This window comes from Nitrospirota bacterium, assembly GCA_040752355.1.
Lineage (GTDB): Bacteria > Nitrospirota > Thermodesulfovibrionia > Thermodesulfovibrionales > Dissulfurispiraceae > JBFMCP01.
This window is the reverse complement of record JBFMHE010000001.1, coordinates 56,416-114,086: the sequence shown is the minus strand read 5'-3', so window position 1 is coordinate 114,086 and position 57,671 is coordinate 56,416. Positions and strand designations below refer to the sequence as shown.

The window sequence follows — 57,671 nt, the reverse complement described above, 5'->3', positions numbered from 1 at the left end:
GTTTGAAAGTCCCTGCAGGCGGTGTGTTTTGTCCATAGTTAGTCCATCCCCAGCAGGCGACGGTGTGGTCGGCCCTCACGCCGCACGTATGGAACACCCCAGCAGACACCTGTAGGAAAGTGCCCGCAGGCGGTGTGCTTTTACCAGAGTAATTACTTCCCCAGCAGGCGACGGTACCGTCGGTCTTCAGGCCGCACGTATTGTCATCCCCTGCATCCACCTGGGTGAAACTGAGCAGTCGTGCACGAAGCATGGCATCTATCTCTGCTTTTGAATAGTATTGCGACATGTCTGGAGCCGGCCCTTGTGGACCCTGAGGGCCTTGCGGTCCCGTATCTCCTTTGTCTCCTTTGTCTCCTTTATCACCTTTGAGCCCCTGATGCCCCATCGGCCCTGTTTCGCCCTGTACGCCTTGTGGTCCCTGCGGTCCTGCAGGCCCCGGTACTCCGGGCACATCGCTCTGTGCGCTCCACAGTGCATAAGGGACTACGCCCAGCTTCTCTCTCGTCCCTACCGCTGCTCCGTTGACTTCCACCTGCACCCATAACTGCTCCGAGAAGTCCACCTGGTAGTTGTCGAACGCTGTCGAGTCTCCCAGATACGTGCTGACCAGACGTGTCGTGCTCACGACCGAAATAGGCTTGCTCTCGTACCACTTTACCGTCCCTCCGCTCTCCGCATCCCAGAGGCTGAAGGTGAAGACGACCGGGGTCGCCGTTGCGCTCGTGGTGGGAGCGCTGCTGAGCTTCTTCTGATAGTACAGCTGCTTCCCCACTTCCGCTGCCCCTGCACTCTCTACTGCTCCCGATATGAAGACTGCACAAACTAAAACTAGACTGAGTAGTACCGCTGTCTTCTGCCTCATCGCTCTTTTCTCCTTTTATGTAATTTTTCAGTATCTACAGTAATAATTCTGAACCGCTTTAACCCTGCCGCTTTGCCCTGACCATTTTTCTTGCTCCTATAATGCCGATCAACCCTACCCCCAGAAGCACCACGGTGCCCGGCTCGGGAACGGCAGTTGGAACATCGGGACCCGTCACCGAGACGTCATCAAGGTTGATGAACGACTGTGAATCGAAGAGGCCGAAGGTGAGCAGTGATCCGGTTGATGCTGCCTGCACGGTGAAGGAATACAACATATACTCCTGCTCAAAGAAATTCTCCATGTTCAGAACAGGAGCGTCGTCCCACAGGGCCGTGAACCAGTTGAACGGCTCTTCAAAAGGATTGCCCTGCGTGTCCCTGCTCATCCAGAAGCTCAGTGTATACTGCTGCCCTGCAACGGTCGGAAGGCTCTGCTTTATGTAAGTTGCATCGGACGTCGGGCCGGCGTAAAAGCCATAACTCCCGGTGTGCGGCATGAAGCTATCCACACCTGAATAACTCATATCGCCGTAGTGGGACCATCCGCTCACGTCCCCTGTCTCGAACCCGCCGTTTGTCATCAGCTCAAGGGCATGGGCTGCTGTTCCCTGCATCAGGATAGCTACAGCAAGGATGAATAAAATCTTCTTCCACATCGTAATAATTCCTCCTGGTTTTTTTCTTTGCTCCGCTCTCTATCCGGCTCTGCATCTCTCCCTCGCTGCACTTCTTCACCTCTTTGCCCGTATCCAAAAAATGAGCCTGAAACGGCCTTTATACGGTATCACACGGCTGCTTACGGATTGGTTACATATCTCTGAGAGCGTGTCTTAAAAGTCCATCTACTGCGGTCGGCTACAGATTTCCCGTGCTGCGTTGTCGGGGAGAAAGAGTCCTCAACGTAGCTCTGCTACGCCTCCGGGCTCTTCTCCCCTGCCGCCTTGCCCGGCACATCTTCGCTCGACCTCGTCACGAAGGACTTTTAAGACACGCTCTGAGTCGCGGAGAGAGGTATGGTGCGAGGAATTATGGAATTGCGTTAAAAGGAGAGTACTTATGAGATGGTCAGCTCTTCAGGATGTCGTCTCGAAGCGCATCGGTCTGGGGCAGCGGCATTACTCCCAGCACCGCCTCGAGCACGGCTTTGCATCGCTCATATACCGACAGGGCATCCGACCTCCATCCCAGTCGGTGATAGCACAGCATAAGACCCTGATAAAGGTCTTCGGCAACATCGACGATATCGATCCCTTTCCGATAATATTCCGCTGCCTTCTCCCATTCCCCTTCCTTACTATACGAATGAGCTGCCGCTCTGATGCCGGCGAGAAAGGAGCCCCTGAGTCGTTCGCGAAGGGAGAGCGTCCAATTCTTGTTCAGGTCGCCGGGCAGGAAATGCCCCTTGTACAGGGAGATCGCTTTATCGATGAGGTCCCTTGCCGTATCTGTCGGCGCTCCGGCGTCTGATGGTTGTCGAGTGCTCTTTTCGAGGAGGTGCTCGAATGCCCACGCATCCACCCAGCAGTATTTCCGGTCAAGACTGACTGCATGCCCCTGAAGCTGAATCACCCTTTCATTTCCGATCAGCTTTCGCAGGCGATGGAGCGTTGTGGTGAATGCCACATGGGCGGTATCGCCGTCGGCATCCGGCCATAAGAGGTCGGTCAGCTTCTCCTCCGATATCTCCTTGCCTCCGAACGCTATGATCGCCTTGAGCATGGCAAGGGGTTTTTTCTGCACCTTTCCTGAAAAGAAGAGCGGCTTATCATCTTTCACGATCTCGAACTGCCCGAGAGTGTATATTTTCAAAGGCCACGGCCAGTATTCGAGTCGGTGCACTGCTTCCTCCTCGGGAGGTTCAAGTTTGCATGTTCTGATGAGATTCCGCACATGCCCGGTCTCTATGCCGGCCTCAAGCGCATGCACGCACAAGCGTGACAAAACCTTCGTCGGGAACCACCACGTCATATAGAAATATCTGTTTTCCCTTCCCAGGCGCAGCGCAGCTTCCAGAAACCCCAGACCCTCCGCGTCCCTGCTCCCGTCAAAGGCAAACTGGGTCTTAACCAGGAGGCATGCATAGCGGAGCTGAACACTTTTTGCCCGGTTCGCTAATTCATATGCCTTGGCAGTTAAGGCATTCGCCTCCTGATCCCGACCCTGCTCATGAAACAGTTGGGCTGCAGCCAGACGGGCCTGTATGATGGGGAAAATGTATCCGGTCTCCTCGGCTAGCCGCAGGGCCTCGACTGCATCTGCTGCGGCCCGTGACATATCTCCTTTCAGGTAGTAATACCAGCTGGAGAGGTAGAGGTAGTGGGAATAGCCGTTCCCCTGCCGGTCACGAAGGACACTCTCTTTCTTCCTGAGAAAATGGGATGCTGTTGCAAGATCATTTTGAATAAGGGAAACATAGACCCCCATGGCAAAAAGCATGTGGTCCCATACATGTATCCCTGTCGTCTCGGCAAGCTCAAGGACCCGTGAAATTTGGCTGAGCGCCGAATCAACGGATGCTCCGGAGGTGATGGAGAACGCTGTTTCAAGCCAAAGCCAGGTGATTGTCGTTAGAGGAGACACGTCCGGTAAACTGGCAGAACCGCGGATTTCTTCAAGTGCACTTGTCGCCTTGCTGAAATCGCCTACCCATGCGTAATAATTGACTGCAGAGGAAAGGGTCCGGATACGGAGATTGATGTCCGGTGCCTGCCGCGCAAGCGATAACGCCCGCTCCAGCCATTGCGGAAGGTCGGACCTCCAGGGCTGCCGTATCATCAGCGCGATAGTCATGCTCAATGACACCCTCAGCTCGACTTCAGGAGATGAAAAGGACGGCCCGCTCTGCATATAGCTGGAGAATTGTTCGATCCAGTAATCGAGAGGCATGGAATCGTTCCAATCAAAAAGTAAGGTATCCACGGCGCCTGACCATGACAGAAAGATTCCTGTCGAATCCTTCTGCTCTTTGAAAAGGTGAAATGCTTGCTCAAAAAGCCTGCCGCTTTCCCCAGGGGTGAAAGGCATCCGGCAGATGCCGAGCCAATAGAGGAGCCAGGGTGAAGCGTTCAGCCGCTCTCCGGGAATCCTTTCAATCCACTCCTGAAGGGTCCCGCTCCTCCCCTGCACCGCAAGGAGCACGGCGCTGCCGAGGATTAATTGTTCAAGCCCGGCCCAATCTTCCGCATCTCCGAGCAGCACGGCAGCGTCCTCCACATCTCCTGATTCCCCCAATAATCCGGCTGCAGTGCTTCGCAAGGCGGACAACTCATCGCGGCTGAAGACATCGCCCGCTTTGGCCAAAAGAAATTCCCGGAATAACGGGTGATATTGATAAACGGGATGGTGATGAGAATGCCGATCGGTAAAATAGTTATTCTTGTTCAAATCGGATAAAAGGCGACCTGCGTTATGCATCCCGGTTAGCCGTTCTGCCGTACGGGGAATCATCTTTGGCAACACCGAGGTTTTGAGGAGAAACTCCTGCACCTCTTTCGCCGCTTTACTAAATATCTCTCCGGCAAAATAGTCGAAAATTACGGAATACGACTGTGTGCCTGTCTCACGGTAATCTATACCCTCTATCTTCGCGCTTTCGAGCATCAGTACCATACCGGCTGCCCATCCCTCCGTCTTTTCGTGCAGCGCTTTAATGGATTCTCGATCCAGCACGCTATGCCTGAGAGCAAACTGCAACGACTCATCAAATGTAAAGCGAATATCACCGTACGAAAGGAAACTGACCTTATGAGCAGCACGGAGACGGGCAAATGCAGGCGGCGGTTCACTTCTGCTCAGGATCATCACGTTTATTCCATCAGGGAGAGCGCTTAGGCCGCAGCTGACGATATCGTGAAACGTGGACTTGTCCTGCACCTCCTGATAGTTGTCGAGGACGACTACAAAGGGGGTTTTAAGACGGCCGTACAGCTCTTCAAAATAGCGTCTCGTGAAGACCGGGAGCCCTCCAAGGTATTCCGGGGTCAGCAGCGGCAGCGGCTTGTTCTTTTTCGGCGCCACTGCTCTTGCCGCCACTCCCATATAATAAAAGAACGTAGCGAAGTCCGTATCCCCTTCATCCACTTGATACCAGAGGCAGGGTAGCCTGCGCGTATCGAGATAGCTCGCGACAAGGGTGGTTTTGCCGGAGCCGGCAGGCCCCTCAATCCAGGTAATCGGTTCATTACGGCGTCCATCAAGCAGACGGAACAGTCGCTCTCTTGAGAGGGCTCCGGAAGCTTTAGGACGTGTTATTTTTGCTACAGAAGACTGCTGCACAGACATATCCCCAAGTATGTAGTCCGTCTAGTTTACAAACCATTTGCACTATTTTCAATGGCCCAAGCCGGGTGACCTCTTTTCTCCCTCTTCACAATTCTTCATACTCTCTTCGCGCTCCTTTCATACCGCTCTGGTATTCTGGAATCAAGAAAACGCAGCAGGCATGGTGAGCGGAGGTGAGCATGAAAGGAGGTGGCAGTGAAACGGTACCGCTCGATAATGCTGCAGCACCTGTCCCCCGGAACAGCCGGGGGCAGAGAATAACCGAGAGGTGGACATCAAGAAGGAGGAATATCATGAAGACGATCGTATCATTCATCCTGGTGGCGGTCCTGGCATGCGGGTTTCTCTTTATGGGAAGCGCGGAAGCAGAGGCGATGAACAATGAATCGGCGGCGATGCTCGCCGGCGCCATCGCTATCTTCGGGAAACCCATGCTCCAGGCGGTGGTAAGGGAGATCTCGCCGGCGCAGCCGGCCTATGCCGCGTCCTACCCGTCGTATACGGAGACGAGGGAGATCATCTATGTAACGGATGATCGTCCGCACCACAAGCACTACCGCCATCGGAATAAGGCCTATGAGCGCGGATGGCGTGACGAGTGGCGGGAGCGCGCGTATGAGCGGGGGCGGGCGGACGCCCGGAAGAGATATCGCCACCACGATTGCGATGATTAGGAAAAGAGCAATAAAACCGAAAGGAGAATGAGATGAAACTGGCAGCAGCAGTGGCTCTGGGTATGGCATTGATGCTCGTGACCGGGAGCGCCTTCGCGGTCCCTGCAGGGAAGACCCTCGAATGGAACAGCACGGCGGGCAAAGTAGTCTTCGACGGGAAGTCGCATGCCGAGAAAGGGATCAAATGCGCAGAATGCCACACCGGCGTCTTCCCGATGAAAAAGGGAGGGACGACGATGACCATGGAATCCCTCAACAAAGGCACGTTCTGCGGCGCCTGCCATAATGGGACAAAGGCGTTCGGAACGAACGATCCGGCCTCCTGCGCCAAATGCCATAAGAAGTAAGAGCACTAGAGGAAGGGGGCGGGGCGCCCCCTTCCCGCATACCAAACCCGGTATGCATTGACCTGGACGCAAGCACCTTCTATAATGTACGAAACGCAGCCGAAGCGACCGATTCCGCCGTCGAAAGGAGAGAGACGCCTTCATGAAAGGGATAGCGTGGAGACAATGCGGCCTTGTCATCATGCTGCTGCATGGGGCGGGAATCGTCCTTCCGGGCGCTGCCGACGCAGCCGGCCCTTCCTTCCCCGTACTGCTTCCCCCGGCCGTCCATGCCGCCGACAGCAGGGCCGAGCGCTCCCCCTATGGCGGCTCCAGGACCAGCACCTACGGAGAGAAGCGCGCCGTCACCTCGGCCCGGGAGGCTGAACAGATCATCAGGGAATACTTTTCGAAGAGAAAGGTTAAGATCGGCGAGGTCAGGGAGCGCGAGGTCTACTACGAAGCAGAGATCAGGGACGGCAGCAACGAGCTTATCGATAAAGTCATCGTCGACAAGAGGACCGGAAGAATACGATCGATCTATTAAGGCAAACTCGAAATGTGAAACTCGAAATCCGAAACGCTGAACTCGAAACGCTAACCTCGAAACCCAATCCGTGCTTAGGATTTCGTGCTTAGGATTTCGGATTTGCTTTTAGAGGATGGTAATGCCGAATTTCTTCAGTCCTTCGGCGAGGGCGCTCACGGGCAGGCCGATTACATTGAAGTAGTCCCCTTCGATCTTCCTGACGAGCACCGATCCCAGGCCTTGAATCGCATAAGCCCCTGCTTTGTCCAGGGGCTCCTTTGTATCGACGTAGGCATCGATCTCTGCTGCGGCAAGCCTCCTGAACCAGACCTTCGTCTCGACAGAGCGGGAGAGCCGGCGCTCCGCTCCGGTATCCAGAATGGTGAACCCGGTGATGACCGAATGCCTCTTGCCGCTGAGCAGAGCGAGCATCTTCCGGGCCTCCCCGGGAGTATGGGGTTTGCCGAGCAGCTTCCCCCTGAAGACAATGAAGGTGTCGGCTGCGATAACAAGCGAATCATCGTACTTTCCAGCTATCGCCCTCGCCTTCTCCGCCGAGAGGTAGCGCGCAAGGGCATGAGGAGCCTTCCCGATGCTCATATCCTCCTCATAGTCGCTCGGGTCCACGGTAAAAGAGAGGCCGATGAGCCTCAGGAGCTCCCGTCTCCTCGGCGATGCCGATGCAAGGACTATCTTTCTCTTCTGCATTGTTCTCCCGTAGCGGTAAATAACCGGGTAATTATAACAAAAAGAGGTGCCGTTCCCCTCACGGACTACGCAGAACGGCCCGCAGCGTATCCCGACGACCACGCCCATTGGAGGTTGTATCCTCCGAGCTGCCCCGTAACATCGACCACTTCCCCGGCAAAGTAGAGCCCCGGTACCTTCCGCGCCTCCATCGTCTTCGAAGAGAGCTCATCGGTATCGACACCGCCGCGCGTCACTTCAGCCGTAGCGTAGCCTTCGGTCCCTGCCGGATACAGCTCCCAGGCATGGAGCCGCTGCGCGATGGCATCGAGCTCCTTGGCGGAGTACGCAGCCATCGGTCTCTCCCAGCCGTGGAGGCTGCACCAGGTATGGGCAAAGCGCCGGGGAAGAGAGCTCGAAAGCAGCGTAGCGAGAATCGCCCTGCTCTGCCGGCGCGCCGTGAGCACCGCGCGGGTGTCCACATCGGGGAGCAGATCGATCGAGAGCAGGTCTCCTCTGTTCCAGTACGACGATATCTGGAGTATGGCGGGGCCGCTCAGCCCCTTATGGGTGAAGAGTATATTCTCGCGGAATGTCCGTTCCTTGCAGCTCACCGCTGCAGGAAACGAAATGCCGGCCAGCTCGCCGAATATCCTCTGGTCCTTCCGGCTGAAGACGAGGGGCACGAGCGCGGGGTGCAGCTCCGTCACGGCAAGTCCGAAACGCCGCGCAATCGCATGCCCCAGCCCCGAAGCGCCGATATTCGGATAGGAGAGGCCGCCCGTGGCGACAATCACTGAGGAGGATCGAAAAATCCCCTTGCTCGTGGTGACGGCAAAGGCATCCCGTCGTTCGACCCCGTGCAGCGTGCAGCCGAGATGGATAACTGCTCCTGCATCGCGGCACTCCTGTTCGAGCATTCGTATGATATCGGCGGAGCTCCGCACGCAGAAGAGCTGCCCCTCCTTCCTCTCCTCGTAGGGGATGCGGTGCTGCTCGATCACCGCGATGAAATCGGAAGGACTGAACTGGGCGAGGGCGGACTTGCAGAAGTGCGGGTTCGCCGAAATGTAGTGCCCGGCCCCGGCATTGATATTGGTGAAGTTGCAGCGCCCTCCTCCGGCAATGCGGATCTTCCTGCCCGCCTTTCCCGCATGGTCCAGGACGAGCACCGATCTCCCCCGTTTCCCGGCAGTCATGGCGGCCATGAGCCCTGCAGCTCCGGCGCCTATGATTATGACATCGGCTCTCATCATCCCACCTCATCGTATTGTACCTCATGGCATCAGCCGGAATGAGCAGGGCTCTCCGCCCCTTGACCCGACGGCTGCCGGCGGTGCGTGATGAAAAGGCCCTGCGGTATGCTCCCGCAGGGCCTTTCGTTATTTACCGCTGCAGTGAAGCTCTGTTCAGGCTGCTTTGTCGAGGAGCAGCCCCCTGGTCTGGTTCTGCACGAGCGACGCATAGTAGCCACCCCGGCGCATGAGCTCCTCATGGGAGCCCATCTCCGCAATATGGCCGTCCTTGAGCACGAGGATACGGTCCGCGCCGACTACCGTCGAGAGGCGATGGGCGATGATGAAGGTCGTCCTGTTCTTCACCAGGCGGTTGAGCGCCTCCTGTACCAGCGCCTCCGACTCTGCATCCAGCGCCGACGTCGCCTCGTCGAGGATCAGGAGCGGCGGGTCCTTGAGAAGTGCCCGTGCAATATTGATGCGCTGCCGCTCGCCGGCAGAGAGACGGCTGCCCCGCTCTCCCACGACCGTCTCGTACCCTTCCGGCATCTGCGTAATAAACGAGTGTGCATTGGCCGCGCGCGCCGCCTCCTCGATCTCGCGCATTGAAGCGCCGGGCCTGCCGTAGGCGATGTTGTTGCGTACGGTATCGTTGAAAAGGAGCGCGTCCTGGAAGACGATGCCGATCCGGCGGCGGAGCGAGCGCTGCTTGAGATTGCGCACATCGACGCCATCGATGCGCACCGATCCGCCGGCGGTATCGTACAGCCGCTGCAGCAGCGCCATTAAGGTGGTCTTCCCTGCGCCGCTCGGACCGACGAGGGCGACCACTTCGCCGGGCCGCGCCCGGAAGGAGATGTCCTTGAGGATCATATCATCGGCGCGGTAGCCGAAGCTCACGCTCTCGAACGCCACCTCGCCTTTCAGCGCCTTTACCGGCTGGGCATCGGGCGCATCCACCATATGATCATGCTCGTCGAGAATCGAAAAGATCGTATCGAGCGAGACCGTTGCCTTGCGCAGGGTCTGATACACGGTGGTCAATCCCTGCACCGGGCCGAAGAGCCCCGTAATATACCCGAGGAAAGCGATCAGCGTCCCTACGGTTATCTGCCCCTTGATGACGAAGAGGCACCCGAGCGAGATCGCCGAGATCCGCGCGATCATTGCCACCAGGTTCTTGGCAGCGCCGACCTTCGAGTCCGTTCCGACACCCCGGATGACGAGGCTGTTGGTGGTGTGCACCTCGGTGAGGAACCGGCGCTTCTCCTCGTCCTCCATGGCAAAGCTCTTCACCGTCAGGATGCCCGAGAGCACCTCGTTGAACCGGGAGAATATCTTTGCCCACCGGTCGAGGAGCACCTTCTCCCGGTGCGTCTGCTCGCTCGCCGCCCACATGCCGATGAGCGCCGGGAGCGGAGCGAAGAAGAAGACCACCAGCGAGAGCCGCCAGTCGAGGCGGAACATGACGACGAGCGACAGGAGCAGGTAGACCACGCCGGGCAGCACGGTGAAGGCGAGCTCGGCAAGGGCATTGACGAAGCCGTTGATGCCGCGGTCGAGCTTGGTCATGATGCCGCCGACGCTCTCCTTCCGATGGTAGGTGAGCGGAAGCGCGTGCAGCCTGCTCACCGTCGCCTCGAGGAGCTGGTAATTGAGCCCCAGCCGCACCCGCCAGGAGAGCCAGTTCGAGAGGCCGCCGATGATTTCCCGCGATACTCCGATGAGCAGGAGACCGGCGACGCCCATGGCCAGCTTCCCGGAAGCCTCTCCTTCCAGCCTGTCGAAGAGATACTTGAGGGCCAGCGGCTCGAGCGCCTCCAGGGCCGACAGGGAAAGCGTCAGGGTAAGCACAATGGGAATCGAACCTTTATAGGGCCTTACGAAAGAGAGCGCTCGTTTTGTCTTGGCGACCCAGCTGCTGCCCTGCCACATCACGCTTTTCTCTCCGGCTGCTCCGGCATTGCAGGGAGCAGCAACAGTCCATACGGCGAGGGAAAGGGAGACAGGTGATAGAGAGATGAGGAGAAAGGATCGGGAAGGGAAGATTTCGGTTTACTGCACGGCTTCATCAGCACCTCCGGTGATGCCAGGGCATTGCTGCCCGTCGTTCAGCATGACGATTGTTACGCTGACATCAAAACCTGTCTCCTCAAGGGAAGCAGGCTCTTTCCGGAGTCTCGTTCCGCTGCCGGTAAGCAGGCCTGTTCTTCGGCAACCCGGCTGTCCCCTTCTTTTCAAGAACAGGACCCGTAGCTTTGTGCCCTCTGGTTACCCAGAGTTTACCTTTTCGGAAACATTCTGTCGTTTTGCTGTCACGACCAGTTCCTGGAACACATCGGTACTGCGGGGCTGCGACGGAGCGGCGGTGCAGGTATACAGCGCAAGAAACAGCAGAAGGAACAAACCCTTAGCACTTCCCAACAGCGGAATTATTATACGTCTTCACCGTCTTTTTTTTCAATTCCGGGGGAGAACAAAGGAGAGAGCGCTCTTGTTATTTTTCGCCGGCTTAGCGGATAATGACGGGGAACGCTGCCCTGATTGACAGCTACTGATATACATTTGTATACTAAATTTATTTTACATAAAGAAGGTGTTGTATGACGAAGATCGAGTCGATAAAAAAGCACGGGGAGTCCGCACAGGGGAGAAAAGAGCTCATGCGGTATCTCAAGGGGAAGTCCCTCAGCCTCAGCGAATCGGTCGTCGCGCGCTGCTATGACTGCATGTCCTACTATGCGGACGGCGTTGCCGACTGCAAATCTCCCGACTGCCCCCTCTACCTCTTCATGCCGTACCGGACGCTCACACGGCAAAGGAAGGCAGCGGCAAAGAGGACGGCATCGAAGAAGACGATGAACAAGAAGGCTGCGCCGCAGAAGGCCTCGATAAGGAAAATTCCCGCCCCATCGCCTGTACCCGATGCTCCGGCACGGAAAAGGAAGAGGAGCACTCCCCGCAACTCCCGCTGACGCTCATTTGCATCTCTCCCGTTTTTCCCCTAAAATTTAGATGAGACCGCAACGACCCGACGATAACGATCATGTACGTCGCCACCAAACTCTTTCTTACCAAAGGCGTTGGACAGCACCGCGAGAAGCTGGTGAGCTTCGAGCTCGCCCTGCGGGATGCCAAGATCGCCTCCTTTAATATCGTCCGGGTCTCGAGCATCCTTCCCCCGCACTGCAAGATCATCTCTGTCGAGAGAGGCCTCGAAGAGTTATCGCCCGGCCAGGTGGTCCATGCCGTCATCGCGGATACCGCGACCAACGAGTACCATCGCCTGGTCGCGGCATCCATAGGCATTGCCATACCCAAGGACCGGAACAAAATAGGCTATCTCTCGGAGCACCACAGCTTCGGCGGCAACGAAAAGACGATCGGCGACTACGCCGAAGACCTCGCTGCCCAGATGCTCGCCACCATCCTCGGCGTGGACTTCGATGTGAACGAGAGCTACAACGTGCGGCTCGACCAATGGAAGCTGAGCGGCCAGATCGTAAAGACCCGCAACATCACCCAGACCGCGATCGGCAAACGGAAGGTCTGGACGACGGTCGTGGCAGCAGCCGTGCTGATCCCGCCCAAGCGGCACAAATAGAGCGCGCGCATGCAGGCGGTTCGTCATCCACGCTTCCTCCGCCTCGACCCTGAATGGTCGTCACCCGACCGGGCAGGGGTTATCATCCTTCCCGTCCCCTACGAACAGACCACCAGCTACATTAAAGGCGCTGCTGAGGCGCCCGGCGCGATTCTCGACGCCTCACAGTATCTCGAGCTCTACGACGAGGAGCTGGACGCGGAGATATTCAGGCTCTGCGGCGGCATCGCTGCGCTTCCCGCGCTCCGCTTCGACGAGGGCTGCAGGGACGCCGACGCGGTAGAGGCGATCCGGCAGTCGGTCCAGCGGGAGCTCGACCGTAACAAGATGGTCGTCTGCATCGGCGGCGAGCACACGATCGCGATCGGGCCTGCACAGGCGTATACCGAGCGTTTCGGTGATATCTCGATCCTCCATTTCGATGCCCATTCGGACCTGCGCCAGGTCTACGAAGGGAGCCCCTACAGCCACGGATGCTCCATGGCGCGCATCTACGACTTCAACCGGAATATCGTCCAGGTCGGCATCCGGAGCCAGGGGAAAGAGGAGGCCGATTTCATCAAGGAGCATCGCATTGCGACCTTTTACGACGTGGCTATCAAGCAGGGCCGCTACGGTCCCGGGACATCATGGCACGAAGCGGTGATCGAACGGCTGCACGACGAGGTCTATATCACCTTCGACTGCGACTTCTTCGATCCCTCGCTGATCCCGGCCCTCGGCACCCCCGAGCCGGGAGGCTTCGGCTGGGACGAGACCCTCGCCCTGCTCCGGAAGCTCTCTCTCGAGAGGAGGATCGTCGGGTTCGACATCAACGAGCTCTCGCCCGCGCCTCCCTACATCCATTCGCAATTCATCATAGCGAAGCTCATCTATAAGCTGATCGGCTACATAGTTACCGGGAGAGAGAGGGCACAGAAGAGCCCTGCCCGATGAGGGACAAAGGGATCGCCTGTTCGAGGCTTCAATAGTGATTGACAGGTAATGACCGCGGTCTTACAATTTAAAGTATAAGGACGTATGTACCTCCCATGGCCGGGCCAGCGCCCGTTTCATTAATCAGGCGATAGTTCACCGTACGGCAATCAGAGTCTGAAAGAGTCACGTTCGTCACCGGATGACTCCCGGCGCGACAGGAGGAAAAATGGCCTTCGCTACCGTCCGCCTCTTCACTGCGACCATAGTACTGCTGTTCGGCCTCACGGGATGCTATGTCATGCGATCGTCGTCCGGAGGCGGACAGACATCATTCGAGCCCCCGAGAGCCGTCAATCCCGGCGATATCGCCCTTCCCGAAGGGTACCGCATCGAGCCGGTCGCCACCGGTCTCACCTTCCCCACCGGCGTTGCCTTCGATGACGCGGGAAACGTTTATGTCGTCGAGGCAGGGTACGCATACGGTGAAGTATGGACCACGCCCCGGCTGCTCCGTATAGGCGCGGGAGGGAAAAAAGAGACCGTTGCCGAGGGCGGAAAGAACGGGCCGTGGACAGGAGTGGCGTTCCATAATGGCGCGTTCTATGTGGCCGAAGGCGGGGAGCTCGAGGGCGGCCGCATCCTGCGCATTGCTCCTGACGGGACGATGGCGCGGCTGATCGAGAACATACCGAGCCGCGGCGACCACCACACCAACGGGCCGGTAATCGGCCCCGACGGGTGGCTCTACTTCGCCGTGGGCACCGCGACCAACTCCGGGGTGGTCGGCGAAGACAACTACACGTTCGGCTGGCTCAAACGATACCCGGACTTTCATGACGTGGCATGCCGGGACATCGAGCTCGCCGGCCGCAATTTCGAGACCGAAAACTTCCTGAAACCGGGAGCGCAGGAAACGGTACTGACCGGCGCGTTCGTCCCGTTCGGGGTAAAGACCGAAAAGGGGCAGATCGTTAAAGGACGTATCCCGTGCAGCGGGGCGGTGATGCGCATACGGCCCGAGGGCGGCAGCGCCGAGCTCGTTGCCTGGGGCTTCAGGAACCCCTTCGGCCTCGCCTTCTCTCCCGACGGCAGGCTCTATCTCACTGAGAACCAGTACGATGTCCGGGGGAGCCGCCCGGTATTCGGGGCCGGGGATCTGCTCTGGGAAGTAAAGCCCGGCGTGTGGTACGGGTGGCCCGACTACCACGGCCACCATGCGCTCGGCGAGGGCGAGCGCTACAAGGTCCCGTGGGGCCACAATCCCGAACAGCTGCTCTCGAAGCACCCCGCTGCTCCGCCCGATCCGGTAGCCCTCTTCGGCGTTCACGCCTCGGCGGACGGTTTCGACTTCTCGCGGAATCCCGCCTTCGGCTACGCCGGCCAGGCCTTTGTCGCGGAGTTCGGTGATGAGGCGCCCACAACCGGCAAGGTGCTCGCCCCGGTCGGCTACTCGGTGGTGCGCGTCGATACGAAGACCGGTGTCATATACGACTTTGCCGCCAATAAAGGAAAATCGAGGGGCCCCGCCTCCTGGCTCGGTTCGGGCGGACTGGAGCGGCCTGTCGCGGCCCGCTTCAACCTCGACGGCACGGCGCTCTATATCGTCGATTTCGGTGTGATGCTGCACCATGGCGAAGGCGCGGTGCCGAAGCAGGAGACCGGAGTGCTCTGGAAAGTTACGAGAACGCCTTCAGCAATCAGATAGCTCGTTCGAGGAGGCGCACGTGCAAAAACTCCCGTTCGTACTCACAGGGTTGATCGCCGTAACGATGCTCCTTACGGCAGGATGCGGCACTGCGCGGAGGGGCGCCCTGTACAGCGGCCCCCTCGAGATCGAATCGCCCCAGGTGAGAAAGGGGCAACAGGTGTTCATGCGCCACTGCCACCAGTGCCATCCCGGCGGAACCGCGGGAGTAGGTCCTGCACTGAACAACAAGCCGCTCCCGGGTTTTCTCATAAAGTTCCAGGTGCGCCACGGTCTCGGCGCCATGCCGGCATTTTCCGAAGAACACATCAGCAGCGAGGAGCTGGATGCCCTGGTCGCCTACCTGAAGGCGCTCCGGCGCTCCGATTAAGCACAGGGGCGATCGTTGCCGCAGTCTGCGGCAGCGGCATACCACCTTACGACAAGGAGACTACTTATGGAAAAGGTCGGCGTACTCTTCATCGGGGCGCTGGGATACATAGCGACTACCGTCATGGCGGGCGCCCTTGCCCTCAAGCGGGGGGCCGGCTCGCGTGCAGGCATGGTGACCGATCTGAATCATTTTGCCGGGCTCGATCTGGTCGAGCCCGGAGAGATCGTTTTCGGCGGATGGGATATACGCGAGGGCTCTCCCCGCGCTAGCGCCGCCGCTTTCCTGAAGAACAACCAGCTGGTAGCCCGGGAGATCATCGATGCCATCGACGACGAGCTGGACAGCGTCCTGCCGAATCTCTTCCGGGGGACGGCCAGGAACTGCGGAAGGGCCATTGCCGGACTCTCCCACCCTGGAGCGGTGGACAATGAGTGCGCCGGCCTGAGAGAACAGGTAGACAAGCTCAGGAGCGATATCCAGAGGTTCAGGGAGAACAACCGGCTCGATACGGTCATCGTGATCAACCTCGCCTCGACAGAGCCGCCGCTCGTCCTCCACGACGCCCACCATGACCTCGATGAGCTCGAGTGCTCCCTCGACGAGAACCGGGCCGATCTGGTGAGGGCCAGCACGCTCTACGCATACGCCGCGGTTGCCGAGGACTGCCCCTATCTCAACTTCACTCCTTCGAACGGAGCATTGATCCCCGCGATTATACGCATGGCCGAACGGGAGGGCGTTCCGGTCATGGGGAACGACGGAAAGACGGGGGAGACGCTCGTGAAGTCCGCCCTGGCGCCGCTGTTCCTCTGCAGGAATCTCGAGATCCTGAGCTGGGAGGGCTTCAACATACTCGGTAACATGGACGGCAAGGTGCTGGACGATCCGGAGAACAAAGAATCGAAAATACGGACCAAGGACCGGCTCCTTGGAAAGATCCTCGGGTATACCCCCCATTCGAGCGTGCACATCAACTATGTTCCCTCGCTGGACGACCAGAAGACGGCATGGAACTTCATCCACTTCAAGGGATTCCTCGATGTGAAGATGAGCCTCCAGTTCATCTGGCAGGGGTACGACTCGATCCTCGCTGCGCCCCTGGTCCTCGATCTCGTGCGGCTCGCGGAGCTCGCCAGGCGGCACGGGGAGCCGGGCCTGATGCCGCAGCTCGCCTCCTTCTTCAAGGCACCTCTCGGCGCGAGCAGGCACCAGCTCTGCGATCAGTTCCAGATGCTCATCGATTACGTGAACAGGATCAAGAGGAGCAAGAAGGCATTGGCCAACCGGCACCTCGTACGGGGGGAGATCGTATGAAGCTCTCCTTCAGCACCAACGCGTTCGTGCGGTACTCCGTCTCGCAGGCGGTCGAGAAGATCGCCGATATCGGGTATGAAGGAGTGGAGCTGCTCGCCGACATCCCCCATCTCTACGTACACTCGGTAACGAACCGGGACATGGACCGCCTCAGGGAGGCGCTCGACCGTTCAGGGATAGAGGTGGCGAATATCAACGCCAATACCGCCAAAGGCTACTACGGGAGGAATTTCTGGGACCCCCTCTTCGAGCCCTCGATCGCCAACCCGAATCCCTCGCTCCGCAAATGGAGGATCGACTATACGAAGAAGTGCATCGACCTCGCCCGCGCCATAGGCTCCCCGGCGGTCAGCATCACCCCGGGACGCATGATACCGGGGACGACCCCCGAACAGTCGATGGATTTTCTCCGGGAGTCGTTGAGGGAGCTCATCGAGCATGCGGCGGAAAGGGGGGTGCGGATAGGCATGGAATACGAGCCGGGACTGCTGATCGAGTACTTCATGGAGCTCGCGGCGCTCATCAGCGAGATCAATTCGCCCTTCTTCGGGGTCAATCTCGACCTCGGCCACAGCCATATACTCCGCGAAGACCCCGAGACCGTCCTGCGGACCTTCGGGGACAAGATCTTTCACCTCCACCTCGAAGACATCCGGGCGCTCAAGCACTATCACCTGATCCCGGGAAAGGGAGACATGGATTTTGAGATGCTCTTCGAGCTCCTCGACCGGCATGCCTACACCGGCTTCGTCACGGTAGAGCTCTACACCTATCCCTACCAGGCCGATGAGGCGGCGAGGAAATCGTTCGAATACCTCACGCAGCTCCCTTACTGGACGGCACGGACGCAGAAGAATGCGTATTATTGAGAGTGTGCCCGGCAGTGCGGCTTCTGCGCGTCACTGCTACGTGTAGGCTGATTTATCGCCGATGTCGTAGTGCAGGGGCATGAACACCTTGCGGAGCGAAAAGATGACGAGGAGCGCGGCAATGAAGACGAGGCCGTACGAGGCGCTGCGCGCCGTCATCGTCCCGAGCGCGATGACGAGAAGATAGAGCGGCAGCAGCAGCGCTATGAGGTATCCCTCGGTCAGCCGAAAGCAGAATGCCTCTTTCGCGGTGATGAAGCCGAGGCAGCCAGCAAGGGGCAGGAGCAGGAGCGGCCCGTAGGCCCTGCTGATCAGCACGCCGAAAATGTCTCCTTTTCCCAGAATGAAGAGGAGGGCCAGCGCCGCTATGCTCAGGTAGTAGAGATTCTTGAGGGTCCGGTGGAATTTATTCACGTAAAGATGGATGAAGAAGACGCTGAGCCCTACAGCGCCGTACAGCGCGAGGATCAGCACGGTCGCGAGGCTGTTCGCGGAAACAAGGCCCTGCAGAAGCGGCCCCGTAACGGACATATAGGCTGCGGCGGCAATGATAAGGGTCGCCAGCGCGATACCGACACGGTAGAGGACTACCGTAACCTTATCATGCTGTGTGAGCGGCTGATAGAGCTCCCGTTCTCCCATAGGACTTTATGATACCAGAACCGCGCGATCCTTTTCAGCGAATGCTGCCGGTGTCACCAGGACAGGCGCAGGGAGCCGGTGAGCGCGGCCTGCGGGGCACGCCATACGCCGCCCCGCACCCGGCTCATTCAGATCTGCGCGCTTAAACGAGAAAAGAAAGGGGGAGAGGCCCGACTACTTCATCATCTTGAAGAGCACCGTCGCGAGCGACTTCCGCTCATCGGGAGAGCTGACATCCCACATCTCTTTGAGCAGCTCCTCTTCCCTGGTGGCAGGGCAGATCTTCTCATTGAGGAAATCGCCCACGGTCATGGCGAGATTCTGTATCTCTTCGTCGCTCAGTCCGAACTTCCGCGCCTCCTGGATACCTTCGTGAAGCGTGTTCCTGAAGGTCGACCAATCCTTCGTCACATCGAGGACATCGACGCATTTCGACTTTTCAAAAAGGGCTGACTTGTCCATAAGGCCTCCTTTGAATGGTATGGTGGAGTGAGGGTGGGCGCTCCCCTTTCCTATCTGCCCGGAAACGCTCGGGGCTGCTCCTGAGATCACCACGATAAGCAAGGGCCGGATGTCTGCGGCTGACGTGCTTTATTAATTAAATTATACTCCTATTTTTGGAACGGACAAAGTGATATATTTTTAGTAGAACCTATGCTGCCGGACAGGATACCATGGAGCCATCCGGGGTAACACTCACGGTCGCCTTCCCTTTTCTTGCCGCTCTTCTCATCGCCGCCACGCTCCTCCCCTTGATCAGGAAAGAGGCGTGGTGGATACGCATCTTCGACTTCCCGCGGGTGCAGATAGCCGTCGCCGGCGGTATGGTCATCATTCTCTGGCTCATGCTCTTCCCCGGGAGAGGTACGGCCGAGACCGCGCTGCTCCTGCTCCTCGGCATTGCGGTGCTCTACCAGTCGTACCGGATGTACCCTTATACCCCTTTCGCCGGAGCGCAGGTGGTGCAGAGCAGCAGGAGCGACCCCGAAGAAGCGCTCAGCCTCGTCGTATCGAATGTGCTGATGACGAACCGGAGGGCGGCCGACTATATCGCACTCATCCGCGCTGCAGATCCCGATCTCGTTCTGGCAGCGGAGCCCGACCGCCGCTGGGAGGAAGAGCTCCGCCCGCTCGAAGGAGATTATCCCTACACCGTCAAATACCCGCTCGACAACACCTACGGCATGCTCCTGTATTCGCGGCTCGAGCTCCGGAATCCTGCGGTGCGCTTTCTCGTCGAGCCGGACATCCCCTCGATCCACACCCTCGTGAAGCTGCCCTCGGGCGCCCTCGTCGAGCTGCACTTCCTCCACCCGAAACCGCCCCACCCGGTCAGATCGAAAGATACGGTAAAGCGGGACGCCGAGCTGCTCCTCATGGCGCGGGAAGTGCGGAAGTCCGCCAGGCCGGTCATCGTCGCCGGAGACCTGAACGATGTGGCCTGGTCCTCTACGACGACGCTCTTCCAGAGGGTGAGCAGTCTCCTCGACCCGCGCATCGGCAGGGGGTTCTATAACACCTACAACGCCAAATACCCCGTGTTCCGCTACCCGCTCGATCATGTCTTTCACTCCTCCCACTTCAGGCTCATCGGCCTGCGGCGGCTCGGCTTCTTCGGGTCCGATCACTTCCCGATCTTTATCGCCCTGAGCTACGAGCCCGAAGGCAGCCCGGAGCAGAAGGCGCCCCCTCCGACGGGAGAGAGCATCAAACAGGCGCGCAAGAAAATCGAGAAGGCGCGGTAAGAGCGTCTAGCGCCACGCGGGGTGGAAGGGGCTGAAGAACGGGGCGTGGTTCGAGGTAAAGAACGGGGGCTCTCTTCTCAATATCGCCGCAATGGAAGGATGCCGCTTGAACTCGCCGTCGAGGAACCGCCGCACCCGCCTCCGGCTCCATCCCGACGGATGGTCGAAGCCGGTATAGAGCGAGAGATCTCCCTCGTAGAATATACCGGCGCCGTAGTGCGCGGCATCGGGGTCATTGACCGGCATGTTGAAGACAGCGAGATTGAGGAAGTCGATAACAGCGTGGTGCCGCACCGTAAAGTCGAGCGTCCGCGCAGCGGCTGCTTCGGTCTCCGCCGGGGTGCCGAAGAGCAGGTAGACATAGGTAGCGATCCCCGCTTTGTGGAGCATCCGCAGGGCCTGCGAAGCCGTCTCGACTTCGATTCCCTTGCGGAGCCGATCGAGCACATCCTGGTCACCTGATTCGATGCCGAGCTTCAGCATCACACAGCCCGATGCCTTCAGCGCCATGCAAAAATCGTAATCCGCCAGCTCTCTGCCGACGCGGGCAAACCCGTACCAGGGAGCCGGCTGAGGCGAGGCCGCGAGCTTTCGGAGGAGAGACGGGCTCATCGCGCTATCGAGGAAATGGATGAGAGAGGGGCTCACCCGCCTTGCGAGCAGGGCCAGGTCGTCAATGACCTTCTCCGAGGACACCGGAGAGAAACGGCTCCCTTCCGCACGCTCGGGGCAGAAGGAGCACTTGCTCCATGAGCATCCTTCGGACCCGCTGTAAGGAAGAATGAAACCGGGGGCGCTATAGCCATTGTTCCGCAGCAGAGCGTAGTCCGGAGTATACGTCCTGCAACCCGCCGCTTCCCCCTGAACATGCACGCCGAGCAGTGAGAGCAGCCGTTCTTCTCCCGGTCCGGCGATGCAGGCGTCGACCAGCCCCCTGAAAGGATCGCTCCAGCCGGGACGCCGCATCCACGAGGTGACGAGCCCTCCGCCGATAATGATGCGCAGCTCCGGAAAGCGGTCCCGCAAGAACCCTATCATGGCGAAGGTGGTAAGGGCCTGGCTGAGGAACGTCAACGAGAGACCGACCGCTGAAGGAGCCTCGCCTTCGATCAGCTGCGTCAGCCGCGCGGAGAAATAGGGGAAAAAGGGATTTCTCCCGGGCTCTTCAGCAGACCTGAGCAGATCGCTGCTCTTCAGGGGTGAAAGCGCTGCATCCGCGTAGTCGGAGAGGCTCACGACCACCCCCTGCTCGCCTGCCGCGCGCTCGATGACGCGATTGATGTTCATGACCGCACTCTTGTAGCGGTCGAGAGCGCGATAGGTCCCGAAATCATTCAATACGGCGCGGTCCCGGGCAAGACGCCGCACCGCCCGGCGCGTCCAGGTATCCGGCGGAGAATCCCCGGCGGCACCGGATTTTTTCATCAGGAACCCGAGGCCTTCCACGTTCGCATCCACGATGGTATGCGGGACTCCGTGCTGCTGCAGGGCGCCGGAAAGCCGCGCAATACCGGCCGGCGGCTCACAGGGCTTTGTGACGGGAGGGTAGATAAGAAGCATACTCCTATACTACACGTTCACCATGCAAGACGTGAAGAGCGCGTACCACGCTCTCCATGAGAAACTTCATCAAAACGGGGGAGTATCCCCGTTACTTCGTTTCCGGGGACGAAGACGGCTTATCGCCCGGCTCACATACGGGCACATAGCTCCCCTTCCTCTCGGTGAACCGCGCAACCAGGTATATCACCGTAAGGGTAAGAGCCGCGCTGCCTGCTGTCACTGCGGGGCTCCAGAAGCTTTTCGGAAGACTTTCATAAAGCCCGGCCCAGCCGAATGCTATGAAGATGAGGGCAGCGACCCATTTGATGAGCCGCTCGGGGATATGCTTTCCCATCACCATGCCGAAAACGATGCCGATGGCATTGGAGATGAGCATCCCGATAGTGGTTCCCATCCAGACGGTAATGATAGCGTTATACTGGACCGCAAGGGCTATGGTCGCGAGCTGCGTCTTGTCGCCCATCTCGGCGATAAAAAACGCGACCGTCACCGTCCAGAACGGGCTGAAGCTGTATTTCCTGTCTTCGCCCTCGAGCGTATCGCCTCTGATGGTCCAGAGCCCGAAACCTATGAATGATACTGCCGCCGCGATCTTGATATATTCCATCGGTACGACCGTGGCAAGATAGCTCCCGAGGGCCGCTGCCATCAGGTGGTTTGCAGCGGTAGCGACGAACACACCCCACATGACGGTCTGCCACCGGAAGCGGCACGCAAACGCCATGGCAAGCAGCTGGGTCTTATCGCCCATTTCAGCCAGGACTACAAAAACAAGTGATGCTATGAATGCCGTCATTGCTTCCTCCCTCGCTCAAAATAAAAAGCGAGAGCCCCGGCACGACAATCTGCCATGCCAAAGCTCTCGCTTATTGGTCTGATCAACCAACGACAGGACCAGGCGTTACGCCAGCATGTTGACCCTGTCCTTCATAGCTACTCCGCTTTAGTACCCCATGATAACAAATCGCCAAATCCCGGGTCAATTGCAGTATTTCCCCCCGGGTCAAGGCAACGGAGATCACCGGACGTGCGCGTGATATTCTCTTTTAATGTCGTCGAGCAATCTGCCGATCTGCTCAGACAGCGTATCCATTTCCTTATAGATCTGTTCAGCCTTTTTTGCATCCCCGGCATTATGCGCTGTTATGGCCTCTCTTGCCAAGCGATGAATCCTCTCGTGAGGACCGGCAACCGTCCTGTAGCTGGTTAGATTACCGCAGAGCTGTTTCCCATCGCCATCGTACCACTTTCCAAAGCGACAGCTGCAATGGTCAGCCAACGTTGCGGGATCAAGACTGACGTCACCTTTAAGGCACGCCGCGATCTTCCCCACAAATACCCGGTGGTCGGTCTTTGCCAAATCGATTATCATAAGCTCATTGCCCTTCGTCCTAAATCCGGCGGTAGAGTTCCTCAGCTCTTCGGCTATGCCGGTCAACGTATTGACCTCGTGCGTCACCTCTCCCGACATCCTTTCCATATCCCGTGCAATAGCGGACGTCTTCTCGATGTTTCTTGCCACTTCCTCCGACGCTGCAGACTGCTCGTCGACCGCCGTCGCTATTTGGGTTATCTGATCACCGACTCTCAGTACGGCATCGACAATGTTGCGAAGAGAACTCTCTACATTCCGTATGTACTCAGTCGCCCTGGTCACCTCGCCCGATGCATCATCCATGGATGCCTTTGTCTGCTCGGACTCAGCCTGGACCGCCCTTATCTTGTCCGATATTTCCGCGGTCGCCGTAATCGTCCGTTCGGCAAGCTTTCTGACCTCGTCGGCAACGACAGCAAACCCTCTCCCTTGTTCTCCTGCACGTGCCGCTTCAATTGCCGCGTTCAGGGCCAGCAGGTTTGTCTGGTCGGCAATGTCGGTAATAACCGTGACGATATCGCCGATCTCGCCGGCGCGGCTGTTCAGCTTATCCACCATCGACGCGAGCTCCACGGTAGCGGTGTAGACCTTATTCACGGTTTCAACTGCATTGTTTGCGACGTCCTGCCCCCTCTCGGCGACATCCTTCGCCTGAGAGGATGACTCTGACGCAACCGATGCATTTTTTGCAATATCCGTTATGGTCTGGCTCATTTCTTCAGCTGCGGTAGCGATCTGGGCCGCCTGTTCTGATTGGTCTCTTGCTCCATCCGAAGTCTTTTCAGCCTGCCCCCTCAGTGCGTCCACTGTCTGCACCACATTGTTAGCCGATGCGAGTATGCTGTTTATTATGGCATTAAAGGACTGGATCATCTTATTCATACTCAGGGAGAGATCGCCGATTTCATCTCTTTTCGCATGATCCATGACAACTTTCAGATCGCCATCGGCAATCTGCTCGACTTTTTCCTTGAATCGGGACAGCGGCTTCACAACCTTCTTCTGGCTGCTGATCCAGATATACCCAAGGATTATGATATTGAGAATAAAGAGCGCTACCTGTATGGTCTTCTGTGCGCCGACCTTCCCTTTCGAAAACTTTTCCGCGGCCGATACCGCCTCATTGGTTATGGCGAAGTATTCCTCGCTCTCTTTCAGAAGCTCGCTCTGTAGCGCCTTATCCTGCCGTGCTTTTGCGATTGTCCGTTTCAGTCCCTCCCAAGATTTCTTAACCTTCTGCATGCTCTCGATAAATTCACCATCCGCACTCTTCGGGAGTTGCAGATCGGGATCGCCGTTGACAAGACCGCTGATGATCTTATCCAATTTGGCTATAAGCTCGTCGGATGGGTGGCCTCCCATCTCCAGTTTCACCAGTCTTTGGGTTCCTCCTCTCACTATGCCGGTATAGTTGACCACCCGGCCGTCATCGGTCATTTTGTTAAGCTGGAGGTATACTGATGCGATACTGATCACTGAGAAGCTAAAGAGAGCGACAAGCGCAATCGTGAGGCTGGTGCTAATTTTCATAGGTGGAGCTCCTAATTGTTAGATACTGTGCTCTAGCCCCCCATGATACTTATCGGATGTTGTCAGCTGAAGTTAACATCATGACGAGAATAGTTCCCGCAGTGCACCGAAGCCCGGAGGGCGGGTTGGTCGATCACAGGATACCTTTCACGGGAAGCGACGGCGGGCATACTGCGCGGTGGAGGCGGTCCTTGTCGGAGCCGGCGGGGATGCCGGTCCAGTCTGAAGCGTACGGCGCCTGCATGCGGGTCATGCCATCGGCAGTGTAGTCGAAGACGGTGATGGTGCGGATCATGCGGTGGACGCAATCGATATCGTGGCGGACCATGGTAAACTGGTATCCGTCAGCCATGCCGATCTGCGGTCTGCTCTTCTGGAGCTCCCTTACGACAGCGATCTTCGCTTCGTCATCCTTGGGGAGGTATTTGACCCAGACCTTTGCGTGCCGGGGGGTATGGTAGTCCACGGTAGCTGTATTGAAGTAATAGCGGTAGAGATCGCTCTCGGCATAGGACGTCCACTCCTCGCCCGAGATCCTGAGGCTCAGCTCCTTGATGTCCCTCGCGCTGCAGCCGAGCAGCGCCAGGAGGATGAGCGCGGTGAGGGTCTTTCTCACCGTCTGGGCATAGTGAACAGCGCTGCTATCGGGCATGGTAGACCGCGTCCGTTCCGCCGCAGACCAGGGGTATCTCCCTGCTCGCGATCTTTACGATCTTGCCCGTGTAGGTGTTGATGCGGCGGGCGAAGAGGAAGGCCCTGGCGCCGCTGAAGTGGTAGGTGCCGATGACGGTTTCCGCGTTCGCGTACTCGCTGTTCTTTACCTCGCGCGGATTCCTGGTGAGCGCGGTCAGGCCCTGGTCCGAAAGGTGGAAGTATTCGGAGAGCTCGGCCTGAACGATCTTATAATTGCACATCTCATTGAGACTGCTCTTCATGAGCTCACCGAAGAAGATGCCGGGACGCTTCGCCTTGTACGATTGTACGTCGACGAAATCGGTGACGAGGACCGTCGCGCCCCTGCAGGTCCTTTTTCCGGTGGCCGGATCGCCGGTGGTGGGATCGCCGGTGGTGCAGGAGTCGTCGCAGAGCTCCCGTGCGAGCTCGTTGAAGACATCCTTGATAGCGGCACTGGCGGCGATATTGCCGATTTCGTCGGAGCAGCTCGCCTTATCTACTATGCGGACACAGCCGGATACGCTCATGACGAGAAAGGTCCCTGCGAGGAGAAGGAAAAGCCTGCTGATCATTGCCGTTCCTCATACCAGAGGATGTCCTGCCTATGCTTCACGGTCTGACTCCACACCGGCGCTCTCGTTCATGGGTTACTTGGTCTTCTTCTTTTTGGCCTGCTGCTGCTCTTCCCTGATCCTGGCGCTCTCTTCTTCGATCTTCCTGGCGAGCTCCTCGTTCGCCTTGATCATGGCCTCGATCTTTTTATTGAGCTCGCTCGTGTCCCGTTTTCTGAACTCCTCATCGACGACTCTCTTTATGTCTTCGGTCCTGTCCTGGGCCTTCTTCTCTTCGGCCTGCGGGACCTCTTTCGCCTCATTCCTGATCCTTATTGCCTTGGCGCCGATATCGCTGAACGCCAGCTGTTCTATGCCGTCGAGGGGGAGCGCCATCTGCCCTGTCGAGATGACGATGCCCGAATCGATGTCCATCACCCGGGCGTTGACGATCATGTGGTCATCGACGGTGCTGTAGGTCCCGGTCACAATGCCGCGGATATTATAGGAATCCTTGATCTTCTTGATATCCCGGCTCAGGGAGAATTCACCCGACTCGTCGATGACGACCTCCTTCACCAGCCTGATGTCGATGACGTTCCACTTCCTGACCTGGAGCTCGTGCATGAGGTTCTCGGAAATCAGCCGCCCGAGCCCGGAGGTCTTCTTCACATTATCGAGGTTCACGAAGGAGGTGACGATGACGGGATTGGCATAATATTTTTTGTCCACGTTTCTTTCGAGCTGGTCCGCGAGGAATATCAGCGATGCGTTCAGGTGCCCTACCGATGACTGGGTGGTTACCACCTCGATAGGAGCAGCCTTGGGCTGGCCGGCCGTCTGCTCGCCGGACGCCATCGCCGGAAGCAGAACGAGTGAAACAGCAGAGATGACAGAAAGTGCGGTGCTTCTCATGATCGAATAGTCCTCCTCACCTTTTCTGGGTGCTCTCGGGTGCAGCGGCTGCCGCCGGCGGATCGGGCTCTTTCTCTTTCGCCTTATAGGAGACCGGGAAGGTGGCGGTATGCTCGACGGTGACTTCATAGGACCTCTGGGGAGCGGAGCTCCCGGCAGTGCCCGGATTCGACAGTGCATCCGCAGGGCCCGCTGCGCTCCTTCCCGTCCTTGGGGCACGGTAGGAGACCGGGAAGTCGCTCCGGCTGTCCATGGTGATACCATAGCTCCGGAAAGGGCGTACCACCGCAGGGTCCTTTGCGGGCTCCTTAGCCGGCGCCGGCGCTGCCGATGCAGCAGCAACCGGCGCCGCCTTTTTGTCGTCCTTCGATCCCGCTGCTTCGGCCGCCTTACCGGCAGGGGCCTCGGGCCCGGGGGCAGCCGTGATCACGGCTGCTTCACAGGGAGCCTTGCCCGGCTCTCCCTTCGCAGCGGCTGCCGTCGATACCTCAGGAGCAGGAGAGGCAGGAGCTGCAGAAGCCGGGATATTCCGGGTCGTGCCATGGATAGTCGTTCCGCACCCGGCAAGACAGGCGCTGGAGAGCAGCAGCAGCGTGCAGATGGTCTTCCTCATCGTTCCTCCTGGAATAAGTGGTTTTCTTATCGGCCGTTCCGAGGGGAAACTTTAATGAAACAATTCAGACTTCGCCGTCTCTTTCAGCCGGGCAGCCGGGCAACTGGGCAACCGGCGCGCAGCGGCCCGCCGCTTCATTTTTCTCCCGGTTCAGCTATAATTTATAAACCGATACCGATCGTTCAGGGAGCCGATTACGATGCCATCACCGACGAAGAAGCAGCAGCAGATACTATGGGACCTCACCGATCTCTTTTCAAACGATAGCGACCCCCGCATTGACGAGAAACGCCGAGAGGTCGAGCGCCGGAGCCATGCCTTCATCGATAAATGGAAAGACCGCACGGACTATCTGAAAGACCCTGCCGTGCTCAAAGAGGCGCTGGATGACTACGAAGCGTGGTCCCGCGCCTGCGGTACCGACGGCGACGAGGGGTACTACTTCTGGCTCAGGACGCAGCAGGATATGAACAGCCCCGAACTGAAGGCCAAGTACAACAAGATCGAAGACTTCAGCCATACGATACTCAACGATATCCAGTTCTTCACCCTGCGGGTCAGCAAGGTCCCCGAGCGGGACCAGAAGAAATTTCTCGACTATCCCGGCTTGGGCGCTTACCGCCACTTTCTCGCCCGTCTCTTTGCGGAAGCGAAGTATCTGCTGAGCGAGGCGGAGGAAAAGGTGCTGAGGCTCAAGGCCCCCACCTCCTACTCCAACTGGGTGAGGATGACCGCGGGGTTCCTGGCGAAGGAGGAGCGGGTGCTGCCCCTGGAGGACGGCTCAAAAAGGCCGCAGAATTTTTCGGAGATACTGAGCCTCTCGAGCAGCAAAGACCGGCGGGTACGCACAGCGGCGGCAAGGGCGCTGAACGGCATCGTTGCCGCCTACGCCGACGTTGCCGAGGCCGAGATCAATTCCGTGCTCGCCAGCAAGAAGACGGATGACGAGCTGCGGGGTATTCCCCGCCCCGACCTCTCCCGCCATATCAGCGATGACATCGAGAGCGAGGTGGTCGATACGCTGATCGAGTCGGTGGCGGGCAGGTTCGATATCGCGACGCGGTACTACGGGTTGAAGGCGCGCCTCAGGGGAGTCAAACAGCTGAAGTACCACGAGCGGAATGTCGAGTACGGCGCCATTACGAAAAAGTATCCGTTTAAAGAGTCCCTGCAGCTCGTCGGCAGGGTCTTCAGAGCGCTCGACAGCGAGTTCTACGAAATTCTCGACAGCTTCGTAACCAAAGGCCGCTTCGACGCCTACCCCCGAAAGGGGAAAGGGAGCGGCGCCTTCTGTGCACACCACCTCATCACCCAGCCGACGTATATCCTCCTGAACCACACCGACAAGCTGGACGATGTGCTGACGCTCGCCCATGAGCTCGGGCACGGTATCAACAACGAGCTCATCAAGAAAAGGCAGAATGCGCTCAATTTCGGGACCCCGACCTCGACTGCCGAGGTCGCGAGCACCTTCATGGAAGACTTCGTGCTCCAGGAGATCCTCAGGAAGGCCGGCGATGAGCTGCGTCTCGCGATCATGATGAAAAAGCTGAACGACGATGTCTCGACCATCTTCCGCCAGGCAGCCTGCTACCGTTTCGAAGGGGAGCTCCACCGGGAGTTCAGGAAGAAGGGATATCTCGCAAAGGAGGAGATCGGGGCGCTGTTCCGGAAGCATATGGCTGCATACATGGGTCCCCATGTCGAGCAGTCTCCGGGCTCGGAGAACTGGTGGGTCTACTGGAACCATATCCGCTACTTCTTCTACGTCTATTCCTATGCGGGCGGGCTGCTGATCTCGAAGGCGCTCCAGCACGCCGTCAAGGAGGACCCGGCGTTCATCGGCAAGGTGAAGGAGTTCCTGTCGTCAGGGCTCTCCGATTCTCCGAGGAACATCTTCGGGCGGCTCGGCATCGATATCGCGGACCGGCAGTTCTGGACCAACGGGCTCGATGAGATCGGAACGCTGCTCGATGAGACGGCAGAGCTCGCCCTGCGCATCGGGAAGATCAAGAAGAAGGATCTCGAGAGCTTGCGCGCTCGTTAGCCCGGCCCGTTACGGCCGAGCGGCTTCGGCAGGCTCAGCCGCAATAACCGAGACCCCCAATACAGTTCGCATAATCCTCAGGGCAGCCTCGTGGTCCTCCCTGGCGAGTCCTGCCACCGCATCGGCAGGCACCGCCACCCGGTAGTCCCGCAGCACTGCATCGGAAGCAGTGAACAGGATACAGATGTGGGTGACACAGCCCGTGAGTCTCAGGGCATCGACGCCGAGCCCCTGGAGCGTCTCTTCCAGTTTTGTCCGGTAGAATCCCGAGTAGGTCGTCTTTTCGATTATGAAATCACCCTCCCGCGGGCTCACCTCCTCGATGACACGGGCTCCCCCGGTCCCTTTGACAGCATGCGGCGGCCATCCGAACTTCGAAAACTCCCGGTCGTCGGGCGCATGGGTATCGCAGACATACATGACCGGACTGCCCTCTCTTCTCGCCGCTGCGATCTCTCTCTGAACCGCAGGGATGATGCGGCGCGTCTCGGGCACTTCGAGAGGAGCGCCTTCACGGACAAAATCATTGAGCATGTCGATGACCAAGAGTGCTTCCTTTCCCATAAACGCCTCCCTGCAAGCAGATATGTCACCTTTTTAAATTCTATCAGAAAACGGAGGGAGCTTCAGGGGCAGCGTGCCGCTATAGGCAACTCAGCACGGAGTGTTCAGAATATCTCTCGAAGGAAGGCAACGAGCCGATTACGTGCCGATTCCGAGCTTCCTTCTCATCGCCTCCTCGGCGATGTCGGGAACGAGCCCCTTGACCGAGCCGCCGAGCGAGACAACCTCTTTCACGATCGTCGAAGTGAGATAGGAGAACTCTTCCGACGGCATCATGAAGACCGTCTCGATCTTCATCGCCATGCGCCTGTTCATCAAGGCCATCTGCATCTCGTACTCGAAGTCCGATATCGCACGCAATCCCCTGATGATGGCGACGCCGCCTTTTTCGCGGACATAATCGACGAGAAGGCCTCCGAAAGGCTCTACTTTCAGATTGTTATAGCCGCGGGCGAGCACCGATTCCCGTATCAGCGCCAGCCGCTCTTCGAGAGAGAACAGCGGCTGCTTCTTAGGGTTGGGAGCAACGGCGATGACGAGCTCGTCGAAGATACGCAAGCCCCTCTCGACGAGGTCGAGATGCCCGTTGGTCACGGGATCGAACGTACCGGGATAAATTGCCAGCTTCATAGGCGCTCCTTTCGGTTGTGCACTCTCCCCTCCATGACCTTACGCGGTCTCACCGCCGCCCTCTTCCTTATCATAAACGCTCAGCGAGGTGTCTCCGTATTTATACCGCTTTCTCAGCTCCAGGGAGCCGAAACACGAAGGCATGGCCCTCCGGGTGGCATGCTCCGCGACAACGACGCCGCCCGGACTCACCACATCCCTCCGGTCGATAAGCGGGAGAATAGTCTCGAGCTCGCCGGAAGCATAGGGAGGATCGATGAATACGACATCGAAAACCATATCGGTCCTCTTCACGAAGAGGTCGGCCCGCTCCTTTACCACTACCGCCCGATCGCCGAAGCCGAACCGCTCGACCAGCTCCCTGATGATCTTGACCCGTGCCGCGCTCTCTTCGACAAAGACCGCCTGGCGGGCGCCCCTGCTCAGGGCTTCGATACCGATCGCCCCGGTCCCTGCATAAAGGTCGAGGAAGGCGGCATCGGGAGTTCTGCTTCCGAGGATATTGAAGATCGCCTCCCGCACCTTTGCCGAGGTGGGCCGCAGCTCCTCCGCTTCGCCTTTCCTGAGAAAGGCCCGCTTGAACCCTATCTTTCTGCCCTTTGCGCTCCCGCCGGAGATTCGCACGAATCGCTCCTGTTCGGTTTAAGAAGAAAGCGGCGGATTGATGATATACTCGTCTCTGAGCTCGTAGCCGGCGATCTTCACGATCCTGCCCTCGACACGCAGCCGCCCCTCCGCATAAAGCCGGATGGCTTCGGGAAATATCCGGTGCTCGAGCTTCAGGATGCGGGCGGCGAGGGCCTCTTCGGTATCGTCCGGCGCTGCCGGTACGGCTGCCTGTATGATGATCGGGCCCGTATCCATACCCTCGTCGACGAAGTGCACGGTGCAGCCGCTGATCCTGACCCCGTACTCTGCAGCCTGCTTCTGTCCGTGGAGGCCGGGGAACGAGGGGAGGAGCGCGGGGTGTATGTTCATGATGCGGTTGCGAAAGGCCTCGATCAGCGGCTTACGGACAATGCGCATGAACCCTGCCAGGATGACCAGCTCGACCTGACGCTTCTTCAGCTCTTCCGCGACATGCGCGAAAAAGGCATCCTTCGAAGGGAACTCTTTCGGATCGATGAAGAGATGCTCGATGCCGTGCTTCCTCGCCCGCTCGACCGCATAGGCATCACGGCTATCGACTGCCAGGAGCTTGATCGAGGCGGGGAGCCTTCCCGCTTCGATCTCATCGATGATCGATTGAAAATTCGATCCCCTGCCTGAGGCGAGCACCCCGAGGTTGACCATGCCGGCCCCCTAGCGTGCGCTCAGCTCGTGGACCATACGGACCATGGCGACGGCGTTATCCACCGGTGTTTCCGGAAGGATGCCGTGGCCCAGGTTGAAGACATGCCCTTTCGCTCCCCGGGCGCCTTCGAGGATCTTCGCGACCCGGTCCTTGATGAGCTCCTTGGTCCCGAAGAGGGTCACGGGGTCGAGGTTGCCCTGGACCGCCACATCGGTTCCCAGATCGCCGAGGGCGTCCTGCATCGTGATGCGCCAGTCGAGGCCGAGCACATCAGCGCCCGATCTCTTCACGCTCTTCAGCATGGCGCTTCCGTTGAAGGCAAAATAGATGACCGGCAGTTTGCCTTTAAAGGTTGCGATGATCTTCTGAACATAGGGCAGAGCAAACTGCTCGAAGTCATAAGGAGAGAGGATACCCGCCCAGGAGTCGAAGACCTGAATCGCGTGGACCCCCGCATCGACCTGCGCCTGCAGGTAGTTGATAACCGTATCGGTGATCTTGTCCATCAGCTTCCCGTAGAGCTCGGGGGCCTGGTACATCATCTTCTTCGTATTGACGAAGTTCTTGGAGCTGCCGCCCTCGACCATATAGGTGGCAAGGGTGAAAGGGGCTCCGGAAAAACCGATCAGCGGCACCTTCAGCGCGTTGACGAGTATCTTTACCGCTTCCATCACAAAGGGGACATCCTCCTGCGCCTTGATCGTCCGCAGCTTCGACACCCCCACGTCATTCCGTATGGGATCATACAGGATCGGGCCTTTGGACTCTGAGAATTCGAGCTTCATACCCATCGGCTCGATGGGTATGAGGATATCGGAGAAGAGGATCGCCACATCGGCGTTCAGTATCTCTATGGGCTGGATCGTTACTTCGGCCGCGAGCTCCGGTGTCTTGCAGAGGGTGAGGAAGTCGACCTTTGCCCGCACCTTCTGGTATTCGGGGAGGTACCTCCCGGCCTGTCGCATGAGCCATACAGGAGTGTAGGATGTTTTTTCGCCACGGCACGCCTTGAGAAAGGTATCGTTCATTCAGCCTCCAGAGAGTAAAAGGAATCTATGATGCAGCCTGGGATTGTTCTTTTCTCTTGACCTTAAAGGGAACGAAACTGCAGAAAGGCTCTTCGGCCAGGTAATCGCCGTACACCGAATAGGCGCGGGCCCTGCATCCGCCGCAGACAGTGATGTATTCGCAGGAACCGCAGCGGCCCTTGTATTTCTTGAAGTCGCGCATATCCTTGAAGAGCTCGGAATTCTCCCAGATATCTTTGAAGGACTGCTGCCTGATGTTGCCCGCGGACTTCGGGAAATAGCTGCAGGGCAGGACATTGCCGTCCACGTCGATGAGGCAGATGAGCTGTCCGGCAAGACAGCCCTTGGCGCCGCCGGTCGAGAACTTCAGGGTCCGGCGCTCGAACTTCTCGCCCTCCTCTTTCGCCTTCTGGAGCACCACCCGGTAATAGTGGGGCGCACAGGTGGGGCGCACCAGCAGGTCGTGCTCGTCTTTCTCCATCCGGTAGTGCCAGTCGAGGATCTCTTCGTAATCCTCCTTCGAGATCAGCTCGCTCATGATGTCCTCGCCCCTGCCGGTGGGGACGATCATGAACATGTACCACGCCGTCGCCCCGAGCTCCTTCGCGAGCGTATAGACCCGGGGGATCTCTTCCTGGTTCCGCCTGGTGAAAGAGGAGTTTATGATGAACTCTATGCCGTGCTTCTTGAAGAGCTTCGCCGCATTGACCGTGCCGTCGAAGGCGCCCTTCTCGTTCCTGAAATCGTCGTGCACCGCGGCCGTGGAGCCGTCGAGGCTCATCGAGACGATCCTGATGCCCGCCGCCTTTATCTTCTCGCACACCTCGTCGGTCACCAGCGTGCCGTTCGTGGCGAGGCACATCCTGAGGCCTTTGTCGGTGCCGTACCGGGCGATATCGAAGACATCCTTCCTGAGGAGCGGCTCGCCGCCCGACAGGACCATCACGGGCTTGGCATAGCTCGCGATATCGTCGAGGAGCCTGAAGGCCTCTTCGGTCGGGAAGTCGGGATGCCCCTCGACCTCCATGGTCGAAGAGGAGCGGCAGTGAACGCAGCGGAGGTTGCAGCGCCGGGTTATTTCCCAGGCTATCCACTTCGGCGAAAATTCCATAGGACGTATTATACCTTTAACGGCTCTGAAAAGTCCTCAACTTTCTGGGATTCCCAGAGGCGGTATTCGATGGCATTGAGGAGCGGACCGAGCGTATCGGGATTGACGGCGGAGACGGCAACGGCATCGCGGCCGTAGCGGGAGAGCACGAACCCGACCTGTTCGCGAGGGATCTTGTCGGTCTTGTTGAAGACCATGAGCCGCGGCTTGCTCAGGAGATTGAGCTCTTTCAGGATAGCTTCTACCGAGGCGATATGCTGCTCGAAGCGCTCGTTCGAGATGTCGACGACATGGAGCAGGAGATCGGCATCTTCCAGCTCCTCGAGCGTCGCCTTGAACGCGGCGAGGAGGTCTTTGGGGAGGTCGCGAATGAAGCCCACGGTATCGGTAATGATGATCTCCCGCTCTTTCGGGAACCGCAGGCGCCTGCTCGCGGTGTCGAGCGTAGCGAACATCTTGTCCTCGACGATCGTCGTGCTGCGCGTCAGGGTGTTGAGCAGGGTGGACTTGCCGGCGTTGGTATAGCCGACGATCGAGACGATCGGGATACTGCTCCCCGCCCTCCGCCGCTTCCGCTGCCGCCGCGCCTCTTCTATGGTCTTCATCTCCTGCTCGAGCCGGGTAATGCGGTCGCGGATACGCCGGCGGTCGATCTCGAGCTTCATCTCTCCCGGTCCCCTTCCGCCGATGCCGCCCATGAGGCGGGACATGGCGGTCCCCTTGCCGGTGAGGCGGGGCAGCGCGTACTTCAGCTGCGCCAGCTCCACCTGCACCTTGCCTTCGCGGCTGTGGGCCCGGCGGGCGAAGAGGTCGAGGATGAGCTGCGAACGGTCGATGACCTTGAGCTCCGTCGCCTCGGCGATCGCCCTCATCTGGGAGGGGTTCAGGTCCTGGTCGAAGATGAGCAGGGTCGCCCCCTTGTCCATGGCATGCACGATGATCTCCTGCAGCTTCCCCTCGCCGAGGAGGTACTTCGGATTCACTTCCTTCAACCGCTGGATGACCGTATCGAGGACGAGGACGTCGCTCGATTTGGCGAGCTCCCGCAGCTCGTCCATGGAATCTTCCATATCGTACTTCGTCCGGGTGGAGGCGCTGATGAGGATAGCCCGCTCCCGCTGGTCCCTGCGGTCGAAGACCCGCGACCGGTCCATCTCGTCTTCGAGGGAACGGACAAAATCGCCGAAATCGAGTTCGAACCGGTAGAAGTCGGCGGTGATGAGCTCGTACTTCCGTTCCGAGCCGTAGGGCATGAGATAGGCGGCATAGAGCGTGTGGGGCAGCCCCTCCCGTATACTGATTGCGGCGATCATATCGAACCGCAGCAGCGAGAGGTCGGTGATGTCCTCGTTGTTGAGCGGCTCGTCTTTCAGATGGGTATGAATGAACCGGAGCCCCCGCAGCGCCTTCCGTCCGAGGGGGAAATCATCGAGATTGGGAATGAAGACGCGGTGGGCATCGCCGACGATCACATGGGTGATCGTTCCGTTCCGGGCCGCGAGAACGCCTAGCTGCCTACCGAGCTCTGAAGAAAGCTGGGCGAGATAGCGGCCGAGCTCGTGGGTGACGAGGGTATCTGCGGGAACCTTCCTGCGGTAAATCCTCTCGAGGGCATGGAGAAAGTGCTTCTTGAGGCCTGCTATGTCTCCGTATAGAGCGGCGATTGTTCGAAACCTCCTGCCTTATTCTAGCAGACCGGCGGCGCCTTGACAATAGCCCCCTCGTGCGATAGGGTACGGTTATACAATACATGGACAGGAGAGGAGGCGGCGATGGGATACACGCAGGTGGCGCTCGAAAACAAGATTCTCGAGATGTACCCGGAGATCGAGAAGCACGGCATCTCTATGGGGCTCGGCTTTGACGAGGGCAAGAACGCATGGATCATCACGTTCAAAAAGGGGCCTGATACGCTGACGACCCATCTCGAAAAAAAGGATGCCGACGACTGCATGAACAATATCAAGTGCGTCTATCTCGGCGTACAGGTGGAGCAGTTCATCAGGAATTTCGAGGGGCGGAAGACGGCGTAGCAGCCTCAAAAAACAAGGGAGAGAGGCCTGCCTCCCTCCCTCTTCTGTACGGCAGCCGCTACTTCGTGACCGTCACGTAGAGATATCTGCCCTTACGGTTGACGAGCAGGAGTATATTCTCGCCGGCGCCCGCCTTCGAGACGATCTGCCGGTACTCCTTCACGCTCGCTACGGGAGTGCGGTTCACCTCGACGATGACATCGCCCGGGGCAAGGACGCCCCGCGCCGGGCTCCCGGGATCGACCTTGGCTACGACCACTCCCTTGATGCCCTTCGCAATATCGAGGCGCTCTCTCACCGCAGGAGTGAGCTCCTGCACCTCTACTCCCCGCAGCGCCTGCTCTTCGGCCTTGGGGCGTTCGGGCCCCTTCTTCGCGGTCGCAGCCGGGAGCTCACCGATCGTCGCCGTAATCGTCTCGGTCTTTCCCTCTCTCCGGACCGTCAGCGGCACGGTCGTTCCCGGCGCCGTATTCGCCACCATATTCTTGAGCGCCGTTCCGTTCTCCACGGCCTTGCCGCCGTACGACACGATGAGATCTCCCCGCCTGAAGCCCGCCCGCTCGGCAGGGCTGTTCTCGAGCACCTCGGTCACCAGCGCGCCCTTCTCCTCTTTGATACCGAAGGACTGGGCGAGCTCGGGGGTCAGGTCCTGTATCGAGACGCCGAGCCAGCCGCGGATGACCCTCCCGTGCTTGAGGATGCTCTGCGCCACCCTGTTGGCCATTTCGGACGAAATGGCGAAGCCGATGCCGATATTGCCGCCAAGGGTCGAGAATATGGCGGTATTGATCCCGACGAGCTCGCCGTTGTAGTTGACGAGCGCGCCTCCGGAATTCCCGGGGTTTATGGCCGCGTCCGTCTGGATGTAGTCCTCATAGTCGGATATGCCGATATCCGCTCTTCCGACCGCGCTCACGATACCCATGGTGATGGTCTGGTTCAGGCCGAAGGGATTGCCGATCGCGATGACCACATCGCCCGCCCTGAGGTCGCGCGACCTGCCGACCTTTATGGCCGGGAGGTCTTTCGCGTCGATCTTGATCACCGCGATCTCGGACGGCGGATCGGTGCCGATCACCTTGCCCTTGAACTCCTTCTTGTTGCCGAGGGTGACGATGATCTCGTCCGCGTTCTCGACCACATGATTGTTCGTGAGGATGTAGCCGTCGCTCGATATGATGACGCCCGAGCCGAGCGCCGCGGATTTGAACTTCTTCTGCTGGCCAGGCTGGCCGAACTCGTCACCGAAAAATTTCTTGAAGAGGGGGTTGTCGAAGAACTCGCCGAAGGGGTGCTGCTCCATACTGACCGTCGTGGTGGTGGATATATTCACCACCGACGGTTTTGCCACCTCCGCGGCCTCGGAGATCGAATTCCCCAGGGTGCGGAGAAACTCTTTTGCAGCCGGGGAGACCGCGCCCTCCGCAGCAGAGACGCTGTCGACCCGAACAGGAGCGGCGGCGATCAGGAGTCCTGCCGCCATCACAACAAAAGCCCTCAACCAATAGCATGCTCTCATGCGTCCCTCCTTGCACTCATAAGTTCCCGCCGCCTGTCGCGTCGCTATGCAGCGGCTGCCGTTCAGTGGGATTTCAGCTCGGAAAGGACCTGTTCCGAAGGCACATACCGCGAGACGGTCTCATATCCTAATGAATAACACAAGAAGAGGCGTGTTGCAACCATATTCAGAGCATTACCGTAAACTCCATGAGCCTGTCTCCCCTGAGGAACCGCTTCCGCACCACCGTAACCTTCAGCGGCTCTCCCTTCTTCTTGTAGAGAAGGTGTATCCTGATGTCGTCCACCGAGCTCACCGGAATGCCGTCGAGGGCGGCGATCCGGTCGCCGACCCTGAGCCCCGCCTCTTGGGAGACGCTCTGCTCCGGGAAAGCCTTTATACTTACTCTCCCCTGCTCTTCCTCGAGGGTAGCCATGATCTTCGGCGCCGGCACTGCTTCGAGACGTGCAGGGAAGACGAGGTAATCGGCAATGCCTTTCTCGACCTCCGTGTCGTTGAGAACGATTGCATAGGGATACCCGTTTCTCCTGAAGGTCCGCTTCGGGATGCCCGACCCGTGGGCGAGATGCCCGCTGCCGGCGATAACCACCATCCGGCCCTCCTGCTCGAAATCGCGGTTGCTCCTGAAGAACTCGTCGATGGACGCGGCCATGGTCTCGTCCCAGAGGACCTGGGACTGGTAAAAATAGTCGAAGCTCCTTTCATTGCCGCCGTGCCCGTGCATTCTGAAGGCCGCCTCCAGGCGCTCGCGATATTCCTCATCGGAAAAGTCGAACCGCTCGGGGACCGCTTTCCTCTCTTCGTCGCTCAGCGCATCCAGTCCTCCCTTCGATACTTTTTCGGTAAGCTCGCGCTGGATATTCAGGGCGACGACCGGTATCCCCTTCTCCCGGGCAAAGGAGAGGATCGGCCGGTACAGGTTGTAGTCGAAGCTCCACCGCTTGAAGTACTCGGATTTTTTGAGGAACTCCCGCTCATCGATCGTACCGGCGATGAATTCGTCGAGCGCCTTCTGGTAGGGCCGCTGGAACATCTCCATCCCGATAGCGAGCTTCTTATTCCTCTCATAGAGCCCTTTGATGATCTCGAGCTGGACCTGGTGGTGGGCGAAACGGTCATGGTATTCACCGACATAGACGATCTTTTTCCCTGCGACCGCGTCGATGACCGCGGGAAGCGTTCTGATCGCATCCACGGCAACAGCGGTCGTCTGTTCTCTCTCCCACACCGCGATGCCCTGCGCCGACTCCTCGATACGTTTGGCGATATTCTTCCCCTTATCGAACGCGAGCATACTGTACTTGCCGTAATGAAACACCTTCCTGAAGCCGGCCTCGACTTCGTCCCGGGAGGTTGCATCGAAAATGCCGATCACCTGCTGTTCATTCCACGGGTTCTCCCTGACCGAAACCGTAAAGCCTCCCGCAGGCTCCATTTTGCCGAAGAGCCGCTGTACCAGGGGACTCTCGCTGCCGAGCACCACGAGCGTCGACCTCTTGACCTCCGCATCTTTCAGTTCCGCCGCCTTCTTCTCGATCCCTCCCTCCGCCCTGAAGTGCTCGATGACAGGGGCATACCGCTCCGCCCCGTCTTCGGGAAGGACGATCAGCGGCTTCCCGGCGCCGATGAGACGGGCGATCACGGGAGGCGTCTCTTCCGGGGTAAGCGCACGCGCGAGATCGTACCGCTCGTCCATGACGATCCGTTCCGGCATGCGGTCGAGCGTAAAGGCAGCAGTCTCTTTCTGGCTGTCGATGCCGATCAGCTCTTCCTCTACCGATCCGTCGGGGTAATGAAAGAAGACGGGGACATCGAGCGTGTAGGGCGCGCCCTTCCGCCCGTTCTCCTGTCCGACCGTGACCGTGACCTCGTACTTGTCACCGCGCTGCTTTACCCCGGACGTCCGCGCCTCGAGCCTCGGCAGGCCGGGCGTCTCGACCCACTCTTCGAAAAACCGGTCGAGCTCTCCCTCATAGCCCCTCTCGAAGACGCGTCGAATATCGTCCCACGATGCGCGCGCAAAGGCCTTTTCGGCGATGAGCTCCCTGAGCGACCGGTAAAAGACCTCCTCCCCGAGCTCGCGTTTCAGCATATGGAATACCAGTGCGGCCTTGCCGTACCCGATCGCCTTTGAAGCGAAATCGGACCGCCCCCTGAACTCCTTGAGAGGAACTTCATTCTCCTCATCGACGTAGCTCGCATAGTCGATGAGGAGCTGCTTGCGGTAGTCCGCGCCCTTTCCCTTCCCTTCCTCGAAGGCGTGATCGGCAAGGTAGGTGGTCAGCCCTTCCGCCCAATTGCCTTTATCAAAAGCGATGTAGACATAATTGCCGAACCACTGGTGCAGGATCTCGTGCCCCAGCGAGGTCTCGACGATGAAGGGCAGCTTGACGACATCGCGGCCGAGGAGCGTAAAGGTCGGCATCGAGTACCCCGTCGGAAGGAAGTTCTCGACAACAGCGAAACGCTTGTAGGGAAACGGTCCGAGCAGCTCCTCGTACCGCGCGAGGTAGTTCTTCGTGAACTCGATATAGCGCTTCGCGAGCTCGCGCTCCTCGGGGAAAAAATAGGCGTAAAGCCTTACCCCTTTATAGCGATCTTCGGTCACCTCGTACCGCTTCGAGGCGACAAGGCTTATGCCGTCGACCGGATAGGGAAAGTCGAAAGCGGTCTCGACAGCGCCGTCCCGTGCAGCGGTCGTTATGCGCTCTGCCTCGGACAGGGCCGTATACCCGTGCGGCAGGATAGCCGTGAGCCGGTAGACGTACAGACCCTCCGGCTGCGGATACCATGCGCCGGTGAGCGAAATCCCCTCCCCGCTGATCGTGCTCTGCACCACCCCGTAGCTGGCGGTCTCGACAGGTCTCTCTTTGAACGTCCCCTCGTACATGATGCGCAGCACGCCGCTGCGGGGAGCGGTAAGCGTGAGGACTCCCTCCTTCGCCGCGCCGTCCATCTTCTCCTGATCGAGAGAGAGCCCGGTTATCGTGAGCGCGCCGGTATGCAGGATGACCTGCTGCCCGGCCCCCACCGCCAGCTCGGCGGCGCCCCTGAGCTTCGACTCCGGGATATCGAACGAGACCCGCAAGGTATACTCCGGATGCGATTCAGGCGCCCGGGGCACGGTCCCCTGCGCTGCGCCGGCAGCGCCGGACGCGAAGAGCAGGACGACCGCAACGATATGCGAAAACAGCAGCAGCTTGTTCACCATGCAGCACTCCATTTCTCCCGATACGACGAGCATTTAAACTTCCGATACAATATATTATATAGTATTTATGGAGCGGCGAGCAGAGAGGCATTCATAAGCATGAGAAGAGCTCTTCCCTCATTTAAGTATAAAGCCGAACCCCGGGGTCGGCAACTTTCATAGCGAGGTGCACCATGGCAAGGGTCTATTTTGCGTCGGCGCGGGTGAAGAAGTGGAAGTACGATGACAGCATGCCGGGGAAGCTCGAACGGCTCCTGGGCGAGATAGCCCTCACGTCCTATTTCGGAGAGAAGGAGTGGGTCGCGGTAAAGACGCACTTCGGCTCCGAGGGCGCACACCGGATCGTGAGGCCCGTATTCCTTCGCAAGGTCGTCGATGCCGTGAAAGCGGCAGGCGCCAAGCCCTTCGTGACCGACACCGTGCGCATCCGCGGCCTCGATTACCTCGAGGTCGCAAACATCAACGGCATCAACCACCTCTCGGTCGGCGCGCCGGTGATACTCGCCGACGGCCTGTACGGGAACGACAATATCATCGTCAGAGCAGGCGAGATCCTCGGCGAAGTCGCGGTGGCGTCGGCAGTCCATGACGCATCCGCCATGGTCGTCTGCTCCCACGTCAAGGGGCACATCAACGCAGGATATGCGGGCGCCATAAAGAACCTCGCCATGGGCGGCGTCAGCGGCAGCCACCGGCAGTGCGGCTGGAAGTGCGGCCGCGGGGCGATGCACGCCATCGGCGAAGGCGGCTTCGTATGGGACGAAGAGAAGTGCGCCCTCTGCTACCAATGCGCGGAGGTCTGCCCGCTCGACTGCATCGACCTGGCCGGGGAGAAGTTCACCTATAACAACGAGCGGTGCTGGCGGTGCGGACGCTGCACGCGGGTCTGTCCCGAAGGCGCTCTCGTTCTCCCCGGCGACGACGAGCTCTTCATGAGATCGCTCGCGGAGGCGGCAAAAGCGGTCCTGAGCACCTTTACCCCAAAGAAGGTCATCTATCTCAATTTCCTTACCGAGATCCAGCCCGAATGCGACTGCATGCCCGCTGCCGAAGTGCCGGTCATCCAGGATATCGGCATCCTCCTCTCGGACGATATCGTCGCGGTCGAACAGGCATCCATCGACCTGCTGCTCAGGGAAAAGCCCCTCCCCTCGTCGCTCGCCGAGGACCAGGGTATCGCGGAGGGGGACGATATCCTTTTAGGGTTGCACAAAAAGAAATACCTCCTGCAGGTCGAAGAGGCGGAGCGGCTCGGCATGGGCAGCAGAACCTATGAGATGATCGAGTTGAAATAAGCCATCAGCAATCAGCCGTCAGTAAGGACATGATATTTGAAGGGAATGCCTTTAGCTGTTGTTGTGTGCTGAAAGCTGATTGCTGTATTATTTTGCTGATAGCTGTTTGCTAATGGGCCAAAAATAAAAGTGCTGCTGCCCGTGGGATGGGGGCAGCAGCTTAGGGGAGGTAACGAGGCGCTTCTTAGCTCTCAGAATATCAGAACCAGGGATGCATGTCAAGAGAAATTTTTAAGTTTTTTTATGATTGTAAATTTAGGTTAAAGTCACAGTTCGAGGAAGGCGCATTTGAGGTATTCGGTCTCGGGCACCGACAGAAGTACGGGGTGGTCCTTGGCCTGGGAACAGTATTCGAGAAGGCGCGGCGAGCGGTGCGCGTCACGGGCGGCATCGCGGAGTATCTCCAGAAACATCTCTTTATCAATATGATACGAGCACGATGAGGTAGCCAGCACACCCCCTTCGCTGACAATCCCCATGGCAAGGGCATTGATCTCCCGGTACCCCCGCGCCGCCTCCTTTATCTTCGCCCTGCTCTTGACGAAGGCGGGCGGGTCGAGGACGACCACCTCATAGGTATTCCCCGCCGCCGCTTCCTGTTTGAGGAGGGTGAAGACGTCGGCCTTGATGAAAGTGCATTGATGATCGACATTAGTAAGTCGCGCATTCTTCCGGGCCTGTTGCAGTGCCGCTTCAGAGTCATCAACAAACGTTACCGCCAGCCCTTTGCGGGCCAACTGCAGCCCCCAGCCGCCGGAATAACAGAAGAGATCGATCGCCCTGCCCTCCTTCGCCAGCACGGCGAGGCCGAGCCTGTTCTCCCGCTGATCGAGGAAAAAGCCGGTCTTCTGTCCTCCGAGGGGGTCTACTTCCAGGACGACCTCTCCCTCCCTGATGCGGGGAAGCTCCTCCAGCGTCCCTTTGATGACGCTCTTTTCGAGCGGAAGCCCTTCGAGCGCCCTGCTCTGGCTGTCGTTCCTGAGCACGATCACCTGGGGAGAAAAGAGCTCGTCGAGCACCGATACTATGGTCTCGCGCAGCTGCTCCATGCCGAGGGTGAGTATCTGCACGACGAGACAGTCGCCGAACTTATCGACGATCAGCCCCGGAAGAAAATCGCCCTCGCTGTAAAGGGCGCGGAACGAGGTCACCCCCTCCAGGAAGCGCTCCCGGTAGGACAGGGCTGCCCTGATCTTTCTCCTGAAAAAGCCGGCGTCGATCCGCTCTCTCTCCCTCGTGAGGAGACGGACGGCGATGAGGGAGTGAGGATTGATGTACCCGATGCCGAAAAAGGCTCCCTTCCCGTCGTAGACCTCGGCGAGCGCGCCCGGCTCGTACTGCTTCGGGCTCGTCGCGAGCTCATTCGAGAATATCCAGAGGTGTCCGGCAAGGATCCTGCTCGTCCGGCGGAGGATTACTTTTTCCATCGGCGCCCTGTTAGAGCCGGCCTTCCCGCCGGAGCCGGTCGAGGAGCGCAGCGATCCTGGGTATCATCTCCTGGGCGGCGCGCTCGCCCTCGAGGATCGCCTCATGCCTCTTCAGGAAATCACTCGAGCCGATATGTCCCACCCGTGGTCTTATGACTACATCGGCGCGCGGCAGCTGGAGGCTCGAAATCTTCGCATACATGATGTTCACCGACTGGAGAATGGTATCGATCGTGCTTTCGGGAGGGGTGCTCTCGAGGTCGGACGAGATATCGACGGCGATGATGATGTCGGCTCCCTGGCCCCTCGCCGCATCGATGGCGATGGGGCTCACCACCCCGCCGTCCACGAAGAGCTGGCTGCCGATCCTCACCGGCCTGAAGACGCCGGGTATCGTGCAGCTCGCCCGCACCGCGGCGCCGGCATTGCCCCTGCCGAAGACGACCTCCTGCCCGTTCAGTATGTTGGTCGCCACAGCGTAGAAGGGAGTGCGCATCTTCTCGAGGGGCGTGTTCTTCACCATCCTGTTGACATAGCCCTCGAGCAGCTCGCCTTTGATGAACCCGTTGTCGGGGATCGCGACATCGATGATGTCGCCCTTCTCTATCGTCATCGCCATTTTCTGGAGCTGATAAGCGTTGTAGCCGTAGGCATAGAGGCTCCCGACAAAGCTTCCCGCGCTCGTGCCCACGATCATATGAACGGGGATATTGTTCGCTTCGAGCACCTTGAGCACGCCGATATGCGCAAAGCCTCTCGATGCACCGGCGCCGAGCACCACCGCGATACGCGCCGGCCTGGTTACCGGCGGCTGCACCACCTCCTGCGTGGGAGCACAGGAGACGATGCCCGTCACCACCAGGACGAACAGGATAAACGCACGCTTCAGGTACATCGTATGCCTCCTCGTAAATAACAAGTAAGAAGTGAGAACTGAGAAGTAGGAAGTGAAGACAGGAGCCAGAATAAAAAACTCCCGTAAGCTCCCCCTTCTTCTTACTTCTTACATGCCTTTATTGTTGTATATAAGGACAGAAAGCGTATTCGTGGCAGTTCCAGCAGACGTAATCGTTCATGGGTTTTGCCCTGAAGTCTCCTTTCCTGATCCGGGCCACCGCGCTCTCGAGAAATTGTAATGATGCGCTGATATAATCGTCAAGATGCCGGCCCGGCTCCTCTTTTCCCTTGCCTCTCCCCCGCCGCTTCGGGGGGCACCATTTGACGGTTATGTCCTTGAGAGAATAAATGCCGACGCGGCTCACATGATACCCGTGGCTCTTCAGGATCGCCGCGTAGAGGAAGAGCTGGAGGTCCTCGTTGCCGCTCAGCGCCTGGGTACAGTTCAGCCCTGCTGTGCCGGTCTTGTAATCGATGAGCTGCACCTCGTCGCCGAGCCTGTCGATGCGGTCTATCTTGCCCCGGAGCTTGATGCCCTTCACCGGTTCGCCCGAGATATTCTTCTCGACTTCCGAGGAGATATACCCCTCCCCCCGGATATCGAGCTCACGATCGTAGAGCTCGGGGAGCATCTCGATGAACGTGTCCTTGATGAGGCCTTTCCAGTAGAGGCCCATCTTCTTTTCGTGCAGCACCTCCCCCACAACACCCTCTGCCCGCCGATGCAGCTCATCGAGACCGCCGAAAGACTCCTTCATGAGCCGTTCCATTATCTTGTGGATGACAGTGCCGAGGGTGGCTGCCTCGATCTCGTACTCCTTTATGCCCGAAGGAGTGAGCTGGAGTATCTTCTCGATGAAGAACCGCCGGGGGCAGGCACGGTAGGCGTCGACATCGGTGACCCGCAGGGAGGAAGGGAGCCGCAGCAATGCAGGGAGCAGCTCGATCTCGTCCATCTGCCGCAGCAGCGGTTCGTTTCCCTTGGCGACCAGGTACTCCTCCTGCGAGAATATCCCGGGGATCCGTTCTCTGAGCTCCTCCCCTCCATAGAGAAACGAAGAGGGGAGGAAGAGGGTATCGCCGTCCATGAGCGGGTATGAGAGATGGTGGCGCCCGCAATTCTTGACGAGACAGGTAAACAGGTACTTCTGGAGGGAGCTGAACTTCTCGAGGTGCATGAGTCCCAGTCTCCGCTTCGCGCTGTCGGGCAGCAGGTAGTCCATCTCCTGCCGTTGGGGCAGCGCGCCATCGGCAAGACCGCCGAAATAGAGATACCGCGGCGAGAGCCCCGCTGCATCGGGGAAGCCTATCACCCTCACGCCCTGCTCCTCGCTATCGAGAAAGGCCGTTCTCAGGAGATGACGCAGCGCCTCCTCGAACTCGGGCAGGGTCACGGAGCCGGGAGTGAGCGCGCCTATGAACGCGATCTGGTCGAGGATCTCGTTGAACGCCTCGGAGAGCGCCTTGGTCGTCGCATCGGTACGCGGTCCCGGGAACCCGAGGTCGTCGGCGAGCGTTCCGAGCACTTCTGCATAACGAGCGAGGGATGCGCCGTCTCTGATCTCCTCGAGGGGCGATAGTTTTCTGAACACCCGCTTCATCCCCTTCTCGATCTCTGCCCGCTCCGGCACGCGATTCATATCGAGCGTCTCCGAGCCCTCGGCAATGAATTCGAGCCACGCCTCTTTTCCTGCTACGATGCCCGACTGGAGCGAGAGCGGCGCGATCCAGGCCCTCATGGTCTCCGGAAGCGCTGTAAAGTAAGGCGAAGAGAGGAACTGGGAGAAGTGCAGTCGCGGATAGCCTTCGGCGACCGACCGCAGCAGGCAGAAGAGGTCGAGAAAGGGCCGCATCTCGCCGAGACTCTTCCGTACCGAAATCGAAGCGGGCACGCCGTAGCGCCTGAAGATGCGGTCGACCATGGGGGCATAGCTCCGCAGGTCGGGGAAGACCACTGTTATCTCTTCGAGCCGCTTGATCTTTCCCGATACGAACGACGACTTTATGCTCCTCGCCATGCCCTCCACCTCCTCCTCGACATCGGCATAAGTGTAGTAGCGCAGCGGTTGGGAGCGATCCGGGACCTCCTTATCGAGACGCTCCTCGCGGAGCGTGGAGGTATCGCGCAGGAAATCCCTGTACTCCTTGAGCAGGTCGGAAAACGGGGGCTCCGAGGGAAGCGATACGAGGACCTCGCCGGCATGCAGAATAAGGGCCTTGATGATACTCCTCTCCGCTCCTGAAGGGTCATAAAACCCGTCGAGGATCAGCGTGCAGCGGTCACCCGGCGCAGCATACTTCTGCGCTACGTAGCCGGGGCATCGCACCAGCAGGTCGTCTTCATCGACCAGTCCGTTGCTCCCGACGAATTCCCGGTACGCTCCATAGGTCCCGATGATCTCGGTAACGACCCGGGTGACCGCTTCGGGTATATCGAGCGAAGCGAACATGCCCGCGCACAGCGCTTGCAGGGCCGCGCTGTCGTGGTCCGGAAATCGCTGCTTCAGGTCCCGGATGAAGCCGGCAGAGAGACGCGAGAAACCGAACCCCTTGCCTTTCGCGCCCGCCTGCTCTGCCGGCCCCTCCAGGCGCTCAGGTCCGGACAGGCGCGAGAGAACGAAGGGGACCAGCGCCCGGGAAAGCACCCGCTCCTTTCCATAGGTCGCAAACATCCTCCGGGCGAAGCGGGGAATAGTGGTGCATTCAGGAGGGACGTAGCATTTGCCGTCCTGCAGCTCGTGAAAGATCTTCTGGGCGTCGTCGGCTTTGAAAGACGTAGGCGCCAGGTAGAGGATGCTCGAGTAGTCGGGATGGCTGCCCCTCCTGATCGCCCTTTTGAACAGGAACTGCGTCGTATGCCGGTATCCCAACGGCACATGAAAAAGCGTGACCATATCGTCCATTGTACCTGAAAGGTACAAAGAACCGCCACAACAAGCAGATCAAAAATTCAAAGGAAAAGTAAAGCGGGGAATGGGGCGGGGCATAGTATGCTCGACTCATTCCCCAAGGCTCGGATTATAGTCGACCTCTTACGTTTTAATTTTCCTTGATCAGCCGGGAGCGCTTGTAGAAGAACGGCTTCAGGAGCTTCAGGCCTGCGACGGATGCCGCGGGCTTGACCAGCCAGGAAGCGAAGCTCCTGCTTCCCATGCAGCGCCTGCAGTACGGATGGACGAGCCGAAACCGCTTGAATCCCTCGACGATCCTCCCCACCTCAGCGGAAGAGAGTATCTCCTTCAGCGAGGATTCATGGAGATTGCCGACCCTGGTATTGCCGTCGAAGTCGATGCAGCAGAGCGTCACATCGCCGTTATAGAGAATAGCGAAATGGTCTCTCATGCCGAAGCAGTAGCCGGCCCAGGCGTCGCGTATCCGCTCGTCGCCGAAGGCATGCCCCCAGTCATCGAGCACATAGGTCTCGAAAAAGACATTGGGGCAGACCTCGACCACATTCCATCTATACGAGACGAGGCGGTCGATGTTCGCTATGGCTTTCTCCCGCACCTCGGCGCCGATGCCGAGCAGCTCATACATGCGGCCGGCCCAGTAACGGAACGTATCGCGCAGCTCACGGGTGGAAGAGATGACCCGAACCGGCCCTATCCGCCGCTCCATGGCCTTCTTTCTGAAACGGGTATTGAGAAAGCGGAATTTGAAGAGCGTCTCGGGATGCTTCGCATGATAGGCGGCAAAAAATCCGAGGATCCCCTCGAGGTACGCCTCGAATGATCGCGCACCCGCCTTTCTCAGGGCAAAAGAGCGCGCATCCGGCGTCTGGAGCGAGATGTCGAGCTGGTGCAGGGGATAGTCCAGGAGCCGCCTGCCAATAGGGCCGCCGAGCCCTCCGCCGTTGGTCGTGAGCCCCACCTTGACCCCCTCTTTCAGCGCATGCTCCAGTATCGCGAAGAAATCGCGGTGGAGCGTCGGCTCTCCCATGACGTGGAAGGTGACCTTTTCGGCGATGCCCTCCTTACCGATCTCAGAAAGAATGCGTTTGGCGAGGCCGGTCTCCATATGGCCGTACGGCCGCTTCATCTCCGACTTCGGGCAGAAGACGCAGCTGAAGTCGCAGACATTGGTGAGCTCGATATGCACCCGCTGGAGCGGGATCTCGATATGGCCGTACCGCTGTTTGTGCATTCCCGTATTGTGAACGAAACAGCCGCCTTTTTTCCACAAGCGGCCCTCCCGGCAGGCGGGGCTGCAGCCCGTTATTCTCTTTCCTTTCAACCCGTTAGACAACTCTCCGAAACTGCGGTTAAGCAGCACCGGCGGCATACATAATTTATTGCAAAAATCCGTTATAGCGTGATACTCTAAAAAAGTATGCCTGCAAAACCCATAAATATAAAAGAGGTATCTCCCCATGGAAGAAACGGTCAGGAAGCTCATCGAGGAGTTCAGGGAGGGTGAAGGGAATATAATCTCTCTCCTCCAGGAAACGCAGGAAGTCTTCGGCTATATCCCCGAAGAAGCCGTATACCGCTTTTCCGACGAGCTCGGTATCCCCGTCAGTAAATTCTTCGGCGTCGCCACCTTTTATGCCCAGTTCTACCTGCAGCCGCGGGGCAAAAATATCATCACCGCCTGCTGCGGCACCGCCTGCCATGTCAAGGGCTCGGACCGCATCATCAGCAACCTGAAGAGAGAGTTGCATCTCACCGATGAGCGGAACACCTCGGACGACAGGAACTTCACGCTCGAGCAGGTCGCCTGCGTCGGCGCCTGCGGCATCGCCCCCGTCGTTATCATCAACAGGAAAGTGCACGGCAAGATGACCACGGACAAGATGGCGAAAGAGCTGAAGGCGCTGAAAGAGGCGGGCAATGAATAGGAACATTACGATTCATGTCTGTATGGGCACCGGCGGCATCGCGGCAGGCGGCGGCGAGGTGCTCGATGCCTTTTCCTCGCTCATGCAGGCGCAGAACATTCCCGCCGAATTCAAAAAGGAATGCGCCCTGCACAAGGTCGGGTGCCGCGGCCTCTGCGCAAAGGATGTCCTCGTCGATGTCATCATCGACGGCGCGAGGACAACGTATCAATATATCAAGCCCGATATGGTCCAGCGGATCGTCGATGAGCATATTGTCGGCGGCGCACCCGTTGCCGAGTGGCTCGCGGGAGAGGATTACGAAAACTTCTATACAAAGCAGGTCAAGGTCGTGCTCAACGACTGCGGAAGGATAGACCCCGAGAGCATCGACTCCTATATCGGCGTCGGCGGCTATACGGCGGCAAAGAAGGCCCTCACCTCCCTGAGCCCGGACGAGGTCATCAAGGAGATGAAGCGCTCCGGCCTGCGGGGCCGCGGCGGCGGGGGCTTCCCGACGGGGATCAAGTGGGAGACCTGCCGCAAGGTGCCTGCGGACCAGAAATACATCATCTGCAATGCCGACGAAGGAGACCCCGGCGCCTTCATGGACAGGGCCGTGCTCGAAGGAACCCCTCATGCGGTCATCGAAGGCATGCTCATCGGCGCCTATGCCATCGGCGCGACAAAAGGCTATGTCTACATCCGCGCCGAATATCCTCTTGCGGTCGAGCGCCTGAAACGGGCGATGAGCGATGCGCGGGAGCGGGGGTTCCTCGGTAAAAAGATCTTCGGCGCCGGCTTCGACTTCGATATAAAGATAAAGCTCGGCGCCGGCGCGTTCGTCTGCGGCGAAGAGACCGCGCTCATCGCCTCGATCGAAGGGCAGCGCGGCATGCCGCGTCCCAAGCCGCCCTTCCCGGTCTTCGTGGGGCTGTGGGGGAAACCGACGGTCATCAACAATGTCGAGACCTTCGCGAATGTACCGAGCATCCTCAACAAGGGCGCCGAGTGGTTCGCGTCCTACGGCACCGAGACCTCGAAGGGCACCAAGGTCTTCGCCCTCACCGGCAAGGTGAAGAACACCGGCCTTATCGAGGTCCCTCTGGGGATAACGCTCAGGGAGATCATCTTCGATATCGGCGGCGGCATCGAGAACGGCAAGAAGATAAAGGCCGTCCAGACCGGCGGTCCCTCGGGCGGCTGTATTCCCGCCGAGTTCCTCGATATCAGCGTCGATTACGAGTCCATCTGCAAAGTCGGCTCCATCGTCGGCTCGGGAGGCATGATCATTCTCGACGAGGACGACTGCATGGTGAATGTAGCCCGCTACTTCCTCAACTTTACGCAGAACGAATCCTGCGGCAAGTGCGTGCCCTGCAGGATCGGCACGAAGCGGCTCCTCGAGATCCTCGACCGGATCACCAAGGGCCGGGGCAGAGAGGGCGATCTCGAGCTCATGGAGTCGCTGAGCGACGATATAAAAGCAGGATCCCTCTGCGGGCTCGGCCAGACCGCTCCCAATCCCGTGCTCAGCACCCTGAAATACTTCAGGGATGAATACGAGGCGCATGTGCGCGACAAGAAGTGCCCGGCAAAGGTCTGCCGCGATCTCGTCACCTACAGCATCATGGAAGAGTACTGCAAGGGCTGCGGCGCCTGCCTGAGGGCCTGCCCTGCAGGCGCTATCACGGGCGAAAAGAAGAAGCCCCACCGCCTCGCTGCAGAAAAGTGCATCAAATGCGGGAGCTGCTTCGACGTCTGCAAGTTCAAGGCGGTGGGCAGGACATGATGAAAACAAACGATAAAGGACGGTCAGGAGCGATAGCTATGATGTACAAGGTGACAATAGACGGCAAGATGATCGAGGTCCCTGAAGGGACGAAGATATTGGATGCGGCCAGGCTGCTGGGCGTCGATATCCCAACGCTCTGCCACCATCCGAAGCTGAGCGCGTTCGGGGGCTGCAGGCTCTGCGCGGTCGAGGTCAAGGGGATCCCCCGGCTCGTCACCGCCTGCACCACGCCGGTCGTGGATAATATGGAAGTGACCACTTCGACCCCGCGTATCGAGGGGCTGCGCAAGACCATACTCGAGCTCATCCTCTCGGACCATCCGCATGACTGTATGGTATGCGAGCGGGCCGGGGACTGTTCCCTGCAGGAGCTGGCGTATACCTACGGCCTCAAGGAAAACAGGTTCGCCGACGGCGAGCGGAGGGTATACGCGCAGAAGGACGGGAACCCCTTCGTCGAGCGCGATATGGAGCGCTGCGTCCTCTGCGGCAGATGCGTCAAGGTCTGCGAAGAGGTGCAGGGCGTCGAGGCGATCGACTTTACCTATCGCGGGTTCAAGTCGAAGGTCTGCCCTCCCTACGAAAAGGACCTCGATTGCGAGTTCTGCGGCCAGTGCATTGCCGTATGCCCCACCGGCGCCCTCACCGGAAAGATGTGGTCGCGCAAGGGCAGGCAGAAGGACGTCCGGGAGGTCGACACGGTCTGCACCTATTGCGGGACCGGCTGCAATATCACCCTCCATGTCAAAGAGAACGAGATCGTCAGGGTAAGCTCGCGCGAGGACACCTGGAACGAGGGATGGCTCTGCGTCAAAGGGCGCTTCGGCTACACCTTCGTCAACAGCCCCGACCGCCTTACGAAACCGCTTATAAGAATAAAGGACCGTTCAAACCGCTCAAACAGTTCAAGCCGTTCAAACGGTTTAAACGACTTGAACGGCTTAAACGGTTTGAACCAGACTTTTAGAAACGGTTTGAACGGTGTCTTTAAGGAAGTTTCCTGGGATGAGGCCCTGGACTATATCGGGAAGAGGTTGAGCGAGATAAAGGCCGCTCATGGCGCCGACGCCATCGGCGGGCTCTCTTCGGCGCGCTGCACCAATGAGGAGAACTACGCCTTCCAGAAGATGATCCGCGCCGCGGTGGGGACGAACAACGTCGATCACTGCGCCCGTCTTTGACACGCGCCGACGGTAGCCGGTCTGGCTGCCATATTCGGTTCGGGCGCCATGACCAACTCGATCCCCGAGATCGAGGATATGGAGGTCATCTTCATCATCGGCTCCAACACAAAGGAGACCCATCCCGTCATCGCCAACAGGATGATCAAGGCCTGGCGGAACGGGGCGAAGATCGTCATCGCCGACCCGCGGCGGGTACCGATGGTGCGCTTCTCCGAGGTCTTCCTCAACCTGAAGCCCGGTACGGACATCGCCCTGCTGAACGGCCTGGCCCATGTGATCCTGAAGGAAGGGCTCGCTAATGAAGCGTTCATCAAGGAGCAGACCGAGAGCTTCGAGGAGTGGAAGAAGTCGGTCGAAGACTATACGCCCGAGCATGTCGAGAAGATAACGGGAGTCCCTGCTGAAGACATCGTCAGGGCTGCCCGGCTCTACGGCGGATCGCGGCGGGCCGGCATCTTCTACACTATGGGCATCACGCAGCACACCTGCGGCACCAACAACGTCACCGCCATCGCCAACCTGGTGATGCTCACCGGCAATATCGGCAGGGAGTCGACCGGCGTCAATCCCCTGAGGGGACAGAACAATGTGCAGGGCGCGTCGGACGCAGGGTGTCTCTACAATGTGTATCCCGGCTACCAGAAGGTCGATCTGCCCGAGGTCAAAGAGAAATTCGAAAAAGCTTGGGGCGTATCGCTCTCGCCCAAGGCCGGGATGCCCGCGACGGAGATGATCCCGGCTGCCCTCGCGGGCAGGATAAAGGCGCTCTATATCATGGGAGAAAACCCGGTACTCACCGATCCCGATATGCACCATACCACCGCGGCATTGGAGAAGCTCGACTTCCTCGTCGTCCAGGACATCTTCATGACCGAGACGGCGGCACTGGCGGATGTCGTGCTGCCCTCCACCTGTTTTGCGGAAAAGGACGGCACCTTCTCGAATACCGAGCGGAAGGTGCAGCGAGTGAGGAAGGCTGTCGAGCCGCCGGGAGAGGCGCGCCCGGACCTCGATATCATCATGGAGGTCTCGAAGCGGCTGGGATATCCGATGCAGTATGCCACCCCCGAGGATGTGTTGGCCGAGTTCGGCCGGGTCTGGCCCACCCTTGCGGGCATCACCTACGAACGGATCGAGAGGGCGGGCATCCCCTGGCCCTGCCCTGACAAGAAGCATCCCGGGACGCGCTATCTCTACAAAGGGGGATTCCCCAAGGGCAGGGTCCGTTTCGCTCCGGTCGCGTACACGCCTCCTGCCGAGCTCCCGGACGAAGCCTATCCCTTCATCCTCACCACGGGAAGGAACCTCTTCCAGTACCACTCCGGCTCGATGACGAGAAAGGTCGCGGCTATCGAGGAGCGGGCCGGCGAGGCCTATGTCGAGATCAATCCTGCCGATGCCAGGCGGCTCGCTGTCGGCAACGGCGATACGGTCACCGTCTCGTCACGGCGCGGCAGCATCGCGGTAAAGGCGAGGATGACGACGAGGGTCCCCGAGGGCACGGTATTCATCCCCATGCATTACCACGAGGCGGCGGCGAACGTGCTGACGATCGACGCCCTCGATACGCAGGTGAAGACGCCTGAGTACAAGGTCTGCGCCGTAGCCATTACGACCGTCAAGACAGGAACATAACCGAACGGGAGCGCCCTCCGTCAGCACCGGACGGAGGGTATTCCCGGGATACCGGAGCTCTCCGCAATCACCTGCCTGCCGGGAAAAGAGATATTGAGATAAGCGGCGAATAGCCGTATTATATATACACTACGTTACGGGGAGGACCTCATGATTGTCGGCAGACCCTTTCTCACGACCGAGCAGATTCGTGATAAGGTCCAGGAACTGGCAGAGACCATATCCCGCGATTATGCCGGGAAAGAAATACTGGCGCTGGGCATTCTGAAAGGCGCCTTCATGTTCTTCGCGGACCTCATCAGGGCCGTGAGGGTTCCTGTTACCGTCGATTTCATCGTCTCCTCGAGCTATGTGAAGACCTCTTCGACAGGGGATGTGAAGATCTTCTATAATGCGCGGGAAGCCATAGCAGGCAGAGAGGTGCTGCTTATCGATGATATAATTGATACAGGAATATCGCTCAACCACATTCGGCAGCAGATACTCTCGATGAGGCCGGCCGGCCTCAAGACCTGCTCCCTCCTCGATAAAAAGGAGCGGCGCATTATCGAGGTGCCGGTAGAGTATGTCGGGTTTACTATCCCTAATATCTTCGTCGTCGGCTACGGTCTCGATTACGAGAACAAATACCGGAATCTGCCCTACATCGCGGTATTCAAGAAAGAGACATAAGAGCGTTTATAGCGTTATAGCGTTCATCGCGTCATAGCGTAAAAACATGCTATTGATACGTTAAAAGACCATGAGGGATTCTTTCGGAGCCGACCGCTTCACGACAACTGACCCGACTGCCATTAAAACGATTAACAACGTACTCGTGACGCAATAACGCGATAAACGCTATGAACGCCGATAAACGCGATAAACGCTATGGACGCGACAAACGCGATGGACGCTATAACGCGATGGACGCGATGAACGCTATAACTCCCGTGGAGGTGCGCAATGTATGAGTTGATGATAGAGTCGAGCTTTTCCTCCGCCCACCAGCTGAGGGGGTATAAGGGGAAGTGCGAGAACCTGCATGGCCACACCTGGCGCGTTCAGGTCTATGTGACCGCCGAGCGCCTCAATGACATCGATATCGCCATCGACTTCCACGAGCTGAAGAAGATAACCAACGAGCTCGTTATGCCGCTCGACCACACCTGCCTCAATAACGTCTTCCCCTTTACCGAGAAGAACCCCTCCTCCGAAAACATCGCGAAGTGGCTCTTCGATTCGCTCAAGAAGCGGCTCGCACCGCATCCGGTCACGGTATCGGCAGTCACCGTCTGGGAGTCCGATACCGCCTCTGCAACGTACTACGAAGAGGAGTAAACCATGGATACGCTCTTTGCAGAACGGCTGCTCGACAGCGCGTTACGGCGCGGCGCCGACGAGGCCGAGGTCTATCTCAAGCGCTCGAAGAGTCTCGGCATCGACGTCCGGGACCAGAAGATAGACACCCTCGAGACGTCGGTCACCGCAGGGTTCTGCCTCCGGGTGATAAGAGACAGACGGCTCGGCTTCTCCTACTCGACCGCTCCCGACGATGCGGAGCTCGTCGTAGAGCGGGCACTCGAGGCGTCGCGCCATACCGAGCCCGATGACGCACTCGCCCTGCCGGTCCGCTCCGGACCCGCTCCTGACCTGCGGGTATTCGACGAGGCGGTCCCGGCGCTCCCCGAGAGCGAGGCGATCGAGCGGGTCATGCTCGTCGAAAAGACCGCTCTCGATACGGACAGCAGAATCCGGAAGGTGCGAAAGGCCTCGGGGCATTTCGGCACGAGCGACACCTATATCCTCAATTCGCACGGCGTCGATGTCCGCTATGCATCCTCGGGATGCTCCGCCCAGCTCATGGTGATCGCCGAAGAGGACGGCGAGAGCCAGATGGGATGGGACTACGAGGGGAGCAGGTTCCTGAGCGGCGTGCAGTTCGAGCTCGTCGGCAGGAGAGCGGCGCAGAACGCGCTGCGCCTCCTCGGCGCGCGCAAGACGACGGCGGTGAGGGGGTTCGTCCTCCTCGACAGCTCGGTCACGACCGAGTTTCTCGGCATCTTCGCTGCGGCGCTCTCCTCGGAGTCGGTCCAGAAGAAGAAATCCATGCTGGCGGGGAAGAAGGGAGCGCAGGTCATCAGCACGCGGCTCACCGTTACGGACAGCGGCATGATCGAGGGGAGGTTGGGGAGCAGGCCGTTCGATGACGAGGGCGTCCCCACGACGAGCAAGAGGCTCATCGACAGCGGAGTCCTGACGGGGTATCTCTACAACACCTACACCGCCAGGAAAGACAACGTCGCCTCGACCGGGAACGCGGTGCGCGGCGGCGCGCTCTCCCTTCCCCATGTGGGCCCCACCTGCCTCGTCCTCGAATCGTCGTCGCCGGAGCGCGTCGCCGGCTTCGACCGCCTGGTCAGGGCGGCGGACAGGGGCCTCTATGTCCTCGAGACGATGGGGATGCATACCGCCAACCCCGTGTCGGGAGAGTTCTCCGTGGGCGCTTCGGGGGTCTGGATCGAGAACGGAGAGCTCCGGTACCCGGTCAAAGAGGCGGTGATTTCCGGCACGGTGCTGGACCTCTTCCAGAGGGTCGCTGCAGTTGGCGATGATATGAGATTTTATGGTAACATAGGGGCCTCAAGTCTTCTGATAGAAGACATCGATATCAGCGCATAACGCAGCTCATCGCCATACATCGCCGCGCGCCGCTGGTGACACAGGCGGTACTCTGTGGCTCAGTGTTATGAATCTGGAGGAGGAGTTAATGGATTATTTTTTGACCGAAGAGCAGCAGATGATTCGCGATCTCGCCCGGCAGATCGCCGAAGAGAAGATCGTCCCTGTCAGGGCTGAGCTCGACGAGAAGAACGAGTATCCCTGGGAAGTCATAAAGGTCCTGGCCCAGTCGGATATGATGGGGCTCTACATTCCGGAAGAGTACGGCGGCCTCGGCAAGGGCTGCCTGGAGCTCTGCATCGCGGTGGAGGAGCTGTCCCGCGCGTGCGTGGGCATATCGACCACCTATGCCGCGAATGCCCTCGGCACCTTCCCGATCCTGCTCTTCGGCTCCGAGGAACAGAAAAAGAAATACCTCCCCGATGTCGCTGCCGGGAAAAAGCTGGTCGCCTTCGGCCTCACCGAGGCCAATGCAGGCAGCGACGCGAGCGGCATCCAGACCACCGCCCGTCTCGAGGGAAATGACTATATCCTCAACGGGACCAAACAGTGGATCACCAACGGCGGCGAGGCCGATATCTATACCATCATCGCCATAACCGATAAGACAAAGGGCCCCCGCGGCGCGTCGGCCTTCGTCGTGGAGAAGGGAACGCCCGGCTTCACCTTCGGGAAAAAGGAAGACAAGATGGGCATCCGCGCCTCCTCCACGAGAGAGCTGATCTTCGACAACTGCAGGATACCGAAGGAGAACATCATCGGCAAGGAGGGCATGGGCTTTATCGTCGCCATGAAGACCCTCGACTCATCGAGGACCGGCGTCGGGGCACAGGGGCTCGGCGTGGCACAGGGCGCCTTCGACGAGGCGGTGAAGTTCGCCCGTGAACGCCACCAGTTCGGCCACCCCATCATAAGCTTCCAGGCGATACAGCACATGCTCGCCGATATGGCGATACAGATCGAGGCCGCCCGCTCGCTGATCTACTCCGTGGCACGGTACATCGACAGCGGGGCGAAGGACGTATCGAAAGAGTCCGCCATGGCGAAGACCTTTGCTACCGATCTGGGCATAAAGGTGGCGCTCGACGCCCTGCAGGTCATGGGCGGCGCAGGCTACATGAAGGAGTATCCCGTAGAGAAGATGGTGCGGGACGCAAAGATACTCCAGATATACGAGGGCACGAACCAGATACAGAGGAACGTCATAGGCCAGGCCCTCATCAAAGAGGCGGCGAAGAAGAAGTAAGGAACGAACTGCCGGCGTATCGGTGTAAAGAATCTCTTCCCTTACTCCTCTGCACCGATACGCCGACTCCCTGATACCCCGTCACGGTCCTCACTTCATTGCTGCCGGAGCGAGGCGCTCGCCGGAGCAAGACGCTCGAACGTATACTTCTTCAGTATCTCTCTGAAATCCGCCCTGACATCCGCCCAGACGTGGTGTACCCCGCAGGTGCTGCTCCTTCCGCAGACCGATTTATCGATGACGCAGCTGTTGAGGGCGACCGGCCCTTCAACCGCCTCGACCACATC

52 protein-coding genes and 1 riboswitch (2 of these 53 only partly in view) are annotated in these 57,671 nt (G+C 58.9%); of the genes, 22 read left to right on the top strand and 30 right to left on the bottom strand.

The genetic code is table 11. From position 1 onward, the window contains the following. Together AB1805_00580 and AB1805_00575 are read right to left on the bottom strand one after the other, a co-directional pair. Positions 1-253 carry the beginning of a hypothetical protein gene (locus AB1805_00580; protein MEW5743920.1) on the bottom strand. The gene continues 548 nt to the left of window position 1, outside the view, so only the first 253 of its 801 coding nucleotides appear in the window; its start codon is at positions 251-253; its stop codon lies beyond the left edge, outside the window. Positions 254-258: 5 nt separating this feature from the next. Beyond that, a complete protein-coding gene (locus AB1805_00575; protein MEW5743919.1) occupies positions 259-456 on the bottom strand; it encodes a hypothetical protein in 198 nt (65 codons plus the stop codon). 146 nt (positions 457-602) lie between these two features. Here AB1805_00575 and AB1805_00570 point away from each other — a divergent pair, with 146 nt between their 5' ends. After that, positions 603-755 carry a hypothetical protein gene (locus AB1805_00570; GenBank protein MEW5743918.1) on the top strand — a complete coding sequence of 51 codons (153 nt, stop codon included), beginning with the start codon at positions 603-605 and terminating at the stop codon, positions 753-755. A gap of 168 nt (positions 756-923) precedes the next feature. Here AB1805_00570 and AB1805_00565 read toward each other — a convergent pair whose 3' ends face one another. Beyond that, positions 924-1,523, bottom strand: coding sequence for a PEP-CTERM sorting domain-containing protein (locus AB1805_00565; protein ID MEW5743917.1), 600 nt, complete (start codon positions 1,521-1,523; stop codon positions 924-926). Positions 1,524-1,932: 409 nt separating this feature from the next. Beyond that, a complete protein-coding gene (locus tag AB1805_00560; protein ID MEW5743916.1) occupies positions 1,933-5,148 on the bottom strand; it encodes a BTAD domain-containing putative transcriptional regulator in 3,216 nt (1,071 codons plus the stop codon). Positions 5,149-5,441: 293 nt separating this feature from the next. Between AB1805_00560 and AB1805_00555 the strand changes: the two genes are divergently transcribed. The 3 genes from AB1805_00555 (at position 5,442) to AB1805_00545 (ending at position 6,695) form a co-directional block, all read left to right on the top strand. Continuing rightward, positions 5,442-5,822: a hypothetical protein gene (locus AB1805_00555; GenBank protein ID MEW5743915.1), complete on the top strand. Its 381-nt coding sequence runs from the start codon at positions 5,442-5,444 to the stop codon at positions 5,820-5,822. Between the two features lie 32 nt (positions 5,823-5,854). Then, positions 5,855-6,169 (top strand): cytochrome c3 family protein, encoded by a 315-nt coding sequence (locus AB1805_00550; protein MEW5743914.1) that lies wholly within the window; start codon positions 5,855-5,857, stop codon positions 6,167-6,169. Positions 6,170-6,311: 142 nt separating this feature from the next. Beyond that, a complete protein-coding gene (locus AB1805_00545; GenBank protein MEW5743913.1) occupies positions 6,312-6,695 on the top strand; it encodes a hypothetical protein in 384 nt (127 codons plus the stop codon). A 108-nt stretch (positions 6,696-6,803) separates the two neighbouring features. Here AB1805_00545 and AB1805_00540 read toward each other — a convergent pair whose 3' ends face one another. The 3 genes from AB1805_00540 to AB1805_00530 form a co-directional block, all read right to left on the bottom strand. Further along, positions 6,804-7,385: a Maf family protein gene (locus AB1805_00540; protein MEW5743912.1), complete on the bottom strand. Its 582-nt coding sequence runs from the start codon at positions 7,383-7,385 to the stop codon at positions 6,804-6,806. A gap of 65 nt (positions 7,386-7,450) precedes the next feature. Continuing rightward, on the bottom strand, positions 7,451-8,620 hold the full coding sequence (locus AB1805_00535; protein MEW5743911.1) for an NAD(P)/FAD-dependent oxidoreductase: 1,170 nt from the start codon (positions 8,618-8,620) through the stop codon (positions 7,451-7,453). A gap of 153 nt (positions 8,621-8,773) precedes the next feature. Continuing rightward, positions 8,774-10,534, bottom strand: a complete 1,761-nt coding sequence (locus tag AB1805_00530) for an ABC transporter ATP-binding protein (protein MEW5743910.1) — start codon at positions 10,532-10,534, stop codon at positions 8,774-8,776. 275 nt (positions 10,535-10,809) lie between these two features. Continuing rightward, positions 10,810-10,896, bottom strand: a riboswitch (cyclic di-GMP riboswitch). Positions 10,897-11,202: 306 nt separating this feature from the next. Here AB1805_00530 and AB1805_00525 point away from each other — a divergent pair. From AB1805_00525 to AB1805_00495, 7 genes are all read left to right on the top strand, one after another. After that, the gene (locus AB1805_00525) at positions 11,203-11,574 is read left to right on the top strand and encodes a hypothetical protein (protein ID MEW5743909.1); all 372 of its coding nucleotides are present in this window, start codon (positions 11,203-11,205) and stop codon (positions 11,572-11,574) included. 71 nt (positions 11,575-11,645) lie between these two features. Beyond that, a complete protein-coding gene (locus AB1805_00520; GenBank protein ID MEW5743908.1) occupies positions 11,646-12,203 on the top strand; it encodes an arginine decarboxylase, pyruvoyl-dependent in 558 nt (185 codons plus the stop codon). 9 nt (positions 12,204-12,212) lie between these two features. Next, a complete protein-coding gene (gene speB / locus AB1805_00515; GenBank protein MEW5743907.1) occupies positions 12,213-13,139 on the top strand; it encodes an agmatinase in 927 nt (308 codons plus the stop codon). A 208-nt stretch (positions 13,140-13,347) separates the two neighbouring features. Then, positions 13,348-14,826, top strand: a complete 1,479-nt coding sequence (locus tag AB1805_00510) for a glucose dehydrogenase (GenBank protein MEW5743906.1) — start codon at positions 13,348-13,350, stop codon at positions 14,824-14,826. 19 nt (positions 14,827-14,845) lie between these two features. Then, positions 14,846-15,196: a cytochrome c gene (locus tag AB1805_00505; protein ID MEW5743905.1), complete on the top strand. Its 351-nt coding sequence runs from the start codon at positions 14,846-14,848 to the stop codon at positions 15,194-15,196. Positions 15,197-15,262: 66 nt separating this feature from the next. Continuing rightward, positions 15,263-16,513, top strand: coding sequence for an inositol-3-phosphate synthase (locus tag AB1805_00500; protein MEW5743904.1), 1,251 nt, complete (start codon positions 15,263-15,265; stop codon positions 16,511-16,513). Then, positions 16,510-17,382 (top strand): sugar phosphate isomerase/epimerase family protein, encoded by an 873-nt coding sequence (locus AB1805_00495; GenBank protein ID MEW5743903.1) that lies wholly within the window; start codon positions 16,510-16,512, stop codon positions 17,380-17,382. Before AB1805_00500 ends, AB1805_00495 begins: the two co-directional genes overlap by 4 nt. Before the next feature lie 36 nt (positions 17,383-17,418). On the opposite strand, the gene AB1805_00490 is transcribed toward AB1805_00495, so the two are convergent. Continuing rightward, complete coding sequence (locus AB1805_00490; GenBank protein ID MEW5743902.1) at positions 17,419-18,024, bottom strand: DUF2301 domain-containing membrane protein; 606 nt, start codon at positions 18,022-18,024, stop codon at positions 17,419-17,421. 174 nt (positions 18,025-18,198) lie between these two features. Continuing rightward, positions 18,199-18,486, bottom strand: coding sequence for a DUF3243 family protein (locus tag AB1805_00485; protein ID MEW5743901.1), 288 nt, complete (start codon positions 18,484-18,486; stop codon positions 18,199-18,201). A 212-nt stretch (positions 18,487-18,698) separates the two neighbouring features. On the opposite strand from AB1805_00485, the gene AB1805_00480 reads away from it, so the two are divergent. Further along, a complete protein-coding gene (locus tag AB1805_00480; protein ID MEW5743900.1) occupies positions 18,699-19,769 on the top strand; it encodes an endonuclease/exonuclease/phosphatase family protein in 1,071 nt (356 codons plus the stop codon). 6 nt (positions 19,770-19,775) lie between these two features. On the opposite strand, the gene AB1805_00475 is transcribed toward AB1805_00480, so the two are convergent. The 7 genes from AB1805_00475 to AB1805_00445 all read right to left on the bottom strand — a co-directional run bounded on the left by AB1805_00475 (position 19,776) and on the right by AB1805_00445 (position 26,991). Beyond that, the gene (locus tag AB1805_00475) at positions 19,776-21,329 is read right to left on the bottom strand and encodes a radical SAM protein (protein MEW5743899.1); all 1,554 of its coding nucleotides are present in this window, start codon (positions 21,327-21,329) and stop codon (positions 19,776-19,778) included. 91 nt (positions 21,330-21,420) lie between these two features. Continuing rightward, positions 21,421-22,128, bottom strand: a complete 708-nt coding sequence (locus AB1805_00470) for a TMEM165/GDT1 family protein (GenBank protein ID MEW5743898.1) — start codon at positions 22,126-22,128, stop codon at positions 21,421-21,423. Between the two features lie 222 nt (positions 22,129-22,350). Next, entirely contained in the window at positions 22,351-24,237 is a 1,887-nt protein-coding gene (locus AB1805_00465; protein MEW5743897.1) for a methyl-accepting chemotaxis protein, read from the bottom strand. 133 nt (positions 24,238-24,370) lie between these two features. Continuing rightward, complete coding sequence (locus tag AB1805_00460; GenBank protein ID MEW5743896.1) at positions 24,371-24,889, bottom strand: surface-adhesin E family protein; 519 nt, start codon at positions 24,887-24,889, stop codon at positions 24,371-24,373. Further along, positions 24,879-25,484 (bottom strand): FlgO family outer membrane protein, encoded by a 606-nt coding sequence (locus AB1805_00455; GenBank protein MEW5743895.1) that lies wholly within the window; start codon positions 25,482-25,484, stop codon positions 24,879-24,881. The genes AB1805_00460 and AB1805_00455 overlap by 11 nt, the downstream gene beginning before the upstream one ends. A gap of 75 nt (positions 25,485-25,559) precedes the next feature. Beyond that, on the bottom strand, positions 25,560-26,378 hold the full coding sequence (locus tag AB1805_00450) for a FlgO family outer membrane protein (protein ID MEW5743894.1): 819 nt from the start codon (positions 26,376-26,378) through the stop codon (positions 25,560-25,562). A gap of 16 nt (positions 26,379-26,394) precedes the next feature. Further along, the gene (locus AB1805_00445; protein ID MEW5743893.1) at positions 26,395-26,991 is read right to left on the bottom strand and encodes a hypothetical protein; all 597 of its coding nucleotides are present in this window, start codon (positions 26,989-26,991) and stop codon (positions 26,395-26,397) included. A 199-nt stretch (positions 26,992-27,190) separates the two neighbouring features. On the opposite strand from AB1805_00445, the gene AB1805_00440 reads away from it, so the two are divergent. After that, positions 27,191-29,038, top strand: coding sequence for a M3 family oligoendopeptidase (locus AB1805_00440; protein MEW5743892.1), 1,848 nt, complete (start codon positions 27,191-27,193; stop codon positions 29,036-29,038). 9 nt (positions 29,039-29,047) lie between these two features. On the opposite strand, the gene AB1805_00435 is transcribed toward AB1805_00440, so the two are convergent. The 7 genes from AB1805_00435 to hflX form a co-directional block, all read right to left on the bottom strand. Continuing rightward, a complete protein-coding gene (locus AB1805_00435) occupies positions 29,048-29,602 on the bottom strand; it encodes an isochorismatase family cysteine hydrolase (protein ID MEW5743891.1) in 555 nt (184 codons plus the stop codon). A gap of 138 nt (positions 29,603-29,740) precedes the next feature. Then, on the bottom strand, positions 29,741-30,232 hold the full coding sequence (gene coaD / locus AB1805_00430; protein ID MEW5743890.1) for a pantetheine-phosphate adenylyltransferase: 492 nt from the start codon (positions 30,230-30,232) through the stop codon (positions 29,741-29,743). Between the two features lie 39 nt (positions 30,233-30,271). Next, the gene (rsmD, locus tag AB1805_00425; GenBank protein MEW5743889.1) at positions 30,272-30,856 is read right to left on the bottom strand and encodes a 16S rRNA (guanine(966)-N(2))-methyltransferase RsmD; all 585 of its coding nucleotides are present in this window, start codon (positions 30,854-30,856) and stop codon (positions 30,272-30,274) included. 18 nt (positions 30,857-30,874) lie between these two features. Continuing rightward, complete coding sequence (gene purN / locus AB1805_00420; GenBank protein ID MEW5743888.1) at positions 30,875-31,525, bottom strand: phosphoribosylglycinamide formyltransferase; 651 nt, start codon at positions 31,523-31,525, stop codon at positions 30,875-30,877. Positions 31,526-31,534: 9 nt separating this feature from the next. After that, entirely contained in the window at positions 31,535-32,554 is a 1,020-nt protein-coding gene (gene hemE / locus AB1805_00415; GenBank protein ID MEW5743887.1) for a uroporphyrinogen decarboxylase, read from the bottom strand. Between the two features lie 25 nt (positions 32,555-32,579). After that, on the bottom strand, positions 32,580-33,665 hold the full coding sequence (locus AB1805_00410) for a radical SAM protein (protein ID MEW5743886.1): 1,086 nt from the start codon (positions 33,663-33,665) through the stop codon (positions 32,580-32,582). Between the two features lie 8 nt (positions 33,666-33,673). Further along, the gene (gene hflX, locus AB1805_00405; protein MEW5743885.1) at positions 33,674-35,137 is read right to left on the bottom strand and encodes a GTPase HflX; all 1,464 of its coding nucleotides are present in this window, start codon (positions 35,135-35,137) and stop codon (positions 33,674-33,676) included. A gap of 300 nt (positions 35,138-35,437) precedes the next feature. Between hflX and AB1805_00400 the strand changes: the two genes are divergently transcribed. Further along, complete coding sequence (locus tag AB1805_00400; protein MEW5743884.1) at positions 35,438-35,698, top strand: hypothetical protein; 261 nt, start codon at positions 35,438-35,440, stop codon at positions 35,696-35,698. A 58-nt stretch (positions 35,699-35,756) separates the two neighbouring features. On the opposite strand, the gene AB1805_00395 is transcribed toward AB1805_00400, so the two are convergent. Together AB1805_00395 and AB1805_00390 are read right to left on the bottom strand one after the other, a co-directional pair. Next, positions 35,757-37,217 (bottom strand): DegQ family serine endoprotease, encoded by a 1,461-nt coding sequence (locus AB1805_00395; GenBank protein MEW5743883.1) that lies wholly within the window; start codon positions 37,215-37,217, stop codon positions 35,757-35,759. A gap of 166 nt (positions 37,218-37,383) precedes the next feature. Then, the gene (locus AB1805_00390) at positions 37,384-40,461 is read right to left on the bottom strand and encodes a ChaN family lipoprotein (protein ID MEW5743882.1); all 3,078 of its coding nucleotides are present in this window, start codon (positions 40,459-40,461) and stop codon (positions 37,384-37,386) included. Between the two features lie 140 nt (positions 40,462-40,601). Between AB1805_00390 and AB1805_00385 the strand changes: the two genes are divergently transcribed. After that, on the top strand, positions 40,602-41,723 hold the full coding sequence (locus tag AB1805_00385; protein MEW5743881.1) for a DUF362 domain-containing protein: 1,122 nt from the start codon (positions 40,602-40,604) through the stop codon (positions 41,721-41,723). Positions 41,724-41,989: 266 nt separating this feature from the next. On the opposite strand, the gene AB1805_00380 is transcribed toward AB1805_00385, so the two are convergent. The 4 genes from AB1805_00380 to AB1805_00365 form a co-directional block, all read right to left on the bottom strand. Then, a complete protein-coding gene (locus AB1805_00380; protein MEW5743880.1) occupies positions 41,990-43,150 on the bottom strand; it encodes a class I SAM-dependent rRNA methyltransferase in 1,161 nt (386 codons plus the stop codon). 10 nt (positions 43,151-43,160) lie between these two features. Further along, on the bottom strand, positions 43,161-44,045 hold the full coding sequence (locus AB1805_00375; GenBank protein ID MEW5743879.1) for a patatin-like phospholipase family protein: 885 nt from the start codon (positions 44,043-44,045) through the stop codon (positions 43,161-43,163). A 118-nt stretch (positions 44,046-44,163) separates the two neighbouring features. Then, positions 44,164-46,941, bottom strand: a complete 2,778-nt coding sequence (locus AB1805_00370) for a PD-(D/E)XK nuclease family protein (protein ID MEW5743878.1) — start codon at positions 46,939-46,941, stop codon at positions 44,164-44,166. 145 nt (positions 46,942-47,086) lie between these two features. After that, the gene (locus tag AB1805_00365; protein MEW5743877.1) at positions 47,087-48,229 is read right to left on the bottom strand and encodes a radical SAM protein; all 1,143 of its coding nucleotides are present in this window, start codon (positions 48,227-48,229) and stop codon (positions 47,087-47,089) included. Positions 48,230-48,416: 187 nt separating this feature from the next. On the opposite strand from AB1805_00365, the gene AB1805_00360 reads away from it, so the two are divergent. The 7 genes from AB1805_00360 (at position 48,417) to AB1805_00330 (ending at position 57,384) form a co-directional block, all read left to right on the top strand. Then, positions 48,417-48,884 (top strand): NAD(P)H-dependent oxidoreductase subunit E, encoded by a 468-nt coding sequence (locus AB1805_00360; GenBank protein MEW5743876.1) that lies wholly within the window; start codon positions 48,417-48,419, stop codon positions 48,882-48,884. Continuing rightward, entirely contained in the window at positions 48,877-50,655 is a 1,779-nt protein-coding gene (gene nuoF / locus AB1805_00355) for an NADH-quinone oxidoreductase subunit NuoF (protein ID MEW5743875.1), read from the top strand. Before AB1805_00360 ends, nuoF begins: the two co-directional genes overlap by 8 nt. Next, on the top strand, positions 50,604-53,477 hold the full coding sequence (gene fdhF, locus AB1805_00350) for a formate dehydrogenase subunit alpha (protein ID MEW5743874.1): 2,874 nt from the start codon (positions 50,604-50,606) through the stop codon (positions 53,475-53,477). Before nuoF ends, fdhF begins: the two co-directional genes overlap by 52 nt. A gap of 150 nt (positions 53,478-53,627) precedes the next feature. Beyond that, positions 53,628-54,149, top strand: coding sequence for a hypoxanthine phosphoribosyltransferase (hpt, locus tag AB1805_00345; GenBank protein ID MEW5743873.1), 522 nt, complete (start codon positions 53,628-53,630; stop codon positions 54,147-54,149). 273 nt (positions 54,150-54,422) lie between these two features. After that, positions 54,423-54,797: a 6-carboxytetrahydropterin synthase QueD gene (queD, locus tag AB1805_00340; GenBank protein MEW5743872.1), complete on the top strand. Its 375-nt coding sequence runs from the start codon at positions 54,423-54,425 to the stop codon at positions 54,795-54,797. Between the two features lie 3 nt (positions 54,798-54,800). Continuing rightward, the gene (locus AB1805_00335) at positions 54,801-56,138 is read left to right on the top strand and encodes a TldD/PmbA family protein (protein ID MEW5743871.1); all 1,338 of its coding nucleotides are present in this window, start codon (positions 54,801-54,803) and stop codon (positions 56,136-56,138) included. An 88-nt stretch (positions 56,139-56,226) separates the two neighbouring features. After that, complete coding sequence (locus AB1805_00330) at positions 56,227-57,384, top strand: acyl-CoA dehydrogenase family protein (GenBank protein ID MEW5743870.1); 1,158 nt, start codon at positions 56,227-56,229, stop codon at positions 57,382-57,384. A 95-nt stretch (positions 57,385-57,479) separates the two neighbouring features. Here the strand turns inward: AB1805_00330 and AB1805_00325 are convergent, their stop codons facing one another. Next, positions 57,480-57,671, bottom strand: the final stretch of a protein-coding gene (locus tag AB1805_00325; GenBank protein ID MEW5743869.1) for an Rrf2 family transcriptional regulator. 228 nt of this gene lie beyond the right edge of the window; the window shows 192 of its 420 coding nt (coding positions 229-420); its start codon lies off the right edge, out of view; it ends in the stop codon at positions 57,480-57,482.

Coding starts and splice junctions, on each gene's coding strand:
- AB1805_00575 (MEW5743919.1), bottom strand. CDS start 456: ATGTGCCCGGAGTACCGGGGCCTGCAGGACCGCAGGGACCACAAGGCG.
- AB1805_00565 (MEW5743917.1), bottom strand. CDS start 1,523: ATGTGGAAGAAGATTTTATTCATCCTTGCTGTAGCTATCCTGATGCAG.
- AB1805_00560 (MEW5743916.1), bottom strand. CDS start 5,148: ATGTCTGTGCAGCAGTCTTCTGTAGCAAAAATAACACGTCCTAAAGCT.
- AB1805_00555 (MEW5743915.1), top strand. CDS start 5,442: ATGAAGACGATCGTATCATTCATCCTGGTGGCGGTCCTGGCATGCGGG.
- AB1805_00550 (MEW5743914.1), top strand. CDS start 5,855: ATGAAACTGGCAGCAGCAGTGGCTCTGGGTATGGCATTGATGCTCGTG.
- AB1805_00545 (MEW5743913.1), top strand. CDS start 6,312: ATGAAAGGGATAGCGTGGAGACAATGCGGCCTTGTCATCATGCTGCTG.
- AB1805_00540 (MEW5743912.1), bottom strand. CDS start 7,385: ATGCAGAAGAGAAAGATAGTCCTTGCATCGGCATCGCCGAGGAGACGG.
- AB1805_00535 (MEW5743911.1), bottom strand. CDS start 8,620: ATGATGAGAGCCGATGTCATAATCATAGGCGCCGGAGCTGCAGGGCTC.
- AB1805_00530 (MEW5743910.1), bottom strand. CDS start 10,534: ATGTGGCAGGGCAGCAGCTGGGTCGCCAAGACAAAACGAGCGCTCTCT.
- AB1805_00525 (MEW5743909.1), top strand. CDS start 11,203: ATGACGAAGATCGAGTCGATAAAAAAGCACGGGGAGTCCGCACAGGGG.
- AB1805_00520 (MEW5743908.1), top strand. CDS start 11,646: ATGTACGTCGCCACCAAACTCTTTCTTACCAAAGGCGTTGGACAGCAC.
- speB (MEW5743907.1), top strand. CDS start 12,213: ATGCAGGCGGTTCGTCATCCACGCTTCCTCCGCCTCGACCCTGAATGG.
- AB1805_00510 (MEW5743906.1), top strand. CDS start 13,348: ATGGCCTTCGCTACCGTCCGCCTCTTCACTGCGACCATAGTACTGCTG.
- AB1805_00500 (MEW5743904.1), top strand. CDS start 15,263: ATGGAAAAGGTCGGCGTACTCTTCATCGGGGCGCTGGGATACATAGCG.
- AB1805_00495 (MEW5743903.1), top strand. CDS start 16,510: ATGAAGCTCTCCTTCAGCACCAACGCGTTCGTGCGGTACTCCGTCTCG.
- AB1805_00490 (MEW5743902.1), bottom strand. CDS start 18,024: ATGGGAGAACGGGAGCTCTATCAGCCGCTCACACAGCATGATAAGGTT.
- AB1805_00485 (MEW5743901.1), bottom strand. CDS start 18,486: ATGGACAAGTCAGCCCTTTTTGAAAAGTCGAAATGCGTCGATGTCCTC.
- AB1805_00480 (MEW5743900.1), top strand. CDS start 18,699: ATGGAGCCATCCGGGGTAACACTCACGGTCGCCTTCCCTTTTCTTGCC.
- AB1805_00475 (MEW5743899.1), bottom strand. CDS start 21,329: ATGCTTCTTATCTACCCTCCCGTCACAAAGCCCTGTGAGCCGCCGGCC.
- AB1805_00470 (MEW5743898.1), bottom strand. CDS start 22,128: ATGACGGCATTCATAGCATCACTTGTTTTTGTAGTCCTGGCTGAAATG.
- AB1805_00465 (MEW5743897.1), bottom strand. CDS start 24,237: ATGAAAATTAGCACCAGCCTCACGATTGCGCTTGTCGCTCTCTTTAGC.
- AB1805_00460 (MEW5743896.1), bottom strand. CDS start 24,889: ATGCCCGATAGCAGCGCTGTTCACTATGCCCAGACGGTGAGAAAGACC.
- AB1805_00455 (MEW5743895.1), bottom strand. CDS start 25,484: ATGATCAGCAGGCTTTTCCTTCTCCTCGCAGGGACCTTTCTCGTCATG.
- AB1805_00450 (MEW5743894.1), bottom strand. CDS start 26,378: ATGAGAAGCACCGCACTTTCTGTCATCTCTGCTGTTTCACTCGTTCTG.
- AB1805_00445 (MEW5743893.1), bottom strand. CDS start 26,991: ATGAGGAAGACCATCTGCACGCTGCTGCTGCTCTCCAGCGCCTGTCTT.
- AB1805_00440 (MEW5743892.1), top strand. CDS start 27,191: ATGCCATCACCGACGAAGAAGCAGCAGCAGATACTATGGGACCTCACC.
- AB1805_00435 (MEW5743891.1), bottom strand. CDS start 29,602: ATGGGAAAGGAAGCACTCTTGGTCATCGACATGCTCAATGATTTTGTC.
- coaD (MEW5743890.1), bottom strand. CDS start 30,232: ATGAAGCTGGCAATTTATCCCGGTACGTTCGATCCCGTGACCAACGGG.
- purN (MEW5743888.1), bottom strand. CDS start 31,525: ATGGTCAACCTCGGGGTGCTCGCCTCAGGCAGGGGATCGAATTTTCAA.
- hemE (MEW5743887.1), bottom strand. CDS start 32,554: ATGAACGATACCTTTCTCAAGGCGTGCCGTGGCGAAAAAACATCCTAC.
- AB1805_00410 (MEW5743886.1), bottom strand. CDS start 33,665: ATGGAATTTTCGCCGAAGTGGATAGCCTGGGAAATAACCCGGCGCTGC.
- AB1805_00400 (MEW5743884.1), top strand. CDS start 35,438: ATGGGATACACGCAGGTGGCGCTCGAAAACAAGATTCTCGAGATGTAC.
- AB1805_00395 (MEW5743883.1), bottom strand. CDS start 37,217: ATGAGAGCATGCTATTGGTTGAGGGCTTTTGTTGTGATGGCGGCAGGA.
- AB1805_00390 (MEW5743882.1), bottom strand. CDS start 40,461: ATGCTCGTCGTATCGGGAGAAATGGAGTGCTGCATGGTGAACAAGCTG.
- AB1805_00385 (MEW5743881.1), top strand. CDS start 40,602: ATGGCAAGGGTCTATTTTGCGTCGGCGCGGGTGAAGAAGTGGAAGTAC.
- AB1805_00380 (MEW5743880.1), bottom strand. CDS start 43,150: ATGGAAAAAGTAATCCTCCGCCGGACGAGCAGGATCCTTGCCGGACAC.
- AB1805_00375 (MEW5743879.1), bottom strand. CDS start 44,045: ATGTACCTGAAGCGTGCGTTTATCCTGTTCGTCCTGGTGGTGACGGGC.
- AB1805_00370 (MEW5743878.1), bottom strand. CDS start 46,941: ATGGTCACGCTTTTTCATGTGCCGTTGGGATACCGGCATACGACGCAG.
- AB1805_00360 (MEW5743876.1), top strand. CDS start 48,417: ATGGAAGAAACGGTCAGGAAGCTCATCGAGGAGTTCAGGGAGGGTGAA.
- nuoF (MEW5743875.1), top strand. CDS start 48,877: ATGAATAGGAACATTACGATTCATGTCTGTATGGGCACCGGCGGCATC.
- hpt (MEW5743873.1), top strand. CDS start 53,628: ATGATTGTCGGCAGACCCTTTCTCACGACCGAGCAGATTCGTGATAAG.
- queD (MEW5743872.1), top strand. CDS start 54,423: ATGTATGAGTTGATGATAGAGTCGAGCTTTTCCTCCGCCCACCAGCTG.
- AB1805_00335 (MEW5743871.1), top strand. CDS start 54,801: ATGGATACGCTCTTTGCAGAACGGCTGCTCGACAGCGCGTTACGGCGC.
- AB1805_00330 (MEW5743870.1), top strand. CDS start 56,227: ATGGATTATTTTTTGACCGAAGAGCAGCAGATGATTCGCGATCTCGCC.